The following is a 57,494-nucleotide window of genomic DNA, read 5'->3' on the forward strand; positions in this document are numbered from 1 at the left end:
TCCTGTTCGTGCTGCTGCGGATGCTGCCGGGCGACCCCGCCAACGCGCTCACCTCGGTGGGCGCCAGCCCCGAGCAGATCGCGGCGGCCCGGCACTCCATCGGCTCCGACAAGCCGCTGCCCGAGCAGTTCGTCCACTGGATCGGGCAGCTGGCAGGCGGTGACCTCGGTACGTCGTTCGTCAGCTCGCTGCCGGTCGCGCCCGAGGTCGCCTCGCGGCTGAACGTCACGATCCCGCTCACGCTCTCGGCCTTCGTCCTGGCGGTCCTCATCGCCGTCCCGGTCGGTTTCGTCGCCGCGCACCGGCGCAGGACCTGGTACGGCGCGCTGCTCAGCGGAGTCTCCCAACTGGGCATCGCCGTTCCCGTGTTCTGGCTCGGAATGATCCTGATAGCCGTCTTCGCGCTGAACGCCGGCTGGCTCCCCGCAGGCGGCTTCCCGCCGGACGGCTGGTCGCAGCCGGCCGAGGCGGTCCGCTCGCTCGCACTGCCCGTCATCACCATCGCGCTCGTGATGAGCGCGTCACTGATCCGCTACGTCAGGTCGGCCACGCTCGACGTACTGGACAGCGACTACCTGCGTACCGCGCGAGCCCTGGGCTCGTCGTTCGGGCGGGCCATGTGGCGGCACGGGCTGCGCAACGCCTCGGTGCCGGTGATCTCGATCCTCGGTATCGAGCTGGCGTCCACGCTGCTCGGCGCGGTCGTCGTGGAGTCCGTGTACGCGCTTCCCGGCCTCGGCTCGCTGCTGGCGACCGGCATCGCACAGCACGACTACCCGGTGATCCAGGGCGTGCTGTTCGTCTCCACGCTCGTGGTCCTGGTCATCGGCTTCGCCGCCGACTTCGTACAGCGGATCATCGATCCTCGGCTCCGCGGCAGGCTCTCCGGGGGTGTCCGATGAAGCAGTCGACGAAGCGCTCGTACACGCTGACTTTCGGATGCGTGCTGGCCGGCCTGATCGCGCTGCTTGCGCTGGTCTCGCTCTTCTGGGCCCCGTACGCCGCCGACGACACGTCCGGCGGGCGGCTCACGGGCCCCGGTGCGGGCCATCTGCTGGGCACCGACAAACTCGGCCGTGATCTGTTCACCCAGCTGATGACCGGCTCCCGGGTCGCCTTCGAAGCGGGCCTGGGTTCGGTCCTCATCGCGGCCGCCGTCGGCGTCACGCTGGGCGTGCTGGCCGCGTTCGCCCAAGGCTGGCTCGACGACACGCTCTCCGCGTTCCTCGACATCCTGATCGCCTTCCCGACGCTGCTGCTTGCGATGCTCATCGTCGCCGCGCACTCGGCCACACTGGGGTCCGCCGTGCTGGCGATCGGCCTCGCGCAGAGCGCGGTCGTCGGGCGGCTCGTGCGGGTTCTGGTCAAGCGGGTCCTGGCACAGGACTACATCACGGCCGCGCGCACGTCCGGCACGTCGTGGCCGCGGATCGTGGCCGGGCATGTGCTGCCCAACATCTGGCCGACGCTCGTGGTGAACCTGGCCCTCCAGTTCGGACTCGCGGTACTGGCCGAGGCCGGCCTGTCCTACCTGGGCCTGGGGGCGCCGCCGCCCAACGCCTCGTGGGGCCGCATGCTCCAGGAGGCTCAGGCCACCTTCACCACGGCCCCGGCCGGCGCATTGGCCCCCGGCATCCTGCTCGTCCTGCTCGTCATCGGTGTGAACCTCATCGCCGACGGACTGCGCGACACGCTCGACCCGGCGGCCCGACGGAGGAGCGCATGAACATCCTCGACGTACGCGACCTCGCGATCCGTACGGCCGACGGGCGCATCCTCGTCGACGGCCTCTCGCTGACCATCGCACCCGGCGAACGACTCGGCCTCATCGGGGAGTCGGGCTCCGGGAAATCGCTGACCACTCTCGCCGTGCTCGGTCTGCTGCCCGACGGCATGACGGCCACCGGCAGCGCCGAACTCGCCGGCACCCAGATCGTGGGCGCGAGCGAGAAGCAACTCACGGGTGTACGCGGCCGGGACGCCGCCATCGTCTTCCAGGAGCCGCTCACCGCACTCGACCCCCTGATGCGTGTCGGCAGGCAGATCGCCGAACCGCTGGGCAGAAGGCGAGGGCTGAGGGGTGCCGGGCTGAAGCGGGCCGTCGCGGAAGCCCTCGAGCAAGTGCGGCTGCCCGAACCCGGCCGCATCGCCCGCGCCTTCCCGCACGAGATCTCCGGCGGACAGCGGCAGCGCGTCGCACTCGCCATGGCCCTGGCCTGCGACCCGAAGCTGCTCATCGCGGACGAGCCGACCACCGCGCTCGACGTCACCGTGCAGTCCGACATGCTCGACCTGCTCGACAGCCTCGTACGGGAACGGGGCATGGCCGTCCTCTTCGTCAGTCACGACCTCGCGGTCGTCTCGAAGGTCACCGATCGCGTCCTGGTGATGAAGGACGGCCGCGCCGTGGAACAGGGCGACGTCCGCGAGATCGTGCGGGCCCCGCGCGAGGAGTACACCAAGGCGCTGGTGGCGAGCGCGCGGCAGCTGGAATCGGCTCTTGACCTGAGGAGCGCACGATGACGCCCGTACTGGAGCTGAACGCGGCCTCCTTCGCCTACCGGGGACACCCGGCGCCCGTCGTCGAGGACGTCTCCTTCGCCGTCGAGGCCGGGCACAGCCTCGCCCTCGTCGGCGAATCCGGCGCGGGCAAGACGACGCTGCTGCGGCTGCTGCTCGGGCTGGCCCGGGCCACCTCCGGGACCGTCCGATTCGACGGCGACGAGCTGAAGCCGCGCGACCGCGAGCAGATGCGGCGTTTCAGGCGCAGCGTGCAGTGCGTCTTCCAGGACCCGTACTCGTCGCTGGACCCGCGTCGGCGTGTCGGCAGCATCGTGTCCGAACCACTGCGTTCCCTCGGCATCGACAGCCGGAGCACGGCCGGGCCCAAGGTGGCCGACGCCCTGGAGCGGGTCGGTCTCCCGGCCGACGCCGCCGAGCGCTATCCGCACGAGTTCTCCGGCGGCCAGCGCCAGCGCATCGCCATTGCCCGTGCGACCGTGTGCGACCCGCGGGTGCTGCTCGCCGACGAACCCGTCAGCGCACTCGACGTCACGACCCGGGTCAAAGTCGTCGACCTGCTCAACGAGTTGAAGCAGAAGCAGGGCCTGACCCTCGTCATGGTCTCCCACGACCTGTCGGTGGTGGCGTCCCTGTGCGAACGCACCGCCGTCCTGGAGCGCGGCCACATCGTCGAGCACGGCGAAACCGGACAGGTGCTGGGCGCTCCCGCGCACCCGTACACACGTCGCCTCGTCGAAAGCGTGCCGCGGCTGCCCGCGTGACGGGTGTGCCTGATCACGAGGCGTCGCTGTCCCGACCTGATCCGTGCCGTGCCGGATGTCTCCGGCGTCGCACGGAACTCAGCTCGCCCTCGCCCACGCGTAGCGGTGCTCGGGCCGGCCGGTGTCGCCGTATTTGAGACTGAGGCTGATGCGGCCCGCGCTCTCCAGATACTTGAGGTAGCGCTGGGCGGTGGAGCGGCTCAACCCGGCCCGGACAGCAACCTCGTGTGCGGACAGCGGTTCGTCCGCCGCCGACAGGACGTGGCGGATGACTTCGGCGGTCGGCGCGGAGTGCCCCTTGGGCAGACCGGCTGCGGGAACGGCCTCCGCGGTGCGGAGCGCACCGAAGATCTGGTCGACCTGTTCCTGGCCGGCCTCGCCCCGGCCGTTGCCCACGCCTTCGAGGGTGCGGCGCAAAGCCGCGTAGCTCTCCAGCTTGGACCGCAGACCGCCGAAGCTGAACGGCTTCACGAGGTACTGCAGGGCGCCGTAGCGCAAGGCGGTCTGCACGGTCGTGACATCGCGAGCGGCCGTCACCATGATCACGTCCGCCGTGTGGCCGAGCTGGCGCAGTCGCCGTACCAGCGTGAGTCCCGTCTCGTCCGGAAGATAGTGATCGAGAAGTACGAGGTCGACATGGCTGCGTTCCAGGACGGACAGTGCCTGGGCGGCGGTGTGTGCGCGAGCGACCACGCGGAAGCCGGACACCTTGGCCACGTACGCCGCGTTGATCTCGGCCACCCGGAAGTCGTCGTCCACCACGAGGACGTCGATCATTGCACCCCTCCCACTTCGGTCAGCTGCCGGACGGTGAGCGTCTCGGGCAGTACGACGGTGAAGACCGCGCCACCACCGGCCCTCGCACCGACGCGGGCCACCCCGCCGTAACGCTCCGCGAGACGACGTACCAGCGCCAGCCCGAGCCCACGGCCCCGATGCGCGGGGGACTCCTTGGTGGACCAGCCCTCGGTGAAGATCTGTTCGCGTAGATCGGGAGCCACGCCCGGACCGTTGTCGCTGACCCGCAGGACCGTCGCGGTGCCCTCCGCGCGGAGCTCGACCTCGATGAGGGAAGCGACGTCCAGCGCGTTGTCGATGAGGTTGCCCAGGACGGTCACCAGATCGCGCGGGTCCACCACGACGTCGGGGAGCAGGGTGTTCGGGGAGATGAGCAAGGACGCGCCCCGCTCCGCCGCGATGGCCGACTTGCCCACCAACAGCGCGGACATCAGAGGGTCATTGACACGTTCCGCGACCTGCTCCGCCGAGGCCCGGCGACCGTTGGCCACCTCTGCCACGAACTCCACCGCCGCTTCGTGCCTCCCGAGTTCCAGGAGTCCGAGCAGGGTGTGGAGACGGTTGGCGTGCTCGTGGTCCTGGGCGCGGAGCGCGTCGAGAAGGCCGTGCGTGGAGTCCAGTTCGCGGCCGAGCAGCTCCAGTTCGGTGCGATCGCGCAGGGTGACCACAGCACCGCCGTCACCGGTCGGCATGCGGTTGGCGATCAGCACGCGCCCCCTGCAGACGGTGAGCAGGTCCACGCCGTCGACCTGCCCTGTCAGCACCTCCGCCGCGCGGCCCGGCGGCAGCACCTCGCTCAGAGCACGGCCGACGGCGTCCGGCGTCAGCTCCAGCAGACGCTGCGCCTCGTCGTTCAGCAGCCGAATCCGCCCCCGGGCGTCGAGGGCGAGAACTGCTTCGCGGATGCTGTGCAGCATGGCCTCGCGCTCGTCCAGCAGTGCGGAGATGTCGGCGAAGGCAAGGCCATGGGTGCTGCGCTGCAGACGTCGCGAGACGGCCAGGGCGGCGAGGACACCCGCGGCGAGCGCAGCCCCCGCGTAGAGCAGAAGTCCCGGAATGGTGCCGAGCAGCCGCTCGCGGACGCTGTCGTAGGCGATGCCCACCGAGACGGCGCCGACGATCGTCCCGTGCGCGTCGCGGAGGGGGACCTTGGCGCGTGCCGAGCGGCCCAGGGTGCCGTCGTCGATCTGCATGATCTCCCGGCCGGCCAGGGCCGTGCTGGGATCGGTGGAGACGTGTCTGCCGATCTGCGGGGTGTCGGTGTGCGACCAGCGGACCCCGCGGGTGTCCATGACCACAATGTAGAGCGCACCGGTCGCCCGCCGGATCCGCTCCGCCTCGGCCTGTACGGGGCCGCCGGGGCTGGGCTCGGTGCTCGTCAGGTTGTGCACCAGACCGGGTTCGGCGGCGGTCGTCTGGGCGATGGACAGAGCCTGGCGCATCGCCTGGTCGTCGAGCTGGTGGCTGAGCGGGCCGAGGAAGAGCCCGGTGACGAGCATGACCACCCCGGTCGTGATGGCGACCTGGGTGAGCAGGACCTGGGCGAAGACACGGCGGGGCCATTGAATCCGCATGTGCTCGTCCTCTGCCTTCCGCCCGCCTGGGAATCTGCTGATCCGTTTGCTGTGTAAACGCAACGTAAACGTCGCTGCCGTCGCTGACCAGCCCTCGTAGCACTTTCGTTCTTCGGGCGTGAGCAGAACGAGCAGAACCGCAGGTTATGGGCAGAAGCAGGAGTTGTGAGCGCAAGGGTGCCGTCGTGCCCAGGCCGCATTTAGCGTCCCGCCCCATGAACAGCGAAACGAGCCCCGCCATCGAGCTGCGGGGGGCGAGCAAAGCGTTCCGGACTCCGTCGGGGGCGCTCCACACCGCCGTACGAGATCTGGACCTCACGATCGGGCGCGGTGAGTTCGTTGCCGTGGTGGGACCTACCGGCTGCGGCAAATCGACAACGCTGACGCTGGTCAGCGGCCTGGAGGAGCCCACCGAGGGAGAGGTGCTGGTCGCCGGTGAGCCGGTGCGCGGCATCGGCGACAAGGTCGGCTTCGTCTTCCAGCAGGACGCGGTCTTCCCCTGGCGCACCGTGCTGTCCAACGTGATGGCGGGCCCCCGCTTCCGGGGCGTGCCGAAGCCCGAGGCGAAGGAACGCGCCCGGGAGTGGCTCGCCCGGGTCGGCCTGTCCTCCTTCGAGGACCGCTATCCCCACCAGTTGTCCGGCGGCCAGCGCAAGCGTGTCGCACTCGCGGCCACGTTCGTCAACGATCCCGAGATCCTGCTCATGGACGAACCCTTCTCCGCACTTGATGTGCAGACCCGGGCCCTGATGTCCGACGAACTGCTGGAGTTGTGGGCCGGGACCGGCGCTTCCGTCGTCTTCGTCACCCATGACCTGGAGGAGTCCATCGCGCTGGCCGACAAGGTCGTGGTCATGACCGCGGGACCGGCCACCGTCAAGGAGGTCTTCGAGATCGATCTGCCCCGCCCGCGCAAGGTCGAACAGGTGCGTCTGGAGCCCAGGTTCCTGGAGATCTACCGGGAGATCTGGTCCTCGCTGGGCGAAGAGGTCCGTATCACCCGCGAGAGGGGTGCACTCGATGTCGCCTGATTCCATCACCGCGAGCGCCGCCGTCACCAAGACCGAGCGGACCCAGGCCAGGGCGCGAGCCACCCGCAACCGTAGGTTCCTGGTGCTCGGAAGCCGGATCGCGCTGCTCTTCGCGGTCATCGGGCTGTGGGAGTGGCTGGCCCGGACCGCGGTCATCGATCCGTTCAACTTCTCCATGCCGTCGAAGATCTGGGACCAGATCCGTACCTGGGTCATCGACGGCACCGCGCAGGGCTCCCTGTGGGAGCAGATCTGGTACACGCTCTACGAAGCACTGCTCGGCTGGGTCATCGGTGTGATCGCCGGTGTGCTGCTCGGTATCGCGCTGGGCCGGATCCGGTTCGCAGCCGATGTCCTCGGCCCGTACATCAAGGTGCTCAACGCCTTGCCGCGCATCGTGCTCGCCCCGATCTTCCTGATCTGGTTCGGCCTCGGCCCCGCCTCGAAGGTGGCCTCAGCGGTCGTCCTCGTGTTCTTCCCCGTCTTCTTCAACGCGTTCCAGGGCGCCAGGGAGGTGGACCGTAACCTCGTCGCGAATTCGCGCATTCTGGGTGCCAGCAACCGCCAGGTCACCTTCCAGGTGGTCATCCCCTCGGCCACGTCATGGATCTTCACCAGCCTGCACGTGAGCTTCGGCTTCGCGCTCATCGGCGCCATCGTCGGTGAGTACATCGGTGCCACCAAGGGGCTCGGACTGCTGGTCGCCGCTTCCCAAGGCACCTTCAACGCCGCCGGCGTCTACGCCGCGATGGTGATCCTCGCGGTCGTCGCGCTGCTGGCCGAAGGCCTGTTGACCTTCCTCGAGAAACGGCTCTTCCGCTGGAAGCCGGCTGACGCCGACTCCGCGCGCTGACGTCTGCTCCACACGGAGGCGCCCACTCCGCACCTCGGGCCGCCTGCCATTCGAATATCCGATTGTTTCTTCACGAGGACGTGAACCAGATGCGTACACTCACCCGGGTCTCGGCCGTCGCCGTCGCCGGCGCACTCGCCCTGACCACCCTGACCGCCTGTGGATCCAACTCCGGGTCCAGCGGCGCCTCCGACGGCAAGAACGCCAAGGTCAAGATCATGGTCGGGGGCCTCGACAAGGTCATCTACCTGCCCGCGATGCTCACCGAGCGGCTGGGCTACTTCAAGGACGAAGGGGTGTCGGTCCAGCTCCTGACCGAGCCGGCGGGCGTCCAGGCCGAGACGGCCCTGGTCTCCGGTGATGTGCAGGGAACGGTCGGCTTCTACGACCACACCCTCGACCTCCAGGTGAAGGGCAAGCAGGTCGAGTCGGTCGTCCAGTTCTCACAGGCTCCGGGCGAGGTCGAGATCGTCTCCAACCAGGCGGCGGGCGACATCAAGTCACCCAAGGACTTCAAGGGCAAGAAGCTCGGTGTGACGGGCATCGGCTCCTCGACCGACTTCCTCACGAAGTACCTCGCCGTCAACAGCGATGTGCAGACCAGCCAGTTCACACCCGTCGCGGTGGGAGCGGGTCAGACCTTCATCTCCGCACTCCAGCAGGGCTCCATCCAGGGTGGCATGACCACCGACCCGACCGTCGCCACCATCCTGGACAAGAAGCTCGGCAAGATTCTCATCGACATGCGGACTCCCGAAGGCTCCAAGCAGGCGCTCGGCGGGCTCTACCCGTCCTCCAGCCTGTACATGCAGACCGAATGGGTCAACAGTCACAAGGAAACCGTCCAGAAGCTGGCCAACGCCTTCGTCAGGACGCTGAAGTGGATGTCCACGCACAGCGCGGACGAGATCGCGGCCAAGATGCCCGCCGACTACGCGCAGGGCGGCGGCACGGCTCTCTACGCGCAGGCCATCAAGAGCACGCTGCCCATGTTCACCACGGACGGCGTCATGCCCGCGGACGGCCCCGCCACCGTCGAGCGGGTCCTGAAGGCCTTCAACCCGAACCTGAAGAACGCCGAGGTCGACCTCGACAAGACCTTCACCACGGAGTTCGTCAAGAACGCGGGCTGACCTCAGGCAGTCTGATCCCCCGAACGGCGGAACACGCCGTACGAGGCTGATGCGATACGGACCGGCGCCCCGGCGAAGGCCGACGAGGCGCTCGACGGAGAGACCGATCTCTCCGTCGAGCGCCTCTGCCGCCTTCTGGCTAAGGTCGACGAGGGGCCCGAGTACCTGATCGACGGAGCTCCCATGACAGTGAATCTTGAAGCACGCGATGTGGCCCCGCGCCTCGCCACCGGTGTGTTCATCCTGAACTCGGGACTGAGCAAACTGAAAGCGGACAAGGAGACGGCGGCGGGCGTGCACGGTATGGCCTGCATCGCCTATCCGTTCTTGGAGAAGTTGGACGCGCAGCGCTTCACCCGGCTGCTCGCCTGGTCGGAGATCGCCGTCGGCGGGACGCTGCTGGCCCCCTTCGTACCGACCCGACTGGCCGGAGTGGCGCTCACCGGCTTCTCCGCGGGGCTGATCGGTCTGTACCTGAGGGTCCCCGGAATGCGGGAGTCCGGCAGTCTGCGACCTACCCAGGCCGGCATCCCGCTGGCCAAGGACTTCTGGATGCTGGGCATGGGAATCGGATTCCTGGGCGCGCATTCACCACGCCGAGGAGCAAGCGCGAACCGGTGTCCGTGGCACCGGTGCGGACGTCGCTGACGGGACGACCCGCGCCGGGCCGCGCCGGCGGTCGGTGTGCGAAGCCCGCGATGCACGTGGCGTGCGCCGGGGTGTGCGGCGCGTGTCGATGGCAGGGTCCGGGCGCGGGAGCGGAGATGGTGTTCGCATGAACAGCGCAGACCTATTGACGGACGCGTTCACACGAATCCAGGAAGAGGTGCACTCGGCGGTCGAGGGCCTGTCCGCCGACGACCTGCACGTCCGGCTCGATGACGGCGCGAACTCGATCGCCTGGCTGGTGTGGCACCTCACCCGGATCCAGGACGACCATGTCTCGGATGCGGCCGGTGTGCAGCAGGTCTGGTTCTCCCAGGACTGGGCCTCCCGTTTCGACCTGCCCTTCGACAAGGGAGCCACCGGATACGGGCAGAGCAGTAAGCAGGTCGCGGCTGTCCAGGTGGGCTCGCCCGAACTGCTGCTCGGATATTACGACGCCGTCCACGAGCAGAGCATCGAGTTCATTCGTGGGCTCCACCCCAGGTCCCTGGAGCGCATTGTGGATGAGACCTGGTCGCCGCCGGTCACCCTCGGCGTGCGTCTGATCAGCGTCATCGCGGACGACCTGCAGCATGTCGGCCAGGCAGCATTCGTCCGGGGTTCGCTGGAGCGCCGGTAGAAGCGTTCACGGCCGGGCGGTGCGCGGGGGTGAATCCGCGTTCCGCCCGGCCGCGTCGGTGGTGCCCACGGATCACGAGTAGAAGTTGCGCTCCCACCGGTGCTTGGCCAGCACGGCGAGCTGGTCGGCGGTGAGCGGACGTCCGTCGCTCAGGGCCGTGTTGCGCTCGACGTTGCGTACGGAGCGCATTCCGGGGATGACGGTGGAAACCGCGGGCGAACTCAGTACGAACCGCAACGCATGCTCGGCGATCTCATCGGGGGCGATGCCGAGGTCGGCGACGATCGCGGCCACCCGCTGCTCGACCTGTGCCGGGCGGTCGTCGCGGAAATAGCGGTTGCGCCAGTCGCCCTCGGGAAACGTCGTACCGGCGGTGATCCGGCCGGTGAGGCCGCCCTCGTCCAGCGCCACCCGCACGATGACACCGACGCCGTGCTCCTCACAGGCCGGCAGCAGCGCGTCGGCGGGCGCCTGGTCGAAGAGGTTGTAGATGACCTGCACCGTGTCCACGGCGCCGCTGCTCACGAGTGCGAGTGCGTTGTCGGGCTGGTGGTCATTGATGGAGACGCCGAACAGGCGGATCTTTCCCTCCTGCTTCAGTTCCGCGATCGTCTCCAGCCAGTCACCACGGCCGACCCAGTCATCGCTCCAGACGTGGAACTGCAGTACGTCGAAGTGGTCCTGGCCGCTGGTGCGCAGACTGGTCTCCAGGCTCTCGCGGATGTGCTCGCCCGGGAACGTCTCGGCCGGGTCCAAGCCGTCGGGCGCCGGCCACGTGCGGTTCTTCGGCGGCACTTTGGTCGCGACGAGCACCTCGTCGTCGGCCCGCTCGCGGACGACCCGGCCGACGATTCGCTCGCTCTCGCCGTAGCCGCGCGCCGTATCGATGAAGTTCACGCCGAGGTCGATGGCACGGTGCAGGGCGCGTACCGATTCGTCCTCCGTGGCACCCACCCAGCTGGACTCACCGATGCCCCACGCGCCGTATCCGATCTCGGACACGGACAGTCCACTGCGTCCCAGCTCGCGGTAGCGCACAATCATCCTCCACGTCATCGTCCTCGTCCTGACCGAGCCGAGGCTTCTGCCAGGAATCACGTTGACAATAAGCGACTCGGGCGCCGGGGTCAGTCGGGTTTTGGCGAGGCCGGAGTTGCGCGTACGTGGGCCGACGGTGCAGGTGTCGCTGAGTGGCCGCAGCGGCAGCCGTTCACTGCTGCCGGGCCCCTGTCCCGGTGCTGCCCGTGGCGTCCACGGCGTAGCGCGGCGCGTGCCGCGGCCAGGGTTTGGCGGCTTCGATCTGCGCGGCGAGTTCCAGCAGGCGCTTCTCGCCGCCGGGCTCGGCGACGAGCTGCACCGCGACGGGCATCGCTTTGTCGTCCACCCCCACGGGCACGGCGAGCGCCGGCCAGCCCGCGATGTTCCAGGAACCGAAGAGCGAGGCAGTACGGGTGCTGACGGCAGAGGTGCGCAGTGCGCCGTGGTCGCCCCAGCGCTTCGCCTGCGCCGCCGGCTGGCTGAGCGCGGGCAGCAGCAGGACGTCGATCTCTCCGAAGAAGCGTTCTGCCGCCTCGGTGCGCCAGCGGTCCCGCGCATGGTCCCCCTGCAGGTGCACGGCCGCCAGTGTCCTGCCGATCGCGGCCAACCGCCGGGTGCTCCGGTCGAGTTCGGTGCGGTCGAGTCCCTCGGCGCTCTGGTGCGCCGAGGCGTACCACGAGCTCAGCGACGCAGGTCCCAGCCATGCCGGGTAGCGCCGGGTGTGCCGGGTCACCGTGTGCCCGAGTCCTTCCAGCAGCCTTCCGGCTTCCAGCGCGGCACGGCGGTATTCGGCGGCGATCGCAAAACCCGGCGAGATCGACCGGACCGACACGCCGATGCGCAGCGGCCCCGGTTCGCCGAGTTGCGCGTAGTCCGGTTCACCGGCCATCACGGCCAGTCCGAGGGCGGCGTCCCGCACCGTGGTCGCGATCGGCCCGTTCTCGACCAGGTCGAACCAGGTCGAGTCGCCCGGTGCGTGCGGCACGACGCCGCGACCGGGCTTGATGCCGATGGTTCCGCAGCAGGCGCAGGGGATACGGATCGAGCCGAACCCGTCGTTGCCGTGTGCCAGTGGGACGAGGCCGGCGGCCACTGCTGCCGCACTGCCGCCCGAGGAACCACCGGGTGTGCGCTGCTCGTTCCAGGGGTTCCGGGCGATCCCGTAGACGCTGTCCGCCATCGGGACCAGGCAGAGTTCCGGCACGTTGGTCAGACCGATCACCACGGCGCCCGCTGCCCGCAGCCGCTCCACGATGATGTGGTCGGCGGAGCTGCGGTCCGGCGTAGTGGCAGCGGATCCGCTGCGGGCCTGCTCGCCCGCGACCGCGATGTTGTCCTTGATCGCAACCGGGACCCCTGCGAGCGGCAGGGAAGCACGGTCGGTCCGCCGGTCCACCGCCTCCGCCTCGGCCTGCGCCTGCTCCGCCCGCACGTGCCGGAAAGCGGACAGGCCCGGATCGAGCCGGGCGATGCGGTCCAGATGCCGGCGGGTGACGTCGGCCGCGTCAGCCCGTCCGTCACGTACGGCGGCAGCGATGTCGACGGCGGTGCGGCCGGTCCAGTCAGTCATGGTTGATGAGTCAACCTCGTGCTGCCCGCACCGCCAATCCCTCTGCACTCGTGTTACCGAACGGTAATCTCTGGCCGCACGATGTGGACAAGCCATGGGACAAGTTGTGAGCGGGTTGCCGTGGAGGAGACTGGGAGCACGGGGACGCAGATGCAGGACGAGGCTGGTGGACATGGGTGCACCGGACGTCGAAAACCGCACGGACCGGCTCGACGAGCACACGACACGGAACTGGGCCCGGGCCGAAGTCGGAGTGCGAGGCGTCATCACCGGATGGAGCCGAGAAGCCGAGCAGCTGTTCGGATACCCGGCCGAGTGGGTGCTGGGCCGCCCAGCGACCGAGTTCCTGGCCACGGCCGCGGAATCGGCGGACGCCGATGGCGCCGTGAGCGTGGTGCGTCATCGCGACGGCCGGCCGGTGCCCTGCAGGCTGACCATCCGCCCTGTGGAATCGACGGGGGCAGGAAGCGGCGCCGACGCGCGGTGGACGGTGACGTTTGTCCCGACGGGGCCCCCTGAGTCGGCCCTGGACCGGGCGCTGCTCGAGGCGCTGTTCACCCGGTCCCCGGTGGGGCTCTTCGTTCTCGACCCGCAGCTGCGGCTGGTGCGGTTCAGCAGCGCTGCGGAAGGCATGCACGGCGCCCCCGCCGGGGGAGCGATCGGCAAGCGGCCGACCGAGGCATGGCCCGACTTCAGCCCGGAGCTCGTGGAACGCGTGCTGACCCGCGTGCTGGACACGGGCGAACCGGTGATGGGTTTCGAGAAGCAGGGCAAGCCGCCGGGGGATCCGGAGCACACGCACGTCTACTCGGTCTCCGCGTTCCGCCTCGAGGACGACGACGGTCGTGTCCTGGGCGTGGCCGACGCCGCGGTCGACGTCACCGAACGCCACCTCGCACAGGAGCGGCTCGCTCTGCTCGCCGAGGGCGGTTCACGCATCGGAACCGGACTCGATGTGATGCGCACAGCCCAGGAGTTGGCCGAGGTGGCAGTGCCCAAACTGGCCGACAGCATCGGCGTGGAGGTGCTGGAGCCGGTGCTCATGGGCGGGGAAATCTCTTGCGGCCCGGTGCAGCCCGGCGCCGTGCTGCGTCGGGCCGCGTCGCGGTCCCGGCGGACCGACACGCTGCCGGGCGCCTACCCGGTCGGCGAGTCCAGCACCTTCCCGCCGACGTCACCGTCGTCCCAGGCGCTCTCCGATCTGCAACCGCGCCTGATCAGCCCGCTGACCCCCGACAGCGAGTGGGTGCTGAGCGATCCCGTCCGCGGCCGTCGGATGCTGGAGGAGAAGATCCACTCGCTCATGTTCGTACCGCTGGTGGCCCAGGACCGTGCCCTGGGGATCGCCACCTTCTACCGCTGGGGGGAGCAGGGCCCGTTCCAGCAGGACGACCTCACGGTGGCCACCGAGCTCGGCCGCCGTACCGCTCTCTGTCTGGACAACTCCCGCCGCTACCTGCGCGAGCACGACTCCCTGATGGCACTGCAGCGGAGTCTGCTTCCGACGGGACCTCCCCGGAACAACGGGGTGGAGGTGGCCTACGAGTACGTGCACGGTGGGGCCGGCGGTGACTGGGTCGATGTCGTGCCGCTGTCGGGGGCCAGGGTGGCGCTTGTGGCAGGCAGCGTGCCCGGGCGCGGCATGGAGACCGCCGCCGCCATGGGACGGCTCCGCGCGGCCGTGCACACGCTCTCCGATCTGGACCTGGAGCCCGACGAGATGCTCGCCCGCCTCGATGACCTGGTACGGCGTCTCGCCGACGACGCCGGACCCTGGCGCGACGGCAACGAACCGCCCCACGAAGCAGGCTCCGAAGCGCCACATGCCGGCTCGGGTGCCTGGTGCACCTTCCTCTATCTGATCTACGACCCCATCTCCCTGCACTGCTGCGCGGCCGGCGCGGGCCATCCCGGCCTCGCCGTCGTCCACCCGGACGGGACAGCGATGATGCTCGAGGTTCCGTCCGCCGCCCCACTCGGCCTCCCCGGGCCGCCGTTCGCAAAGACCGACGTGACGCTGCCGGAGGGCTCGGTGCTCGCGCTCCACACCAGCGGGCTCCTGCAGGCGCGCGGCCGGGACCAGGAAGAGGCCCGACTCACAGACCTGCTCGCCCGGCCGTCCGGCTCGGTGCAGGAGACGGCCTGCAAGATCACCGAGGCGCTGGTTCCGGAGCAGGCCGGTGAGGACGCCGCCGTTCTCGTCGCCCGTACACACGCATTGGACCCCGGTCGGGTCGCATCGTGGCACCTGCCGATGGACCCGGCCATCGTCTCCACGGCCCGGTCGCTCGTCACCCGCCAGCTCACATCATGGGGCCTGGACGAGGAGACGTTCGCCACCGAGCTCATCGCCAGCGAGCTCGTCACCAACGCCATGAGGCACGCCGAGGCCCCCATCCGACTGCGCCTGATCCACGACCTCGTCCTGACCTGCGAGGTCTTCGACGGCAGCAGCACCGCGCCACGGCTTCGACATGCCCGCACCACCGACGAGGGCGGCCGGGGGCTGTTCCTCGTCGCCCAGTGCTCCGACCGTTGGGGAACGCGTTACACGCAGCAGGGAAAAACCATCTGGACCGAGCAGAAGCTGGTCCACGAAGTCGGGGAGCCGGTCTGAACTGGCGCAGGGAGCGTAGCAAGAACCGCATAAAGTTCTAAATGGCGCAAAACGCGACAAAGTCATTGAACGGTACTAGATTTCCGTCTGGGCGAAAGTGCGGTGTGGCGGTCGGCGGGCCCCTGTGTGAACCGGAGCTGATGTGGCGGACGATGACCAGGCGGAGCGCGAGCGCGCGTCCGGGTGTCTTCATCGGCTGACGCGGTCGTCCCCGTTCTCGTCGTGCCGGCCGTCCTGGTGGCCGGCACACTCGCCCTGCTCGGTCTCGACGCTGCGGACGGGCCGACCCAAGTACCCCTGGTCATGCGCGCGATGACCGCCGCGCTCGTCGCGATGAAGAACGGTCACAGCCGGTCCGCCGTGCAGCGGGCCGGCCAGGGCGTGTTGTCGTACCCGCCGTACGCCGTCCTCGACTACGCGAGCCCCGCCCTGACCGTGCTCCACGGAATCAGCGGCTACGAGATCGAGAAGGCGCAGCCGGTCACAGCCGGTCCTCCGGCCCGCTGAACAGAAAATTCGTCCGTCACAGGGCGCGTCGATGAGGGAATTGATGACCGACTCCGACACCGGCACCACCCCGTCCGCCGCGGCCGAAGGGCGGCCTGCGGTCAAGCTGACCCTGTTCACGCTGACGACGATGGTCGTCGGCTCGATGGTGGGCGCCGGGGTGTTCTCCCTGCCACGGCGGTTCGCCGAGGAGACCGGGGTCGCCGGCGCGCTGATCTCGTGGGTCATCGCGGGCATCGGCATGCTGATGCTGGCGTTCGTGTTCCAGACGCTCGCGGTACGCAGGCCCGATCTCGACGCGGGCGTCTACGCCTACGCCAAGGCCGGTTTCGGCGAATACCTGGGCTTCTTCTCGGCGTTCGGATACTGGGCCAGCGCGTGCGTCGGCAACGTCACCTACTGGGTGCTGATCATGTCGACGATCGGCGCCGTCGCGCCCGCGCTCGGCGACGGCGACACGATCCTCGCGGTCGTCCTGTCCTCCGTCGGGCTGTGGGCGTTCTTCCTGCTCATCCGGCGCGGAGTGAAGGAAGCGGCGGCCATCAACCGGGTGGTGACCGTGGCCAAGGTCGTACCGATCCTGGTCTTCGTCCTGCTGTCCCTCTTCTACTTCGAACCGTCCGTCTTCGCGGAGAACTTCGGCGGCGCCGACTACGCCGGTTCGCTCTTCCACCAGGTCCGCGGCACCATGCTCGCCACCGTCTTCGTCTTCCTCGGTGTCGAGGGAGCCAGCGTCTACTCCCGCCACGCCAAGCGACGCGAGGACGTCGGCAGGGCCACCGTCCTGGGATTCCTGAGCGTCTTCGCCGTCTTCGCCTCGGTCACCATCGTGTCGTACGGAATCCTGCCGATGAGTGAGATCGCCGAGCTGCGCCAGCCCTCAATGGCCGGCGTGCTCCAGGCCGCGGTCGGCACCTGGGGCAAGGTCTTCGTCAGCGTCGGGCTCATCGTCTCCGTGCTCGGCGCCTATCTGGCATGGACGCTGATGGCGGCCGAGGTGCTGTTCGTCGCGGCCAAGGACGACGACATGCCCCGCTTCCTGGGCCGTGCCACCGCGGCCGACGTCCCCGTGCCCGCCCTTCTCATGACCACCGCACTGAGCCAGATCGTCCTGGTCGTCACGATGTTCTCGGACGATGCCTTCAATTTCGCCCTCGACCTGACCAGCGTGCTCAGCCTGATCCCGTTCTTCCTTGCGGCCGCCTTCGCCGTCAAGATCGCATTCAGGCCGGTCCCGGAGAGCGCCGTCGAGCGCGGACCCCACCGGGAACTGGTGATCGCCCTGCTGGCGACGCTCTACACCGCGTTTCTGGTGTATGCCGCCGGGCTGAGGTTCGTATTGCTTTCGTCCATCCTCTACGCCCCGGCGACGTTCTTGTTCGTCAAGGCGAGGCGGGAGCAGAAACGGCGCCTGTTCTCGCCCGCCGAAGCGGTCATCTGCGCTGTCTCGATCGCGGGTGCCGTCGTAGGCGTGATCGCACTGGCGGTCGGCTGGATCGAGCTCTGACCTGTCCCAGCCGTCCCGTCTCCCTCGCTCCATGCGGAAAGGCACACACCGTGACCGAAACATCCCCGTCCGCGCAGGCACTCGGCGTCCATTCCGAAGTCGGCAGGCTGCGCAAGGTACTGGTCTGCGCGCCGGGTCTGGCACATCGCCGGCTCACCCCGACCAACTCCGACGACCTGCTCTTCGACGACGTCATGTGGGTGGAGAACGCCCAGCGCGACCACGCCGACTTCGTCGGCAAGCTGACGCAAGGCGGTGTCGAGGTCGTCGAACTGCACGATCTGCTCGCCCGGACCATGGCGATCCCCGAGGCCCGGACGTGGCTTCTGGACCGGAAGATCACCGCGAACGAGGTGGGCATCGGGCTCATCGACGACACACGGGCTTTTCTGGAATCACTCGATCCGCGCCGGCTCGCCGAGTACCTGATCGGCGGTCTCGCCACCACGGACCTGCCGGACGAGTTCCGCTCCGGCTATGTCACCCTGGCCCGCGATTCGACGGGTGCGCGCGAGTACCTCATGCCACCGCTGCCGAACACGCTCTACACGCGTGACACCACCTGCTGGCTCTACGGCGGCGTGACCATGAACCCGCTCTACTGGCCGGCCCGGCACGGCGAAACCCTCCTGATGAAGGCCATCTACACCTTCCACCCGGACTTCATGGGCTCCACCGTGTGGTGGGGAGACCCGGAACTGGACTGGGGCCAGGCCACGTTCGAGGGCGGCGACATCATGCCCGTCGGCAACGGCGTCGTGCTCATGGGCATGAGCGAACGCACCTCCCGCCAGGCCATCACCCAGGTCGCGGCCTCACTCTTCAGGAACGGCGCCGCCGAGCACGTCATCGTCGCGGGAATGCCGAAACTGCGCGCGGCGATGCACCTGGACACCGTTTTCACGTTCGCCGACCGGGACATCGTGACGGTCTACCCGACGATCATGGAAGCGGTCCACACCTTCTCCCTGCGCCCCGGTGACAATGCTCCTGGTGTCGACATCACCGACGAGGGATCGGCAGCGTTCGTCGACGTCGTGGCCAAGGGGCTGGGCCTGCCCGTCCTGCGGGTGATCGAGACGGGCGGCGACGTGTACGCGTCCGAGCGGCAGCAGTGGGACAGCGGAAACAACGCCGTCGCCCTGGAGCCCGGCGTCGTCTTCACCTACGACCGCAACACGCAGACCAACACCCTCCTGCGCGAGGCCGGGGTCGAAGTCATCACCATCGTCGGCGCCGAACTCGGCCGTGGGCGTGGCGGCGGCCACTGCATGACCTGCCCGCTCATCCGCGAGGCCGTCGACTTCTGACACCGGATCGCCCGCTGCGGGCACTCTCTCGCACAGACGGTTGTGCTCCCCGGCCCGTTCCGTAGACGGCCCGGGCCGGAGCGTGGGGTTCACACGGTGACGGCGGACACGGAGGCAGGCGGACCATGAAGGATGACGGGATCGACTACGCGGCGGTGTTCCAGGGGCTGCCCGGCATGGTGGCGCTGATCACCCCGGACCTGGTGTTCGCGGATGCCAACGAGGAGTTCCTCCGCATGTCCGGGCGCACGCGTGAACAGGTGGTCGGCCGGTACCTGTTCGACGTGTTCCCCGACAATCCGAACAACCCCGCCGCGACCGGCATGCGGAATCTGGAGGCGTCGCTCGAGCGGGTGCTGGTCACCGGCGAGCGGGATGCAATGGCGCTGCAACCCTATGACGTCCAGTCCTCGGAGCGGCCGGGTGAGTGGGAGGAGCGGTACTGGAGCCCGGTCAACGCCCCGGTGTTCGGACCCGACGGGCGGGTGGTCCTTCTGGTGCACCGGGTGGAGGAGGTGACCGAGCTCATCAAGGCCCGCGGCGGCCCCGACGGCGACCGAACCCGCGTGCTGGAGGCGGAGCTCTACACCCGGGCCCGGGAACTGCAGGAGGTCAATGAACGGCTGCGGCAGGCCCACGCCCGGGAGCGTGAGGTGGCCCTCGCCCTGCAGCAGGCGATGCTGCCCGTCCCCGGACCGGTCGGCCGCCACCGCCCCGCCGTGCGCTACCGGCCCGCAGTCGGCTCGCTGAACGTGTGCGGCGACTGGTACGACCTGGTCGATCTGCCCGGTGACTGCGTCGGCGTCGCCGTCGGCGACGTCGTCGGCCACGGTCTTCGAGCCGCCGGCGTCATGGGTCTGCTCCGCAGCGCGCTGAGCGCCGCGTCCCGTGTCGCCAAGGGCCCCGCCCAGGCCCTGGAAGTCGTCGACCTGTACGCCCGTTCGGTCGACGGCGCCGAGAACACCACCGTCGTCACGACCCGCATCGACTGGGAGACGCACACCATCACCTACAGCAGCGCCGGGCACCCCCCGCCCGCGCTGCTGCACACCGACGGCGCCGTGGAGTTCCTCGATCAGGCCACCGACCCACCGCTCGGCGCCCGCCCGGACTCCGTTCCCCGGCCCCAGGGCGCCACCTTCTTCGCCGCGGGGGACGCCCTCGTCCTGTACTCCGACGGCCTGATCGAACGCCGCCGCGAGGACATCGACGTCGGCCTCGACCGCCTCGCCGACTCCCTCGTCCGCCACCAGGGCATCGACCCCGAACCCCTTGCCGACGCCGTCCTGCGCGAACTGCTCCCGCCCGGCGGCGCCATCGACGACACCGCCCTGGTCATCGTCCGGCTCTGACCGTCCCCGCCGGCCGATGTCCTGCCATGCCCCTGGCCCGGACCATGCCCCGCGAGACGTGGCTGCCTGCGTCCAGGAGCGGAACACCTGGCCCATGATTCCCTCATGAGTACACGTCAGCCGCCCGCCCAGCGGCATGCCTCCTGGATCGAGCTCTTCTTCGACCTGGTCGTCGTCGCGGGTGTCCTCCAGCTCTCGCACCTGTTGCACGACGGCCCGACAGTCGCCGACCTCGGCCTGTACGTGGTGCTCTATCTGGCTTTCTGGATCGCGTGGGTCTGCTTCACCGTCTACGGCAACGTCGAGGGAAGCCGCGCCTGGACTCCCGGTTTCCTGCTGGCGATGCTCGGGCTTGCCGTCATGGTCGCGGCTGTTCCCGGTATCCGTACCGACCACGCCCTGGCGTTCGCGATCGCGTACGCCTTCGTGCGCTGGCTGTCCGGCCGACTCTGGCGGCCCGGACAGATCGTGGTGGACTGGCCGCTCGCTCAAGTGGGCGGCGGGACGCTGCCCTGGATCGTCTCACTGTGGGTGGATGCCCCGGTGCGGTACTGGCTGTGGGCCCTCGGCCTCGCGTTCGACCTGCTGATCATGCTCACCGCCTCGGGCAGCCGGATGCTCCGAGACGCACAGGACCGGGTGCAGCGCGTAGTCAGGAAGCGAGGGCACTCCGATCGGCCGCCGGTCATCGAGGCGGCCTACTCCGATGTGCCGCACATGGTGGAGCGACTGGGCCTCTTCGTCATCATCGTGCTGGGCGAGGGGGTCGTCCGGATCACCTCGGCAGCTGCGGACACCGTCTGGGACGTGCCCATGGCCGGCGTCGCGACCGGTTCTTTCGTCCTGCTCGTCGCGCTGTGGAGCATGTCACTGCTGCAGGGGTTCGGCGGCGTGCCGAAGCCCGGCCCGGACGACCTGCCGGTGCGGGTCACCCTGACGCTGCACTGTGTGACAACCTGCACGATTGCTGTCCTGGCCGCGGGGCTGGGGCTGGCCATCGCGCATCCGCACGGCCCCGCCCCGGACGAGGCACGCTGGCTGCTGTGCGCAGGCCTTGCCGTGTACTTCGGTGTCGGGGTGCTGGCCGCAGCGGTGGCCGATGCGCCATGGGGGCACACCCTCGCCTGGGCGCTGCCCTGTCTGCTGCTGACGCTCGCGCTCGGCGGCTTCGCCGGCCACTTCGGTGCGGTGGGGCTGGTCTGGGGCCTGGCCGCAGCAGTGGTCTGGCAGATCACCTGCGTATCGGATGCGGGCGCCCGGCTGCGCGTGCGGAGCCGCGCCTGACCCTCGCGGGCAGATTGTTTTACGTATTCGAAAACGGTCGCGGGGGAGGTGAGAGGGACAATGGTCATGTGTCGGGTGCAGACAAGAAGCAGGCGGCGGGCAGGCGGTCCGTGGGACGGCCGCGCAGGCTCGACCCCGACACGATGGTCGCCACCGCGCGGCGCATCCTCGAGGAAGAGGGCCTGGACGCCCTGAGCATGCGACGGGTGGCGAAGGAGCTCGGCAGCACGCCGATGGCGCTCTACCACTACGTACGGGACAAGGACGAGCTGCTGATGCTCACCCTGTCCGGGACCGCGGGCGCCTTGCCGCGCCCCGAACTGCCCGAGGATCCGCGCGCGCGGCTGCTCGCGGTCTCTGTGCACGCGCATGAGATCCTCCGCCGGATCCCGTGGGTGCTCGACGTCCTGGCGCTGGGCGAGCTCACCGACAGAGATGCCCTGTGGATAGTGGAGGAAATCCTCGACAGCGCCCAGAAGTGCGGCCTCTCCCCGGCCCGGGCGGTACGTGCCTGCTGGACGATCTGGCAGTACATCTACGGCGACCTGATCTTCCGCAGGGCCGCCGCCCGCCGCGCGGAGCACCCGCCGAGCAGGCGCTACTTCCCCGAGATGGTCACCGAGGAGGACGCGGAGGAGCTGCCGCGGCTCACCGCGATCAAGGACCAGTGGCGCGCCTACGCCGCCGACTACTCGGTCGCCGACGAACTCGACGCGATCATCGAGGGGCTTATCAGCCGGGGAACCCGCGGACCGGACGAGCCCGCACTGCCACCCTGAGGCTCCTGTGCCTCCAGATGCTCTTGAGGCACACGACGCGGGTGTGGGCGACAATGGAAGACGCAGGCAGCGGACTCGCCGCCGAAGATCATTGGCCGGAGCCCCTTATGGATAACCCAGAAAGTTACGAGCTGGTATTTCAGGCATCTGCCGTCGAGGACGACGCTGTGATTGTTCGGCGGACTCCGCGGGAGGGGGCCGGCGGCTACCCCATCTACGAGGACGAGACAGGCATCGTACGCGCGGAGATCAGCGAGAACGGCGAGGTGCGGATGATGGCCAGCGGCGGCCATCAGGTGCTCGGCTCACCGCTGGTCCGTGCGGTCAGCGAGCACTGAGCAACCCCAGGGCTGACGGCCGATCAGACTGGCTTCGGCACGCGGGAATTCGATTCCGGGTCGTCGGTAGCAACGGCAGAGGCCGATGGTTCGCCGCCCACTCATGGACAGAGCGGCGAAACCATCGGCCTGTGCGTGGTGCGGTCCTACTTGTGCGGGCGCGTCTCGCCGCTCATGTTGCTGAGCTGCTCGCTCTGCTCCTGCAGCTTCCGAGCCTTCTCCTCGAGCCGCTGACGCTGCTCGGGATCGGTGGCGCGCTCCGCGGCCTCGGTCATGTGCTTGGCCTTCTCGCGCATCTGCTGGGCTCGGCCACTGGTTTCGCCTGCAACGCTCATCGTCACTCCTTGGACGCTAGGTGAAGAGCGGGCTCCATCAGAGAACCAGCGTCGCGGGCTCTCCGCATTCCGAAGCGTTACGCTGCGTTACCGTCGGGGCTGCGCGGCCGTAGGCAGGCGAGACGCTGGCATGATCGAGGGCATGAACGAGCGCATGATCGCCGCGTGTGACGGGGCATCGAAGGGTAATCCGGGGCCTGCGGCCTGGGCATGGGTCGTGGCCGATGCGCAGGGGAGCCCTGAGCGTTGGGAGGCGGGGCCGCTGGGCACCGCCACCAACAACGTCGCCGAACTCACCGCACTCCAGGAGCTGCTGGAGTCCACCGACCCGGGCGCGGAGATCGAGGTCCGGATGGATTCGCAGTACGCCATGAACGCGGTCACGAAGTGGCTGCCGGGGTGGAAACGCAACGGGTGGAAGACTTCGGCCGGCAAGCCCGTGGCCAACCGCGATCTGGTGGCCCGCATCGACGCGTTGCTCAGTGGCCGGACCGTGAACTTCGTCTACGTGCCCGCCCACCAGGTGGACGGAGACCCGCTCAACGCCCTGGCCGACCAGGCGGCCAGCGAGGCCGCCGTCGCTCAGCGGGAAGCGGGTTCCGCACATGGCTCCCCGCTGCCGACTCCCGCCCCTGCCAGGACGTCCGGGGGCCGGAGCGGCGGTGCGGCGGCGAAGAAGACGGACGGTGAGGCACGCCCCGCGCGCATCGGGGGCACCATCCGGGCCAGGTTCGCGGGGCGCTGCCACTGCGGAAAGCCCTACGCGGCCAAGGACATGATCGCCAAGAACCCGAGCGGCTGGGGCCACCCCGAGTGCCGTACCGCGCCCGCCTGAGGCGACCACCCGCCGGTCCGACCTCGGGAGTAGCCCCGTAACAGAGGCTCTCCGTGCCATGATGCGGCTCCGACCGCAGCGTCCGCGGTGCTCCGCCGACGCTGCGGGAACGGCTGGACGCTGGGGGGCGTATGGGATCCACAGGTACGGTGCTGCGCGAGTTGCGCGGCGCACAGAAGACCGCCAAGGGTGTGTCGCTCTACTCGCGGTACGTGAACCGCCCGGCCGGGCGGGTGCTCGCGGCCGGCGCCTTTCGAATCGGGCTGTCGCCCAATCAAGTCACGTTGGTCAGCGCGGCCTTCACCTTCGTCGGCATCGCGTCGGTGGCACTGGTCCGTCCGTCCTGGGGGCTCGCGGCCGTCGTGTACGCGGCTCTGGTGGTCGGCTTCGCCTTCGACTCGGCCGACGGGCAGCTCGCCAGGCTGACCGGGCGGGGCGGACCCGACGGTGAGTGGCTGGACCATGTCGTGGACTGCGCCAAGATGATCCTCGTACACACCGCCGTGCTGATCTCGTTCCACCGGTTTTTCGAGCTGCCCGGCGAGGGCTGGCTGCTGCTGCCGCTGGGCTTCCTGTTCGTCGCAGTGCTGACCTTCTGTGCCGGTCTGCTGCGCGAACAGCTGGGCAAGGCCGCCGCCCGCCCCGCACCGCCCGGCAGCGCCACGGCCCCGGTGTCCCGGGTGCGGGCCGTGGCGCTGCTTCCCGCCGACTACGGGGTGTTCTGCCTGGTGTTCCTGCTGCTCGGGGACGAGGCCGCGTTCCGTGTCGGCTATGCCGTACTCGCCGTCGTGCACGCGTTGTTCCTGGTGGCTTTCCTCGTCAAATGGTTCAGGGAGCTGAAAGCGCTCCGGGCGACGGGCTGACGAGCGTGTCCAGTGCCCGGCGCAGCTGGGTACTGGACGTGTGCACGGTGTACGGGAAGTAGACGACCTCGACGCCGACTTCGGCGAAGTCGCGCTCGAGCCGTTTCCCCTTCTCCGTGCCCCGCCAGTCGTCCCCCTTGAAGATGACGTCGAACCTGACCTGCTGCCACGTCTCGACCTTGTCGGGCACGGTCTCGACGAACGCCGCGTCCACGTAGCGCACGCTGCGGACGATCTCGAGCCGCTCCGGCAGCGGAATCACCGGCTTGTGGCCCTTGGCGAGCGCGGCCATCTCGTCCGAGACAACCCCCGCCACCAGGTAGTCGCACTGGCTGCGGGCATGCCGCAGGATGTTCAGGTGCCCTACATGGAACAGGTCGTAGACCCCCGGCGCGTAGCCGACCCTGTGCACCATCCGTTCTCTCCCCCCACGGTGAACGTGACGTCCGTCTCCCGGACTCAGGTGTCCGGACATGGCATCCGGTCCTGCGGGATATCGGTATCGGTGTTGATCGTGCAATGACCTTACTGTGAAGACCACTTGCGCATCACGTGAACGGATAAGCTCACTTTTGGGGTTGTTCCCTGGAGGGAACAGGGGGCTGTACCGGGGGAGGTGATCGTCCGGTGTCCGATGCCGATCATCACAAGCCGTTCGAAGACCACAGGCTTCTCGCGGTCTCGACCAAGCGCGCGCCGGAGCTGACCGGAATCGGTCCGTACGCTGCCCAGCTCGTCGAGCACCGGGCCGCGTCCGGGGCCGAGACCCATGTGCTGACCGGCATGCCGCACCACCCCTCCTGGCGCACGGAGGCCGGGTTCCGGGGCGTGCGGTCACGCCGGAGATGAGCGCGGTCTTCGCCACGTCGTCCCCTTCTGAGGTCGCCTGAGAGACGGTTGGTTCACCGAAATATCAGAATTTGCGTGATCTGCGGCAAAACGGCACCGCGATGTACAGCTGCTGGCACAATCCGAGCCATGACGACTGATCTCCCCGGCCCTCCCCAGGAATCCGTCCGCCCGCTCCTACGACCCGGCGCCCGCATATTTGTCGCGGGCCACCGTGGGCTCGTCGGCTCGGCAGTGGTGCGCCGCCTCACCGCCGAAGGCCACGAGGTGATCACCCGCGGTCGCGACAGCCTCGATCTGCGCGATGCCGTACCGACCGAGGCCTTTCTGCGTGACATCCGCCCGGACGCCGTGGTGCTGGCCGCCGCCAAGGTCGGCGGGATCATGGCCAACAGCACGTTTCCGGTGCAGTTCCTCGAGGACAACCTGCGCATCCAGTTGAGCGTGATCGCCGGTGCGCATGCCGCCGGGGTCGAGCGGCTGCTCTTCCTCGGCTCGTCCTGCATCTACCCCAAGCGCGCCCCGCAGCCGATCCCCGAGGACGCCCTGCTCACCGGCCCGCTGGAGCCGACCAACGAGGCGTATGCGCTCGCCAAGATCGCCGGCATCGTGCAGACCCAGTCGTACCGGCGGCAGTACGGCGCCTCGTACATCAGCGCCATGCCCACCAATCTCTACGGGCCCGGCGACAACTTCGACCTGGAGTCCTCGCACGTCCTGCCCGCCCTGATCCGCCGCTTCCACGAGGCGCGACACGGCGGCGCACCCGAGGTCACCCTCTGGGGCTCCGGCGGCCCCCGGCGCGAGTTCCTGCACGTCGACGACCTGGCCGCAGCATGCCTCCTGCTCCTCGAGCGTTACGACGGTGACGAACCGGTCAACGTCGGTTGCGGTGAGGACCTGACCATCCGTGAACTTGCCGCAACTGTACGAGCTGTGACGGAATATCAGGGCAGCGTCTCATGGGACACGTCGAAGCCCGACGGCACCCCGCGCAAGCTTCTCGACATCTCCCGCCTCTCCTCTCTCGGCTTCAAACCGAAGATCCCGCTGCGCGACGGCATCGCCAGCACCTACGCCTGGTGGCTGGATCACCGGGACACCGACCGCTGACCACCGGCCGGTTCGTCGGGACCGGGCGGCCGCCGCAGCGCGACGGCCGCCCGCCCGCCGGCCTCGCACGGCCGGCCGACGTTCACCTCTCACATCCGGTTTCCCGTCGCTCTCAGTACGCCCCGCGGCCGTCGGTGACGGCGCGCAGCGTACGGGCCATGAGCCCCAGGTCCGTGGCCACCGACCAGTTGTCGACGTACCACAGGTCGAGCGAGACGGTCTCCTGCCAGGACAGGTCCGAACGTCCGCTGACCTGCCACAGACCGGTCAGCCCCGGCCGGACCGCGAGCCGCCGGAGCTCACGCTCGTCGTAACAGGACACCTCCTCCGGCAGGGGAGGCCGCGGACCCACCAGCGACATGTCGCCCCGGATGACGTTGAGCAGCTGCGGCAGCTCGTCGAGCGAGGTCCGGCGCAGGATCCGGCCGATCCGGGTCACCCGGGGATCGCGGCGCATCTTGAACATCGGACCGTCGTTCTCGTTGGCCGTCGCCAGCTCGGCCTTGTGCGTTTCGGCGTCCTCCACCATCGTGCGGAACTTCCACATGGTGAACGGCTGGTTGTGCTGCCCCTGACGGATCTGGCGGTGGAACACCGGGCCGTCGGAGGTGAACCGTATTGCCGCCCCGATCAGGAGCAACAGCGGCGTCAGCAGTACGAGTCCGAGGGCCGCACCGGTGCGGTCCACCGCGGCCTTCAGTGCCATCTGCGGCCCCCGGCGCAGCGGCGGCACGATGTGCAGCAGCGTCAGCCCGGCCGCGGAGGCCGGACGCACCCGGCCTGCCGCGATGTCCGAGAGGTCCGACAGCACGGACAGTTGGAGCCCCCCGTCGTGCAGCCCCCAGGACAGACGTCGCAGCCGTTCCCCGGAGAGCTGTGGTCCGGGTACGACGAGTGCCAGGTCCGCGTCCTGGGCGAAGGCTCCGCCCAGGACAGTCGTCACGTCGTCGTCGGCCGGGGCGGGTGCGAGCCGCCCCGGCACCGGAGCCTCACAGCTCAGTGACGCCGTGCCCACGGGTATGGCAGCCACCACGGTGTAGGCGTGGTCCGTACGGGAACCGAGCAGCTGCACCGCCCGGTCCACCCCCGGCGCCTCGCCGACCACCAGCACCCGGTGCACTGCACGCTGTCGCCGTCCCGGCCACGGGAGGTGACGCACCGTCGACACGACGACGGTCACCAGCAGGCCGGGCAGCAGCGCCACGACCGCGGTCACCGGCTGCACCGGCTCCCTGAGCACGGTCGCGAGCACGGCCAGCACGCCGATGAGCAGCAGCCAGTCCCCGGGGGCGGTCAGCGCGCCCCTGAAGCCCCCCGGCCGCCGGTCCGCGTACCGGCCACGCACCGCCCGGACGCCGGTCCACACCGACGAGGCCACTACGGCGGCGAGTTGTGCCCGCCGTTGTCCGTAGGCGCCCAGTACGAGCCAGGCCGGTATCCCCAGGCCGAGAAGATCGGCGCAGACGATGAGCGGCAGGTATCGGCCCGGTCTTTTCTTCGGGCCGGGCCGGTGGTCGGAACGGTTGCGCTGTACGGTCGGGGCGCTCCACAGCTGTTCGAGTTCCGTGCTGTGCGGCCGGTTCGAAGCGGTCCGCGGACGTGGCGCCCCCGCCAGTCCTGCGGGTCCTGATATTTCGGATTCGGGTAGCTCGACATGCCCCATGAACCCCCCAGTCACAGTTGCATCTCCACAAACAGGACGCATCCGCCGATCCCGTGGACTGACGGATGCGCCCTCGCTCGGTGCACGATATCCACACACGTGCCATTTCGCTGGAGTTCTCGTGAAGTTCAGAACGCGAGCTACCGCTTTGACCTCGTCCCGATCCGAGTCGGATCACAAGGCCTTGTGGGTGGCTGTTGGCATTTGGGCGGTTCCGCGCTCGGATTGTGTGCGGACATGTAACCATCTCGTACGGTCGCCTCCGCGTCTGGGAGACTTGGCCGGAAGGCGGCGACGGCCGGCCACGAGCGAAAGAGGACGTGCGGTGACTCCCGCGGAGAAGAACTGGGCCGGAAACATCACCTTCGGTGCGCGGCGGCTGCGTACCCCCGGCTCGGAGGCCGAGCTGCAGGAGATCGTCGCCGCCGGCACAAAGGTACGGGCGCTGGGCACCCGGCACTCCTTCAGCACCGTCGCCGACACGGCCGGAGACCTTGTGTCGGTGGCCGGACTGCCTCGCACCGTCGACATCGACCGGGAGGCGGGGACGGTCACCGTCAGCGCGGGACTGCGCTTCGGGGAGTTCGCCGAAGAACTCCACCAGAACGGTTTCGCCCTGCACAACCTGGGTTCGCTGCCGCACATCTCGGTGGCCGGCGCCTGCGCTACCGGAACGCACGGCTCCGGCGTGGGCAACACCTCGCTGGCCGGTGCGGTCCGGGCGCTGGACATGGTCACGGCGGACGGGACCACCGCGCGGCTGACCCGCGGCGACGCTGACTTCCCCGGAGCGGTGGTCGCCCTGGGCGCCCTCGGCGTGGTGACCCGGCTGACACTGGACCTGGTGCCCGCCTTCGACGTCCGGCAGTGGGTCTACGAGGATCTGCCGCAGGCCCGGATCGGCGACCGGGCCGGTTTCGACGAGGTGATGTCGGCCGCGTACAGCGTCAGCCTCTTCACCGCCTGGCGGGGCGGCCCCGTCAACCAGGTCTGGCTCAAGCAGCGAGTGGGCGCGGACGGGCCGGCGGAGGCGCCCGCCGAGTGGCTCGGCGCGAGGCTCGCGGACGGGCCGCGCCACCCGATCCAGGGCATGCCGGCCGAGAACTGCACGCGGCAGCAGGGTGTTCCCGGTGCGTGGCACAAGCGTCTGCCGCACTTCCGGCTGGAGTTCACCCCGAGCAACGGGGACGAGCTGCAGTCGGAGTACTTCGTGGCACGGAGCGACGCCGCGGCAGCCTTCGCGGCGCTCGACCGGCTCCGGGACCGGATCGCCCCGCTGCTGCAGATCAGCGAGATCCGCACCGTGGCCCGCGACGACCTGTGGCTGAGCCCCGCGAGCGGGACCGACTCGGTGGCCTTCCACTTCACCTGGGTGCAGGACATCGCCGCCGTCACGCCGGTGCTCGGGGCGATCGAGGAGGCACTGGCACCGTTCGGCGCCCGCCCGCACTGGGGCAAGGTGTTCACGACCGCACCAGAGACGCTGCGCACGCTGTACCCGCAGTACGCCGACTTCGAGAAGCTGATGGCCAGGTTCGACCCGGCGGGCAAGTTCCGCAACGACTTCCTGGACCGACACTTTCCGCAGTGACGCCGGGCGCGCGGGGGGTGAAGCGGGGCCCGGCCGCCTGGCGTCAGAGGCCGTCGCGTCTCTCCTTGTACCGCGACGGCCACGCGGTCGCCGATCTGCCCGGCGCGAGATGGTCCACCACGTCGGCCAGCTCCACGCAGGCCTGCTCGATCCGGCGCCGGATGTCCATCTTCTCGGTGACGATCGCCGCCAGCAGCAGCGCGGTCAGCGCCACGGAACCATTCAGGACCGCCAGGTTCAGCATCACCTCGAGGACGGTGTGTCCGGCGAACGGACCCACCGCCTCCCCTCCCGCGATGATTGCCAGGACGGACACCAGCAGCGCACAGGGCGCGCTGCCTGCCAGCTGGAAGCGCAGGGCGGCCCAGATGAGCAGCGGGAACACCAGATAGAGCACCGACAGTTCGCTCCGCGTGGCCACCAGGGAGACCACGACGGAGACGACCGCCAGTGCGGTCGCCTCCAGCCATCTGTCGTCCGCTCGTGGCAGCCGCGCCTTGCGCATGACGAGCATCAGCGGGGTGACCACGAGCACTCCCATGGCGTCCCCCGACCACCACGCCGCCCAGACCGGCCAGAAATGGCCCGCGGGCAGTTTGTCGTCGAGTACGAAGAGGACGGTGCCGACGGTCGCGCTGATCAGCATTCCGGCCATCGCGCCGAGGAAGACCAGGACGACGCAGTCGCGCAGCCGGTCCAGTTCCATCCGGAACCCGAACCTGCGCAGCATGAGATACGAACAGACGGGCGCCGCGGTACTGCTCATCATGATGCCGTAGTCGGAGAGCGAGACCGAGTCGGAGAGCGTGATGATGTTGAGCAGGGCGCCGAGGGTGATGCCGGGCCAGACGCCGATGCCCAGGTACAACAGGCATCCCAGGGCGATCCCCGTCGACGGCCAGAGCGGGGTGACCGTGGCGCCGTGGACGGTCACCTTTCTCAGCAGACCGATCTGTCCTGCCCCGTAGTAACCGGCGGCGACGACCAGGATGCGGAGCACAGCTGACGCCGTACGTCTGGTTTCCTCGCTGCGGATCACAGACCTCATCAGACACTGCGGCCCGGGACGCGTGGCTGCGTGACACGCTCGGCCCGGCCCACCGGTCACCCCGAGCCGGCGGGGAAGCCTTTGTGGCGCAGGACCAGGACGGCCGCGTCGTCCTGGTGACCGGTGCGCTCCGCCGTCTGCATCACCTCGTCGGCCAGCGCCTCGGCCGATGCCGAGGCCCGGGCGGCCACCAGCCGCACCACCGCGTCCAGCCCTTCGTCGATCGGGAACGAGGGCCCTTCGACGACCCCGTCCGTGACAAGCACGAACGCCCCCGGGGCGGTCAGCCGGTGCCGGGTGACCGGATACTTCTCCTCCGCGACACCCAGCGGCAGTCCGCCCACGTCCTGCGTGATCCCCGACCGCCCGTCCGTCGTGGCCCAGACGGCGGCCACATGTCCGGCCCGAGCCGTGCGCAGTTCCCCGGCGCGCGGGTCGAAACGGACGAACGTGCAGGTCGCCAAAAGAGTGGCGTCGATGGACAGCAGCAGATCGTTCGTCCGGCCCACGATCTCGCCCGGATCCGCGGTGGTGGCGGCGATCGCCCGCATGCCGATCCGGATCTGCCCCATGAACGCGGCGGCCTCGACGTCATGCCCCTGTACGTCCCCGATGGCGAATCCGAGTGTGCCGTCCGGCAGTGGAAAGCCGTCGTACCAGTCGCCACCGATGTCCAGTCCGCTGCGGGCCGGTGAGTAGCGGGCGGCGCTCTGCAATCCCGGGAGCGAGGGCAGGCCGACGGGAAGCAACTCCTGCTGCAGCGCCTCGGCCAGCTCCACCCGAGCCTGATGCAGCTGGACCTCGTGACGTGCCTGGGTGGTGAGCTGCTGCAGCGTGGTGAGCAACTCCTCGGCACTCGCGGAACGGCGAGGACGACGCCGGTTCATGGGCCGCTCCACACTGCATTCGTTCGCGAGCCGCAACACAGGGCTTATGTGGCGGGCGGATCCGGGACGCCTCCCGCACGGTCTCGTGGGCACCGTGCGGCCGGGCACTGTCCGGCGATGGCTCCCGTGGCAGTTGCCCCTGCATCATATTTCGGCGCGGAAACTCCCGCAGGGTGAGCCGCCGGTCACGGATCCCGCCCGGGTCTCGGGGCGGCACCCGCCCGGAGCGCGCGAACCGGCCCTGCTGGGTGGATCCTTATGACAGGAACGCGTCGTGGCGGCACAGTGCGGCCGGACGCGGGTGAGGGAGGTGCGCGATGACACGCACACTGGAGTGGAATGTCCACCTCGATCTCTCCGAGGAGAACGGTACGACCAAGGCCGAAGCCGTGCTGGACACCGGTTCCGAGAAGCTCATGGGTCATGGGGTCGCCCGCTGCAACCCGCAGGACGTGGACATCCCCACCATCGGTGACGAACTCGCGGCGAGCCGTGCCATGAAGGATGTCGCGGGCCAGCTGATGAGAGCGGCCGACCGCGAAATGGAGGCGGTGGGCGCCGGACCCACGAAGGGGCCCCTTGGCAAGCCGTACGCCTGGACGGATGTGGCGGGCTGAAGCCGTAGGCCGCAAGGCCTACGGCCTCACTGCCGACGGCACATCCATGGACGCCTTCGTCGAGAGGCACGGCCTGCAGGCTCTCCGGACACCGCTCACGACAGGTGTCGGCGGCGAGACAGCTGTGGGCGGTGCTCGTCATGCGTGAGATCCTCCCGGCGCTGAGCCGCTGGTACGCCTCCGGAGAGCCGTTCGGGCTCGCCACCGTCGTCGCGGTCACCCGAAGCGCACCCCGCGGCCCCGGCGCGGCGATGGCCGTGGGCCCCGGTGACGAAGTCGTGGGCAGCGTCTCCGGCGGCTGCGTCGAAGGAGCCGTCTTCGACCTGGCCACGGAGGTCGTCGAGACCGGCCGGGCACAGCTGCGAACTTTCGGCTACAGCGACGAGGACGCGTTCGCCGTCGGGCTCACCTGCGGCGGTGAGATCACCCTTCTCGTACGCCCCGTGTCGGCCGCGACCGACCCCTCGTTCGGCGAGGTCGCCGCGTCGGTCGCCGAACACCGTCCGGTGGTGTTGGCCACCGTGACCGACGGCCCTGCCCGGCGCGGCGCCGCGCTCGCCGTATGGACGGACACCGTGTCCGGTTCGCTCGGAAACAGCGGCCTCGACGCGGCTGTCACCGCCGACGCACGGGGCGAGCTGGCCCAAGGGGCAACGGGCCTGCGCCACTACGGTCCGCGCGGCGAGCGCCGTGAGGACGACGTCACCGTGTTCCTGCACTCGTTCGCCCCGCCCCCGCGCATGCTCGTCTTCGGTGCGATCGACTTCGCCGCCGCGGTCGCCCGGATCGGCGCGTTCCTGGGCTATCTGGTCACCGTCTGCGACGCACGGCCGGTCTTCGCCGACCCCCGGCGATTCCCGGACGGTGCGGAGGTGGTCGTCGACTGGCCGCACCGCTATCTGCGCTCCACGGACACCGACGAGCGGACTGTCATGTGTGTGCTCACGCACGACCCGAAGTTCGACGTCCCCTTGTTGGAGGTGGCCCTGCGCTCCCCGGCCGCGTACATCGGCGTGATGGGCAGCCGCCGGACTCACGAGGACCGTCTTGCACGGCTTCGGGAGACCGGCCTGGGCGAGACGGAACTGGCGAGACTGCGCTCGCCCATCGGCCTCGATCTCGGCGCCCGCACCCCCGAGGAGGTGGCCGTCTCGATCGCCGCGGAGATCGTCGCACTGCGCTGGGGCGGCACTGGCGCTCCCCTCGCCGACACCACCGGGACGATCCACCGGCCGCGACCGAAGTCCGTGTGAGCTTTCGGCCAAGGAACCGCCGGCGTCCGAGCCGGTCCTGGTCACGGCCGGCGCCGGCGAAGGAAGAGGCCCGCCCCGGTTGCCGGGACGGGCCTCTTCTCGGTGTTCCGGACCTGGCTGCGTCAGTCGACGTAGGTGATGTCCGAGGGGGAGTAGATGCAGTTGGTGCCATCCGCCCCCGTACCGATCTTGGTGGGCTCGCCGCTCGTCACACCCTTGTACTTGGTGCAGATGTCGATGTCGGCATCTGCGTCGTCATAGATCGTGATGCCGGAGAACCGGGCCGTGTCACCGTAGTTGGTGTTGATGCCCACGATGCTGTCACCCGGCGAGGTGACCCAGACATTCTGGACCTGAACGTGTCGGCCGTACATCGTGGAGCAGTTGCCGCATGAGCGGTACAGCTTGCCGAAGTCCTCGACCCGGAAGTTCTTGATGATCAGGGTGCCGGCGCCGTTGTGCTGGAACACCTTGTCGTCCGCCAGCCTCGCGCCGCCGCCGTCGATCGTGCGGACCAGCGAGGAGGAGCTGCCGAGGAAGGTTGCGGCGTCCTCACCCACGTCCTCCCACCACACATTCTTGAGCGTGCAGGCGCCGAGGCAGTGGACACCGTCGGCGGCCGGGGCGCCGAGGATGACGTTCTGCAGCGTGGCACCGTCCGCGAGCTCGAACATGGCCGGCTGGTCCTCGTCCTGGCCGCCGCTGCCCAGGTCACCGCTGCCGTAGAAGCGCTTCAGGCCGCCGTCGTAGGTACCGGACACCCCGATGGTCGCCGTCACGGCCTGACTTCCGTTGGCGGTGGGCCAGGCGGGCGGAGCCCCGGGGGTGGTGGGCGGTGTCGTGGGCGGAGTGGTCGGGGGAGTGGTCGGCGGATCGGTGGGGACGGAGCCCGCCGCGGTGAAGGTCCAGCGCTTGCTGGTCACCGAGTCGCAGGAGTTCTGCTGGACCACGGCGCCGACCGCGGTCGAACTGTCCTTGGTGTTGAGGCACTTGCCGCCGTTGCTGTTGACGACCTGGTAGGTGTTGCCGCTGACCGGAGCGAGCGTCCACACCTGACTGGATACGCCGCTGCAGGTCTGCTGCTCGACCGCCTTGCCCGCACTGGTGGAGGCGTCACGCACCCCGGCGCACTTCCCGCTGTGCGAGGCGGCCAGGGTGTAGCCGCTTCCGGAGGCCGTGAGCCGCCATGTCTGCTGGGCGGCGCCGGTGCAGGTGTTCTGGCTGAGCTGGACGCCGTCGGAGGTTGCGGAGGCCGGAACCTCCAGACACAGTCCGCTGCCTGCGTTCGACAGGCTGTACGAGCCCACTGCCGGTGCGGCCGTGGCCGAGCCGGTGGCGAACAGCGTTGTGAGGGCCGCGGCGATCAGTGAGACGACCGCGATGAACGAGGCGGCTGCCCGGCCGCCCCGCCGTCTGGCATGCTGATTCTCTGTGCGCACTAGGTGTTCCTTTCACCGCCTGCGGTGTCCTCCGCAGGCACCCGTGAGGTGGTTGGTGCGGTGGTAAAGGCAGTTCCTCGGCCAGGGAACGTTGTTCCGTATTCTGAACCGAGTTCTTGTACGCGAACAGCGGTGACGGTACGTCAACAGGATCCGACGGTCAATGAGTTGGCGCGAACAAGCGCGAACGGGCGCACCTGACCGCTACCGCGGGTACTCGCCACCGACGCCCGTACGGTCAGGCGTAGTTGATGGCTCCCGGCGTCAGAACACCGGCAGTGCCGCGACCGTCCCCTTGTCCATCAGGAAGACGCGGTTCCCGCCCCCGGCGGCCCAGCGGCCCGGGTCGGAGCCCACCGGATTGACGGACAGCCCATAGCGTTGCCCCCGTCAGAGATCGACTCGCACAACTTCGGGGCCGGGGTGACTTCATGTGCTGGAGTGCGACTGCCGATCTGGTGGCCGGTACCGGCATCGCCGCGATCGGAGTGGTCTGTGTCGTGCGCACCAGCCGGTCCCGCGATCTGCCGCTCGCGGCGCTGCCGCTGCTTCTCGGCGCCCATCAGATCATCGAGTCGTTCGTCTGGCGCTCCGACGGCGGCGCCGGCCCCGCCACGGTGGCCTGGGCCGTCATCGCCCTTCCGCTGCTGGCGCTCTGGGTGCCGTCGGCCGTGCTGATCGCCGCGCCGCCGCGGGCTCGGCGCCGGCTGTTGCTCCCCGTCGTGACCGGCGCCGCGACCGCCGCCTCCCTCGCGTACCGTCTGGCCACCCGTCCTGTGACCGCAGAGATCCGTGGCCACACCCTCGGCTACGTCCTCGACCTTCCGCACCCCGAACTGCTGGTCGCGGGCTACCTCGTGGCCACGGTCGGTTCCCTACTGCTCGCCGGTGACCGTCTGCTGCGGCTCCTCGGTTTCCTCGTCGCCGTCGGGGCCGCGATCTGCGCGGCGCTGTGGCGTCTGGAGTTCATCTCCACCTGGTGCGCGTTCGCCGCGGTGTGCTCGGTGGTCCTGCTCGGCTGGACGCACCGTCGGCCGGTGACCGCGCGGACGTCGATGCCGGATTGACGAGGGGAAGGGTTGGTGCCCCGGCCGATCGGCCGAGGCAACCTTCAGTGTTCGCCGAAGTGCCGCTCCACGATCGCGCCGGCGTCCGTGCCTCGCGGCAGGATGCCGTACTGGTGACCACGGTCCTCGCCCAGGCGGGCGGCGACGAACGCCTCCGCCATGGGCGCCGGAGCGTGCCGCAGCATCAGCGAGGACTGCAGGGCCAGCGCCATGGCCTCGACCGTCGCCCGGGCGCGTGTCTGTGCGGCAAGGGGATCGCGCAGGTCCTCGGTCAGCTCGCGACGTACCCGGCGCACATGCGCGTCGAGTACGGCATTGGCACCGGCGGTGGTCTCCAGTTCGGCCCAGAAGGCGTCCAGCGACTGCGGGGTCCTGGCGATGCCGCGCAGTACATCGAGGGCGATGACGTTGCCGGAGCCCTCCCACACGGCCATCACCGGCTGTTCGCGGTAGCGGCGGGCCAGAGGCCAGTCCTCGGTGTAGCCGTTGCCGCCCAGGCACTCCAGCGCCTCGTAGGCGTGGTGCGGGCCGCGCTTGCAGATCCAGTACTTGGCCACCGCCGTGGCCAGCCGGCGGAACATCGCCTCGGACTCGCCGCTGCCCGTCTCGTACGCCTGGGCGAGCCGCAGCGAGGTCCAGGTCGCGGCCTCCGTCTCCAGGGCCAGATCGGCGAGGACCGCCGTCATGGCCGGCTGGTCCACCAGCCGGGCACCGAAGGCGCTGCGGTGCTCCGCATGCCAGATCGCCTCGGAGACCGACTGGCGCATGCCCGCCGTGGTGCCCAGGACACAGTCCAGGCGGGTGTGGTTGACCATCTCGATGATGGTGGGAACGCCACGCCCCGGCTCGCCGACCCGCACCGCCCACGTGGAGTCGAACTCCACCTCGGAGGAGGCGTTCGACTTGTTGCCGAGCTTGTTCTTCAGCCGCTGGATACGGACCGTGTTACGGGTGCCGTCGGCCAGCACGCGCGGTACGAGGAAGCAGGTCAGCCCGGCCGCCGCCTGGGCCAGAACCAGGAAGGCATCCGACTGAGGTGCCGAGAAGAACCACTTGTGACCGGTCAGCAGATGGGCCCGGCCGTCGGGGTCGGAGGCGACCGGGACCGCGCGCGTGGTGTTGGCGCGGACGTCGGAGCCGCCCTGCTTCTCCGTCATCCCCATACCGAAGGTCAGCCCCGACTTGCTGCCCGGGGCGATCAGCCGCGGATCGTAGGAGCGGCTGAGCAGACCCGGCAACCAGTCCTGGCCCACTTCGGGGTCGCGCTGCAGGACCGGGACCACGGCGTGCGACATGGACATCGGGCAGGCGTGGCCCGGCTCGACCTGGGCGAACAGCATGAAGGACGCCGCCCGGGCCACCGCGGCACCCGGCTTCGGGTCGGCCCACGCCGCGGTGTGGGCACCATGACGCACGGCAGCGCCGATGATCTCGTGGTACGCCGGGTGGAAGTCGACCTCGTCGACCCGGTTGCCGTACCGGTCGTGGGTGCGCAGCACGGGCGGGGACGTGTGGGCGAGCTCCGCATCGGTCTGGAACTTCGTGGAGCCGACCAGGCTGCCGATCTCGTGGAGTTCCGGCTCGTGCCATGCCGCGCCGAACGTCCGGACCGCCTCGGCGAGCGGCAGATTGGTGCCGTACTCGTCGAGGCCGGTCCGGGGCGGCGCCTGGTTGGTTACCTCATGGGTGGGGTGCGGCGCGGGAGCCTCCGACCGGAGGCCGGTCGGGGATGCGGTGACGGTCATCTCGGGGATCCTGTCTGACGTCGGCTGTCTGGTCGGCCGGTACTGGGGAGTGACGGTGGGGTGCGGGGAGCGGTCAGGTGCCGACCGCTCCCACGGCTCTGAGGCAGAGGGTGGCGATACCTGCCACGACCGGCTCCGGGTCGGTCCGCTCGCCCACCGGGGACAGCGGGCCGAGCAGCGCTTCGCTGATCGCTCCGATCACCGCAGCGGCAGACAGCCGGGCGTTCTGCGCGGGCAGCTCACCCGCCTCGATGCCGGCCGTGATGACCGTTTCGGCGAGGGCGTGATAGCCGCGCCGGTAGGTCAGTCGTTCCGCCTCGACCAGCGGATCGACCGGCTCGGCGAGCAGCGCCCAGGCCGTACGGGGTGTACGCAGTGCCCGGAACGCGAACACCTCGACCAGGGCCCGCAATTGCTCGACCGCCCCGCTCTTCGCGCCCACGGCATCCTGTACTGCGGTGAGCTCATGGCCGGCGACATGCCGGAAGACCGCGGCCAGCAACTCCTGCTTGGAGGCGAAGTGGTTGTAGACGCTGCCGGTGGCGACCTGGGCGCGCTCGGCGAGCGCGGAGATGCTGGCCGCGGCGTATCCGCCCTCGGCCAGCAGCTGTCGTGCGGCGTCCAGCAGCCGCTGGCGATGCGCGAGCCGGGTCGCCTCGGTGCGGGCGGTGGGGCGGTAGGCCACGATGTTCTGAACCTCGATTCATAACTTCAGCTTCCACTGAACCACCGTTGTGCTCCCCGCGCAACGATCAGGAACGGTCTGCCGTGAACAGCAGGGAGTGGAACTCCATTTCCCATTCCTGCGGGTAACCGAAAAATCGTTCGAGATGGGGGGTGGGGTGGCTGTTACAGAATTTGGCGCCTGTTGCCCAGGGTGGCCCGTGGCGCACACCGGGTGGCGTGAGCGTGTGCGAAGCCGGGCGTACCGATACCGAACGGGTGGGTGCAGCGGTCAGCGATTGACGGATGTCCAGGGATCGGATGCGTGCCGAATGCAGCCGCGTGTGACAGAAATGTCTGCATTTCGTAACACGTATCGGGGCGTCTGCCGCGAATCGGGTGTTCAGGCCAAAGTGTGCGTTATCGGCATCACGCCGAGACCGAACAACGCTCGGACCTTGCGGTCCGGGCCAGCACCTGAGAGGTCCTCATGTCCCGTTCCGCACGGCGGTTCACCGCTTCCGTTCTCGCGGCCGGCGCCCTGGTGGCGGCCGCAGCACTCCCGGCTGCCGCCGACGACCACGGCAACGACCGCGGTCGGTACACCTTGTATTCGCCCGTCGTCCTGGGGCAGATCCAGTACGACAGCCCCGGACGCGATGACGGCTCCAACCGCAGCCTCAACGACGAGTGGGTCACCGTCACCAACACCAGCCGTCAGACGGTCAACCTCCGTGGCTGGACGCTCAGTGACGAGAGCCGCCGCACCTACCGGTTCGACCTGCGTCTGGCCGGTCGCTCCTCGGTACGGGTCCACACCGGCATCGGCCGCGACAACGGCTACGACGTCTATCAGGACCTCGGCCGGTACGTCTGGGACAACAGTGACACCGCGACCCTGCGTGACAGCCGCGGCTACGCGGTCGACTCCAAGACCTGGGGCCGCCACCACGTCGGCTACGGCCTCGGCTACGGCCTTGGCTACGGCCTCGGGCTCGGCCTCGGCCACGATCGCGACCGCGGACGTGACAACAGGCGCGACAACGGGCGCGACCATGGACGTGACAACGGGCGCGACAACGGGCGTGACAACGGGCGCGACAACGGGCGCGACCATGGACGTGACAACGGGCGCGACCATGGACGTGACAACGGGCGCGACCATGGACGTGACAACGGGCGTGACAACGGGCGCGACCACGATCGTGGCGGTCGTCGCTGACCCTCTGACGGCCGTTCCCTGACCCGGGAGCGGCCCCGCCTCTCGAGTGCGGCGCACCGCGGCCGACCCGGCCGCGGTGCGCCGCACTCGTCATGGGCGGACGACGGCCGCCTCGTCGGCGGACCGGAGCGCGACACGCTGCGTTGAGCGTGTCGACCGCCCCGCGAGAGTCGGTCGTAGGCCCGCTCGTCGTCCAGCACCGCCTGGTGGCACAACGGGGACACCACGGTGCTGCGCGCCGTCGCGGTCAGGGCCATCACCAGCGTGCACAGGGCAGCGACGAGGCGCAGCGGGTGAGTCACCCCGACGGTCCGGTGCGGATCGCCGCACGATGTGTGCGTCCCATGCCCTCATGCTGCGTCTGCGTACGGCCGGGTGCGAGCGGAGGCGCCCGTGGCACTCACCTCGCGGTGGGCCCGGCCTCGTCACTCGGGGCCGGGGACCTCCTGCTCGGTCCAGAGCGCCTTGCCGTGCCGGCCGTACCGGGTGCCCCAGTGGGTGGCGAGCTGGGAGACGATGAACAGCCCGCGCCCGCCCTCGTCGACGGTCCGGGCATGGCGCAGATGTGGTGCCACCGGGCTGCTGTCGTGGACCTCGCAGGTCAGGAACCGGTCCAGGATGAGCCGCAACTGCAAGGGCGGGGTGCCGTACCGGACGGCGTTGGTCACCAGTTCGCTCACGATGAGTTCGGTCGCCTGGACTGTCTTGTCGTCGAGCTCCCAGCCGACGAGCCGGTCGCGCACGAGGGTACGCGCGATGGCGGGGGTCGTCCGGTCGTGGGCCAGTTCCCACGTGGCGACGTGGTCGGGCGGCACGGTGCCGGTACGCGCGAGGAGGATGGCCGCACCGTCGGGGACGCTGTCGCCCGGCAGGGTGTAGACGACGCCGTCGCACAGTTCCTGCAGAGTGCGGTCGGGGCGCGCGAGCGCGCTCCGTATCCGGGTGGCGGACGCGTCGTCCGACAGCAGGGCGCCGGTGGCGAATGCCAGGATGCTGCCCTCACGGAGCTCGAGGGTGGCGGTGGCGAACGGAGCGCTGTCGGCGGTGAAGAGCGAGGGCCCCTCGGGTATGTCGACGGCGGGCGCGCTGCCGTCGGGTGCGATGACGATCGGCGCGGGATGCCCCGCACGGGCGACCGTACAGGTGCGGGTGAACGGGTCGTAGACCCCGTAGATGCAGGACGCCCTGAGCGACTCCCGGTGCAGCGAGTCGCCTGGCGGCAGTGCAGCGCGTTCGTCGGCGAGGCGGTCCGCCGCGTCGTTCAGCCGGGCCAGGACCTCGTCCGGCTCGAGATCGAGACCGGCCAGAGACAGGATGACCGTACGCAACTGCCCCATGATGATGGCCGTTTGGAGTCCGTGGCCCGCTACGTCGCCGACGACCAGAGCGGTGCGGGCGCCGGACAGCCTGATGGTGTCGAACCAGCATCCGCTGTTGCGTCCGGGCAGCAGGACATGCGCGGTGTCGACGGCGACCCCGGCGCCGCTGCCCGGCGGAAGCAGCCTGCGCTGGACCGTCGACGCGATCACATGGTCGCGCTCGTACCGGCGCGCGTTGTCGATGCTCAGCGCGACGTGCACGGCCGCCGACTGCGCGAGCGTGATGTCGTTCTCGTCGTACGGATCCGATCCCGGGCATCGGTACAGGCTCACCAGCCCGAGGACCGCGCCGTGCAGCTTCAGCGGGACCACCATCAGCGAATGGGCCTCGAGTGCCCGGATCACCCGGGCGGTCTGCGGATCCGCGGCGAGCCACGGGGTGTCCGCGTCGAGTGCGACAATCCGGGGCTGCAGGTCCGACACCGCCAGGGCGAACGGGGTATGGGTGGGCAGCCGGCGCGTGTCACCGACGAGCCCGTTCTGACCGCCGACGCCCTCGATACCGCGTAGGGCGGCCCGGCTGACGCCGCGCAGGGCGGCCCGGCGCAGCGGGACGTCCGGCCTCAGCGGCCCCATCGGAGGATCTGCACCGCGCAGCACATCGTCCAGCACCTCGACCACGGCGAAGTCGGCGAACCCCGGCACGGCGGCCTCGACGAGCGCCTGGCAGGTGGTCGCCACATCGAGGGACCTGCCTACGCCCTTGAGCAACCTGGCCCGGTACATCGCACGGGTGCGGGCCTTTTCGCGTTCGGTGACATCGACGACGGCGGCGAGCAGTGCGAGGATCCGCCCCTGTTTGTCGTTCAGCCGGAAGACGGTGACCGTATAGCTGAGGTTCGGACCCGGCGTGCTCTTGATACGGCCGTGGACCAGCCGATCGTGCACCGGCTCACCCGTGTCCAGTACGCGTTGCAGCAGCTTCCCGGCGGCATCCGGCCGGTCGAGATGGTAGGCATCGGTGAAGTGGCGCCCGATCACCTGCTCGGTGAGGTCGGCATTGGCCAGAGAGCTGATCCTTACCACCCGCAGCTGCGGATCCAGTACATGAAGGCCCACCACGGACTGGGTGAACAGTCTGTCGAGGAGCGCCGCGTCCAGACCGTCATCCTTCATGGACGCGGGGACCGGTGCACCTGCGTCCGACACGGTGTCACCCCCATCAGGCTCCGCCCACCCCTGCGATTCGTCACGTATGCGACCAGCGTCCGGGCTCCCGGTTCGCCCCGCCACCGAGGAGCGGCAGACGAGTGAAGACTGTCCGCAACCCCGAGCGGTGGACCGGTCCGAACCTCCCGTCACACGATCCGGTGCAGACACGGCAACCTTTTGGCGTCCGGCGGTGACTGCAGCTACGTGATCCGCCCCCGGACACAAGGCGCGACACCGTGGCTCACCCACATCTCCGGTCCTCCCGCAGACGCCGGACCGTCCGGCTGCTGCGCCCTCGTCGTTGGCCTCGTAGGTGTGGGCGACTCCGTCGGGTGTGGTGGAGCCCGCAGGCGGGCTGAGGGACACGTCCTTGTATCCGGCGCGGAACTGGATGGCGTGCAGCGAGTCGCTCTGCTCGACGCCGTCGACGACGGCCCGCACCGTTTAGTCGGCGGAGTTCGGCGCTCCGCCGTGGAAGTAGTTGGTCGAGCCGGTGACCGGCGAAGCGTTGGCCTTGGTACCGGCCCGGCACCCTCGCATACGCTGGCCGTCTCATCCGACGCACCGCGACGAGGATCAGCCCATGCGCAGCAGCACTAGGATCCGCCTGATCGAGCCCACCGACGCCGCCCCGATCGCTGCGCATCGGGTGCGGGACGTCGAGGCTTTCCGGCCGTGGGAACCGGCCCAGCCGGCCGACTTCTTCACCCCGGAGGGCCAGGCGGAACGGATAGACAGCCTGCTGGCCGGATTCCGGGCCGGCGCGATCTGGCCGGGCGTGGTGCTCGCCGACGACCAGGTGATCGGGCAGGTCACCGTCGGAGGCATCCTGCCGCAGCCGCACCTGCGCCGCGGCTCCGTCGGATACTGGATCGCCAGCGTCGCCCAGAATCAAGGGCATGCCGGGCACGCCGTCGGGCTTGTACTCCGGGTGATGGCGGACGAACTCGGGTTGCACCGCGCCGAGGCGTCCACCAATCTGGAGAATCTGCCGTCGCAGCGGGTGCTGCGCCGCAACGGGTTCAGCCCGTACGGCGTCGCGCACTCCTCGATCTTTCTCGACGGGAGCTGGCGGGACGGGCTGCTGTGGGAGCGGGTCCTCGGCGACTGACCTCGCCGTTTCGGTTGAGATGAGGCCGAAGCGGGCACCCGGGCGCACGTTTGCCGGCGGATCTTGCCGATGCCACCGGTCTGACTGCCGCCTACTCCACTGCGCTCAGGCCGCTGCGACCGCGAGGCACCGGGCACTCCAGGTCGGACCGCCACCGCTCTCGCGGTGATGCTCGCCGACGGCGGTGAGGTGATAGCGGATCCGGCCGTGCTGCGGGACCAGGGCGAGGCATTCGGACCGGTCGCCTCCACGCCCACCGCCTGGCGGTTGCTCGCCGACGCCGACGGGGCAGTACTCGCTTCGCTGCGAGCGGCCCGCGCCCCAGCCCGGGAAGTCGCCTGGATGCCCGTAGCGGACGGGCGCATCTCCTAGACATATCCCCACTGGTATCGATGCGGCCAGCCACCGCGCCATTCGATCCAGTGCGCGTCCTCGAGGCAATGCTCGGCGTCGTAGAGACCGGCCCACCGGAGAAGTTCGATCAGGTCCCAGTCGTCGTAGACGACGCCGACGATCTCATCATTGATCGTGACCGCCCGACCACCGGTAAGACAGAGGCCGTGGACGACTATCGGGGCGCTCATGCATCCAGGGTGCATCAGGCTGCTGCTCACAGCATCCCCGCGGCTGCCGTCTGCGGAACAGCGGCTGACTGAGGCCCGGCCGTCATTTCGCCCCCTCGGCGCCGCCCCGCCCTCAACGTAGCCCCCAGGAATCGCGTGCCCCTGTCTGGATCTACGCGCCAGGCAGGAGGTTTCGTCATGCCGCTTCGTACCGGTGGGCTCGTCCGCCGCGCCATTCGATCCAGTGCGGGTCGTCGAGGACGTCCCAGGCGTCGTCGAGACCGGCTCGCCTCAAGAATTCGACGAGGTCGCGGTCGTCGTGGGCGAGCCCGACTATCTGCCCTTTGATGGTGACCCTCCGCCCGCCGGAAGGGGAGAGGCCGTGGACGACTATCGGGGAGCTCATGCCTCCAGGGTGATCCGGGGCGACGGCGGGCGCATCCGGCCGGCCCAGGTGCGCGGGTCCCGGTCCGGAGTACGGAAAGGATCGGTGCACGGGTGGTGGCCCAGAATTCTCCCGGCCGCGGCCCGGACTGCCGCCCGACCGACCGCAAGGCGGTCCTGGAGGTATGCCTGCCGTCGACGACCTGGAGCGGGGCCATCAGCTTGGTCGCTTCCTCCGACCTGCCGGGATGGAGCGGGCGAACTCACGTGTTGCCGGAGTCGATTGCCGAGCTCAAAGCCTGCACGGCATCGTCGTATCGGTGGCGGACGAAGTGGAACGGGCCGAACGTTGTGTAGTCGCGCGTCGTGCGGTGGGGTTGTTCGAAGGAGTCCCAGGTCACGAGATCGGCTGTCACGGTGATGTGGGCCATGAGCGGCCAGCAACCCCATTCGCCGCATTCACAGCCGAGCAGGGGCGTCTTCTTCCCCATTGCGTCGGTGGATCGGCCGTGGAGGTGGTCTTCCATCGGGCCGAACCGAAAGAACTGCGGGACAAGACCACCGTAGGCGTTGCCCGCGGGGTGCATCCCGGCGTCGATCTCGAACCTATCGATCAGCTGGGTGAGAGGCATACCGTCGATTCGTGGGACGACCTCGAGCACGCCACGATCGTCGCGACGCTGGTAGTCGAACCTGATCTCGTTCCTGGTCACCCCCTGATTCTTCCAGCTCGGCCTTTCACTCCTCCTGTGGCCGGCCAGAGCTGGGGCGGGCGACGAGCTCGAGGCTGTTGATCAGCTTCGAAGGTGCGTGGCGGGCGGACCTCAACTCTTGACGGCCTCTGCGATCTGCCGGGCGGCCTGGGCGGGCGTGAGGTGCGTGGTGTCGACGACCTCTGCCTCGCCGTGCAGCCACGTGCGGGCCGCCTCGGCGTAAGGCTCGAGGTACTTGAGACGGAATGGGGAGGGGCCAAGAACAGTGTCCCCCTCGATGCGCCCGCGGAGGGTGTCCTGGTCAGCGTGGAGGACGAAGTGCCGTACTGGAATGGCATGTTGGGTGAGGCCCGTGCTGATCTCGCGCCAGTACTGCTCGACCAGGACAGTCATGGGCATCACCAGAGTGCCGCCGGTGTAGTCGAGTACGCGGCGGGCGGTCTCGACTACGAGCGGCCGCCACGGCGGCCAGTGCTGGAAGTTGTCCGTCCCGGGCAGCCCCGGCTTGATGTCCATGAGTGTCTCGCCGACCTTCTCGGCGTCGAACACCCGTGAATCCGGGATCAGCTGCTGCACGAGTGCACTGGTCGTCGTCTTGCCTGCGCCGTGGGTGCCGTTGAGCCATACGATCATGAGACCCGACGTTACCGCTGTGCGGGCCGCAGGAACGGACGCAGCAGAAATCCGGCACGGCTTCGGCGTTTCTCAGGGTGGTGTCAACCACCAAGATCAGGTGTCACCTGTCTCGAAACGTCGCATGACCTCTGGCACGGGCCGGTTGTCATACCGGCCCTCTACCGTGGACTCGTCACATTGGCGCCTATGGCTGGGCGCAGCTACCGAACCGCCCCGCCCCCGGAACAGCGCCCGGGAGCGGGGCGGACGCGCGCCGGTCCCCGGCCGGCGTCTCGGGATGCGGGACCGCCTTCTTCGCGGCCGTACCTGCCCTGTTCGGTCGCCTCGGCTTCGGCGATCACGGCGGCCTGGAACGTTTCTGCCGCCTTACGTCACGGAGCCCGCACGCGAGCTTCTTCGTCGGCAGCAGGATGGCGACACCGCCACGGCCGACCGCTTCCGTGCCATGAGTGCTTTTCCGTACCCATAGGTGTATTTCCGTCAACTCCGCACGCGCGTCGCAGAAATGTTCATGCGTTCGGGTGCCGCTCGGTCATAATGCGTCGACCGGGGGGTGCGGAGACTTGTGCGTGACCCCGCGGAACTGGCGGTTCCTGAGGAACCACTTGATCTCCAGGGGGAGACTTGCACAGACATGTGAAGAGTGCGTGCGTATCCACCCTTGCCGCGGCAGCCGCCGTGGCGCTCGCGGCGGGCATGACCACCCCGGCCGTGGCGACAGCGGATCGCACGCAGGCGGGGGCCACGGGCACACAGTTCGTGGCCCCGCACCACATCACACTCATCACCGGTGACCGCGCCTCCGTGGACGCCAAGGGCCGTGTCGTGATGTTCGAGCCCGCCAAGGGGCGCGAACACATACCCGTGGCCACGCGGATACGCGACGGGCACACGCTGCTCGTTCCGATCGACGCACAGGGGCTGATCGCCGACGGCAAGCTCGACGAGCGGCTCTTCGACGTCACCGAGCTGAACCGCGCGGTGAACCGCAAGGCCCAGAAGGCGGGCCTGAAACTGATCGTCGGGTATCACGGCGCGCAGGCCGCAGCCGCCAAGGCCGAGGTCCGCGAAGCGGGCGGTACGAAGGTCCGCCGGACCTTGAAATCGCTGAACGCCGACGCGCTCACCACCCCGAAGGACGACGCCAAGGACATCTGGCAGGCGCTCACCAGCAAGCGCGCGGGCAGCGCCGAACGGGGCACGGCCTCCGGTGTCGACCGGGTCTGGCTGGACGGGGTGCGTCGGGCGAGCCTCGACAAGAGCGTGCCCCAGATCGGTGCGCCGGCCGCCTGGCAGGCCGGCTACACCGGCAAGGGTGTCAAGATCGCTGTCCTGGACACCGGTGTGGACGCCACCCACCCCGACCTCCAGGGTCAGATCCTCGCCGAGAAGAACTTCTCCACGTCGGCCGACGCCGTCGACCGCTTCGGACACGGCACCCATGTGGCGTCCATCGCGGCCGGCACGGGCGCCAAGTCGGACGGGAAGTTCAAGGGCGTAGCCCCGGATGCCAAGCTGCTGAGCGGCAAGGTGCTCGACGACAACGGCTACGGTGAGGACTCCGGCATCCTGGCCGGCATGGAGTGGGCGGCCGAGCAGGGCGCCGACATCGTCAACCTGAGCCTGGGCGGCGCCGACAGCCCCGAGATCGACCCGCTCGAAGCCGAAGTGAACAAGCTGTCGGCGGAGAAGGGCGTCCTGTTCGCCATCGCGGCGGGCAACGAGGGCGAGGGCGGGGCCGGCACGGTCGGCTCGCCGGGCAGCGCGGACGCCGCGCTGACCGTCGGCGCGGTCGACGACAACGACAAGCTGGCCGAGTTCTCCAGCCGCGGTCCGCGTATCGGCGACGGTGCGATCAAGCCCGATGTGACCGCACCTGGTGTGGACATCACGGCCGCTGCCGCACCCGGTTCCGTCATCGACCAGGAGGTCGGGCAGAACCCGCCGGGCTATCTGACGATCTCCGGTACGTCGATGGCGACCCCGCACGTGGCGGGCGCCGCGGCGTTGCTCAAGCAGGAGCACCCGGAGTGGAAGTACGCCGAGCTGAAGGGCGCGCTGACGGCGTCCACGAAGCCGGGCGCGTACACGCCGTTCGAGCAGGGTTCGGGCCGGATCGCCGTCGACCGGGCCATCGGCCAGAGTGTCGTGGCCGAACCGGTCTCGGTCGGCTTCGGGGTGCAGCAGTGGCCGCACACCGATGACACCCCGGTCACCAAGAAGGTGACGTACCGCAACCTCGGTACGACCGACGTCACCCTCGACCTGGCGGTGACGGCCACCGACCCGAAGGGCAAGCCCGCGCCGGCCGGCTTCTTCACCCTCGGTGCGGACAAGGTCACCGTCCCCGCGGGCGGTACCGCCGAGGTTTCGCTGACCGTCGACACCAAGCTCGGTGGCACCGTGGACGGCAGCTACTCCGCCTATGTCGTCGGCAGCGGCGGCGGCCAGACGGTCCGCACCGCGGCCGCGGTCGAGCGCGAGGCCGAGTCGTACACCGTGACGCTCAAGCACCTCGACCGGCAGGGGAAGTCCGCCGCGCTCTACGACACCAGTCTCGTCGGTATCGGCGGGGATGTGGCGGACGTGTGGCTCGACCCGACGGGACCGACCGGAACGGTGAAGGTCCGTGTCCCCAAGGGGGCCTACGCGGTCAACACCGGCATCTATGTGGACCGGACGGACTTCAGCAAGGGCGCCGACTGGATCTTCCAGCCGAAGCTGAGCGTCACCAAGGACGTCACCGTGACGCTCGACGCCCGGAAGACGAAGCCGGTGGACATCACCGTGCCCGACACGGCCGCGAAGTCGCAGTTCGCTTCGGCTGATGTCCAGTTCGAGACCGAGCAGAGCGGCTACGGCTTCGGCTGGTGGCTGGACTCGTTCAAGGGGTTCCGCACCGCGCATCTGGGCGCGCAGGTGACCGACGGCTCGCTGTCCCAGTTCTGGTCCGGTATCTGGGCCAAGGGCTCATCGACCGGCTACAACGTCGTGTTCGGCGGGCCGGTGAAGCAGGTCGCGACCGGCTACACCAAGAAGTTCACCACTGCTCAGCTGGCCAAGGTGAAGATCGGGCTCGGCGCCTCCGCCGCCGGGAAGACCGGTGGGATCGCACCGTGGGGCTACGTGCCCGGATCGTATTCCAACATCACTGTCCCGTCGGAGCAGAAGCTCCCCACCACCCGCACGCTCTATCTCTCGACTGCGAACAAGGTGAAGTGGAGCTTCGACTTCGAGCAGTACAGCGGGGTCGACTCCGACGGTTTCCCGGTGACCGACGCGTTCTACACGCTGGGTGCACCGCAGACCTTCGCGGCGGGCAAGAGCTACGGGAAGACCTTCAACACGGCTGTGTTCGGCCCGAGGATGGACAAGTCGTACGGTCTGTTCCGCGAGGGGAACGACCTCATCGGTGTGCTGCCGCTCTTCGCCGACGGCCAGACCCACGCCGGCTCGTCCGCCTACACCTCGGTGAAGACGTCGCTGTACCGCAACGGCACCAAGGTTGCCGAGAACGCGGATGCGCTGGACGGGCAGAGTTCCTTCAAGGTCCCTTCCGGTGACGCCGAGTACCGCCTCACGACCTCCGTGAAGCGATCGGCGAAGGTGGCGTCCGCGTCCTCCCGGATCGACGCCAGTTGGACGTTCCGGTCGAAGAAGACCTCTTCGGTCGCCAAGCTGCCGGCCTCCACTGTGCGCTTCTCGCCCACGATGGCCCTGGACAGCAAGGTCACTGCGGGCAGGACCGCGTCCGTTCCGGTGAAGGTGCTGGGTGCTGCCGCCGGTACGAACCTCAAGTCGCTGACGGTGTACGTCAGTTACGACGCCGGTAAGACCTGGAAGAAGGTCACCGTCAAGTCGGGCAAGGTCTCGGTGAAGAACCCGGCCAAGGGGAAGTCGATCTCCTACCGGGCCAATGTCACGGACAAGAAGGGCAACAAGTCGTCCGTGTCGATCTACAACGCCTACTACGGGAAGTGACGGCGCTCAGCCGCTGAACTCCGTGTGAGTGGCGCGTGATCCAAGGCGGCCTGCCGGACGGTCCTCCGTTCCGGCAGGCCGTTCGCGTGCGCGGAGGGCACGGTGCCGTGGTGCGGCCGCCGTGCCGGGCGCCCGGCACATCCACAAGTCACCGGCGCCGCTCAGGCTGACGAGTAACCGGCCGGGGACTCGTTCCCGGAGACCGAGGCCATGGCAGAGGACTCCGGTGACACGGGTCCGGGAGGCGGTGCCTCCGGCGCCGACCGGGACGGCGGCGACTCGATGACAGGCGGCGGGCTGGAAGGCTTCTCCGGGGAGGGCGGGGGATGCGGACCCGACGGCTCGGTGGCCGGGGACTCGGGGGTCGCAGATCCGGGGGACGGGGACCGGGGCGAGACGGACTCGGGGGACGGGGACTTCGACGTGTCCGAGGCCGGTGGACACGGCTCGGTGGACTTCCCCTCGGGGGCCGACGGGCAGGGCGACGGCGTGTGCTCGGCCGGCGGCTTCGTCTTCTTGTCGCTGCCGCCGGTGTCACCCGCATCGCGGGAGAACCAGCCGCCGCTCTTCGGGTCGTACATGACGAACTTCTTCACCACGCGCGGTGCGGGCTTCACCACCACGACGTTCGAGGAACGGTACCCGGGCCAGGGCTCACCTTTCACCTCGGGACCGCCCTTCAACGGGACCGGCTCGAGCAGCGGATTGCCGCACGCGCAGCGCACCCGCGGCACGCCGCGGTCGTCGACGAGCACGGCCGTACCGGCCTGAAGCACCGCCTGATAGCTGGTGGCGGAGCCGTCCCGGAACCCGTGGTTGGTGACCCGGGTGTCCAACCGCAACTGGACGGGGGTCAGCGTCCGCAGATAGGCGGGGACGTCGGACGGATCGATCCCCAGTACCCCGGCGAAGGCACTGTTCTTGTCCGGTTCGGCCGTCAGCGCCTTGATCTGCTTCTCCACGTCGCAGCCGGCGACCTTACGGGTCCCGCCGTACAGACCCGGGGTCGAGCCGTCCACGCCCTGCGTGACACCCACCCCGGTCCTGGTCGGGGTGGGCGCCGTGGTCGGTGTCGCCGGGTCGCTGCTGCGCGACGTCGAGTCGGTGAACGGGTCCTGTCCGGCCGATCCCGCCGGCTGCAGGAAGATTTCGCCGCGTGCCGTCGAACCGCCGTCGGGGCGGATGAAGACGACAGCCATCACGGCCACGGCGACAATCACGGCGGCGATCGTCGCCACCTTGGGCACGGACCGCCACCACGGGCGACCGGGGCCGCCCCCGGATCCGCTCGGGCCGCCGGGCCCCGAAGGCCCTCCCGCGCCGCCGGAGTCACCGCTGCTCGGCGGCCCGCCGGCGGAGTCGGACGGCGTGCCGGGAGGTGGTGGCACGGACGCCGGTTGCGTAGGGCCCGAGAGCGGGCCGGAAGGGGGGCCTGTCGGGCGGTCGGACGGCGGCGGTTGGCTGCTCACGGCCTCTTCTTCCCCACGTAAGGATCAGTCCCCCTTTGCTCCCGTGTGTGCTCATTGTGTGCGCGCGAGCGGCGCGCCTCGCAAGCTGACGCTGTCGGCCCCTCCCGAGGGGCGGTCCGCCCCGCGCCTGCCTAGCGTGGCAGCGTGAGCCAACAGGCATCCAGCGACCGCAGCCGTGCACCGAGACCCGCGCACGGCTGGGGTCACGCCCTCCTGACGGTGCTCGCCGGGCTGGTGGCCATGGTCGCCACGGCCGCCCTCGGCCTCTGGGCGGCGGGTGCGACCGGCCTGCCCGGCAGCGCCTTCCCGCGCGTCGTCGCGGCCGTCGTCGTGATGGCGGCAGGCGGATCCGTCGAGCTCTCGGGCAACGCAGGGGACCTCGCCAGGACCCATGCGGAGTTCTCGGTGCTTCCGCTGTCGGTGACCCTGGCCGGCGCCCTGGTGATCGCCGCGGGATTTCTGCGGCCGCTGCGCCACCGGGCCGTCGCGGGCACGCGCGAACTGGCCGGCTGGGCCGCCCGGGTGGCGGTGCTGTGGGCACTGGTTCTCATCGGCCTGTCGGTCCTGGCCAGAGCGACCTTCGACATTCCCGTGCGCGATGCGACCGACGCGGCCGTCGCGGACCTGCTGGGCGTCTCCCCGAAGGTCGGGTTCCGGACCGATATCCCCCTCACCTTCGTACTCGGCCTGATCTGGCTGGCCGGCATCCTCGTCCTGGCCCTGCTCGTGTCGCACAGTGCCCCGCTCCCGGGCCGCCTCGTGCGATTCCAGGAGTCGGTGCGCCCGGCCGCGTACGCGATGGTCGCGCTGCTGCTGGGGTACGTCGTCGTGGGTCTGGTGGTCGCACTCGTCGTCATGGCTGTCCGGGGGCACCCGGCCGACACGTTCGCCGTAATCCTCCTGGGGCTGCCGAACCTTGTCTGGCTCGCCTACACCCTGGGGCTCGGCGCGTCCTGGGAGGGGAAGGTGGACGGCCCCTTCGGGCTGCCGATGCCGCAGATGCTGGACTCGGTACTGCGTACGCCGGACATCTCCACGGTCAATGTCTCCACGCTCGCCGAACAGGACGGACGGGCGTGGTGGCTGGTCGTCGCCGCCGCCGTGCTGACCGTGGCTGCAGCGTTCCTCATGGCGGTCCGCTCACCGGCCCGGATACGGCCCTGGCAGCATGCCGTGCACATGGTGGTGGCGCTCGTCCTCACCGTGCTGACCATCTGTCTCGTCGCGAGGGTCTCCGCGCACTACGGCGTGTCGCTGCTCGGCATCGGAGATCTCGGCGGCGGCCTCGGCGGGGAGCTGACGCTGCGACCACGGCTGTTGTCCGCTCTCGCTGTCGCCGCCCTCTGGGGCCTGGTCACCGGCTTCCTCGGCGGTCTGCTCGCCTCCAGGGTCGACCGGCGCGGAGAAGTGCCGACGGACGGCTGAGACGGGCGCGACCGCAGCCGTCAGCGTACGAACCCCGGGAACACGGGAAGCGCCCAGTGCGGCGGCGTGGGCGGTGGTTCGGGCCCGGTGGCCCAAGCACCGATTCGCTGGTCCACCTGGGTCGGCGGATGGTCCTTTTGCACCGTGCTCCGCGCTGCCGAGCGCAGCGCGGCGACGAACTGCAGACAGGAGTCGTACCGGTCGTCAGGGCTCTTGGACAGGGCCTTTGCCAGGACGTCGTCGACGGCGGGCGGGAGATCGGGGCGCCGACCGGTCAGCGGTGGCGGCGGGTCGAACTGATGGGCCCACAACAGCGCCATGTCGTCGTCCCGCTGGAACGGCGGTACGGCAGCCATCGTCTCGAAGACCACACAGGCCAGGCTGTAGACATCGCACCGGCCGTCCACCGGGCGGCCGGAGATCTGCTCGGGTGCCACGTAGTCGAGCGTGCCGACGAACTGGCCCACCGAGGTGAACCCGGTCAGCGACAGCGACTTCTTCGTCAGCCCGAAGTCCGTGAGGTACACATGCTCCGGGTGGTCGCTGTCCGTGCCCGCAGCGACCAGGATGTTGCCGGGTTTGACGTCCCGGTGCACCAAGTCGTGGTCGTGTGCGGCGTCGAGCGCGGACGCCACCTGCGCGGCGATCCGGACCGCCGCCGCGATCTGCAACGGCCCCTGGCGGTCGATGAGGGCGCGCAGGTCCTGGCCGGCGACGTAACGCATCGCGATGTAGAGGATGCCCTCGGTCTCCCCGGCCTCGAAGACCGGCACGATATGCGGATGGTCGATCGCGGCGGCCACCCTCGACTCGTGGGTGAACCGCTTCCTGAAGGTGTCGTTGCGGGCGAGTTCGGGGGCGAGCAGCTTGAGCGCGACCGTCCGGTCCAGCCGCAGATCCCTGGCGCGGTACACGACCGCCATGCCGCCGCGGCCGATCTCGCTCTCCACCCGGTAACCCGCGATCTGCCTGCCGAGCAGGTCGGACGGTCGGCCCACGGGCAGCTCCGTGTCCTGACGCGGGTCGGGGGAGTGCGGTGGGCCCGGCGCGGGGGCTGGGCACATCATGGGTCACCCGTCCGGGTGGGCGGATGCGCGGTGTCCGACCGGGGCTCGTCGACGGACCCCAGGAGCTGCGTCGGCTCGGCATCGGCGGTATCCGCCGGGCGGTATGCGGCCGGCCGCGCGGGGTCGACGATCTGCGTCGGCTCAGGCTCCGGTGCGTGCACCTCGTCGGTCCCGGGGTGCACAGGGGCCTCGCTCGGGCGGCCTGGACCGGCCGAGGCCGCGTACGTACTCAGCTGCGTCCCTTCGCAGTACACCCAGCGCTCGTGCTCGGCGTCGTACAGCCACACCGCCTCGCCGTCGACGACCATGCCCACCCGCAGCCCCTGGGTACGACGGTGGAAGGTCCCCCCGTCGATCCGGCCCTCGGCCAGCGCCTCCGCGGCGCCCCGGTACCGGGCCAGCGACTCCTGGACCTGAGCCATCAGCGGCCGGGGGTCCGCGGTGCGTGCGAGCGGCTGTCCGGACTCCGGTGGGCCGTGTGGTACGGAGACGAGCAGCCGGCCGTCCACCCATGCCGACCAGCCGTTCGCGCACAGGATCCGCCCCCAGTCGCCGCGCCGGCCGACCAGCTGGACGGGGAGCAGCGGATCGAGCGGCTCGGCCGGCCGGGACATGTCGGGTGCCTCCCAGGCGGACATCCCGCCCGGGGGGACTACGTGTGTGGGGCGGAACTCCGGTGTCGCCATGGGCTCCCCGCCTCCGCTACTTCCGCATGATGACGGGCTCGTGCCGGCGGAGCAGCCGCGCCACCACCAGTCCGAAGACGACCGACAGCACCACCAGCATCCCCATGTTCAGCAGCCACGCTGCCGCGGAGTGGTCGAACAGCGGATCCGAGCTCACCTTTCCCGGCACGATCCTGCCGAGCTCGATGGTCCCGCCCATCGCCGCGAGCGCCCACCGGGACGGCACCAGCCACGCCACCTGCTCCAACCCGGGCACGCCGTGCAGCTTCAGCAGCGCACCGCAGAAGACCACCTGGACGATCGCGAGGAGCACCAGCAGCGGCATGGTGACCTCCTCCTTGCGCACCAGTGCGGAGACGACCAGACCGAGCATCATCGCCGTGAACGACAACAGGGCCACGGCCAGCGTCATTTCGACCAGCGGTGGCAGGAGAACGCCCTTGCCGCCCGGGGCGTTCAGATCGACGCCCGCCAGGCCGACGAGGGTCAGGACCACGGCCTGCAGTACCGTAATGGTGCCCAGGACGACCACTTTGGACATCAGATACGCCGATCTGGACAGCCCGACGGCACGCTCCCGCTGATAGATCGCCCGCTCCTTGACCAGCTCCCGTACGGCATTGGCGGCGCCGGTCAGCACGGCGCCCACGCAGAGGATCAGCAGCGCGTTGATCGCCGTGTCCTGGGTCAGCCGGCTGCCGGCCAGGGCCCGGGTCATCGCACCCATCACGAACGGCAGAGCGATCATGATGGCCAGGAAGGTCCGGTCGGCGCTCAGCGCGGCGGCGTACCGGCGGACCAGTGTCCGCAGCTGAGCGCCCCCGCTCCGGGTCTTCGGCGGCGGGGCGACCGGCGCGACCGCGGAGTGCGGCAGCCGGGGCTGCGCGGTGGAGTTCGCGATGTACTGCCGGTGGAACGGGGACGCGCGGTACTCCGCCGACCAATCCCGGTCCCGGTCGTTCTCGAAGGCCTCGAACGCCTCCGGCCACTGCTCGAACCCGAGGAAGGGGAGTGCATCGTCCGGCGGCCCGTAGTAGGCGGTCTTCCCGCCGGGGGCGAGCACCAGCAGCCGGTCGCAGACATCGAGGCTGAGCACACTGTGCGTGACGACGATGACCGTACGCCCGTCGTCGGCGAGCCCTCGGAGCATATGCATGACCGAGCGGTCCATGCCGGGGTCGAGCCCTGAGGTCGGCTCGTCGAGGAAGAGCAGTGACGGCTTCGTCAGCAGCTCCAGCGCGACGCTGACGCGCTTGCGCTGGCCGCCGGAGAGGCTGTGGATCGGCTGCTCCGTCCGCTTTTCCAGAGCCAGCTCACGTATCACTTCGGCGACCCGGGCCCGGCGTTCGGACGGGTCGGTGTCGTGCGGGAAGCGGAGCTCGGCGGCGTACCCGAGGGCGCGGTGCACGGTCAGCTGGGAGTGCAGGATGTCGTCCTGCGGGACGAGCCCGATGCGATGGCGCAGCTCGGCGTAGTCGTGGTAGAGGTCTCGGCCGTCGTAGAGGACGCTGCCCTCGTCGGCCGGCCGGAGTCCGGTCAGTGCGTTGAGAAGGGTGGATTTGCCGGAGCCACTCGGACCCACCACGCCGAGCAGACACTTCTCGCCCACCGGGAAGGAGACATCGTCGAGCAGGGTCTTGCGGCCCCCGTCCACGGTGACCGCCAGGTCCTGTACATCGAGGGAGACCTCACCGGTGTCGACGAACTCCTGCAGCACGTCGCCGACCAGAGAGAACTCGGAGTGACCGATGCCGACGATGTCACCGGCGGCGACCGGGGCGCGGCCGACCAGCTGGCCGTTGAGATACGTGCCGTTGTGCGAGCCGAGGTCGACGATCTCGTACGTGCCGTCCGGATGTGCCCGCAGTTCGGCGTGCCGGTGCGAGACGGTCAGGTCCTCGACGACGAGGTCGTTGTCGGCGCTGCGGCCGATGCGTACGGTGTGGACGGGCCGCGGCCGCACGGTGGTCGGCTGCCGGAACGTGCCGGTGGCCGCGGGCATGGAGACGGCCGACGGGCGGTCGGCCGGGTGCAGCGCGGGGGAGGCGGGTTCCTGGCCGACCAGCACGGCGCACGGCCCGTCCGCGGGGTGACCGAACCGGATGACGCTGCCGGGACCCACGCCCGACTCATGGATGCGCTTGCCCCCGGTGTACGTACCGTTCGTGCTGTTCTCGTCCTCCAGGGACCAGTGGTCGGCCACCGGCCGGAGCACCGCATGGTGCCATGACACCCGGACATCGTCGATGACGATGTCGCTCAGGGGGTCGCGGCCGACGTGGTAATCCCGGCTCGGACTCATCACCGTGGGTCCTGCATCGGTTTCGAGCACGAGTTCGGGCGCGGTCGACGTGACAGGCCGGTCTACCATGCTCGAATTCTATCTATTGGTCCCTTTGTGTGCTTGTGGGTCACTGCCGACATTTCCCGACGCAGCGGCGCGTACACCCGTCACCGCAGAGCCGCTTCCCGCGACGGCCGAGGTCACGGAAGCGGCACTGCTGTCTTCGTGAACGGACTCAGGCGCCCAGGGCCGCCGAGACGACCGCCTTGGCCTCGTCCTGCACCCGGCCGAGGTGATCGGAACCCAGGAACGACTCCGCGTAGATCTTGTAGACGTCCTCGGTGCCCGAGGGGCGGGCGGCGAACCAGGCGTTCTCCGTGGTCACCTTGATGCCACCGATCGGTGCGCCGTTGCCCGGAGCCGAGGTGAGCACCGCCGTGACCGGTTCGCCGGCCAGTGTGTCGGCTGTGATCTGCTCCGGCGAGAGCTTGGCGAGTACCGCCTTCTGCTCGCGATCGGCGGGGGCGTCGATGCGGGCGTACGCGGGCTCACCGAAGCGCGCGGTGAGTGCCGCGTACTGCTCCGACGGAGACTTCTCCGTCACTGCGAGGATCTCCGACGCCAGCAGCGCCAGGATGATGCCGTCCTTGTCGGTCGTCCAGACCGAACCGTCACGGCGCAGGAACGACGCACCGGCCGACTCCTCGCCGCCGAACCCGAACGACCCGTCGACCAGACCGTCCACGAACCACTTGAAACCGACCGGCACCTCGACCAGCTGCCGTCCGAGATCGGCGGCGACCCGGTCGATCATTCCCGACGACACCAGCGTCTTGCCGACGCCCGCCGCGGCCGGCCACTGTGCGCGGTGTGCGAACAGGTAGTTGATGGCTACCGAGAGGTAGTGGTTCGGGTTCATCAGTCCGGCGTCCGGGGTGACGATGCCGTGCCGGTCGGCATCCGCGTCGTTGCCGGTGGCGATCTGGTAGCGGTCGCGCTGCTCGATCAGCGACGCCATCGCGTACGGCGAGGAACAGTCCATCCGGATCCTGCCGTCCCAGTCCAGCGACATGAACCGCCAGGTGGGGTCGGTCAGCGGATTGACGACCGTCAGATCGAGCCGGTGCTGTTCGGCGATGCGGCCCCAGTACGCGACGGATGCGCCACCCAGCGGGTCCGCGCCGATCCTCACCC

The 57,494-nt window shown here is 69.5% G+C and carries 49 protein-coding genes and 4 pseudogenes (2 of these 53 only partly in view); 30 read left to right on the forward strand and 23 right to left on the reverse strand.

Annotated elements, in window-relative coordinates; genetic code table 11:
• The 4 genes in view from OHB49_RS37755 to OHB49_RS37770 are tightly spaced (each overlapping or abutting the next) and all read left to right on the forward strand, a layout consistent with a single transcriptional unit that may run on beyond the window.
• Positions 1–902, forward strand: the 3' portion of a protein-coding gene (locus tag OHB49_RS37755) for an ABC transporter permease (protein ID WP_329165401.1). The gene continues 64 nt to the left of window position 1, outside the view; 902 of the gene's 966 nt are visible here — the last part of the coding sequence; its start codon lies off the left edge, out of view; it ends in the stop codon at positions 900–902.
• Positions 899–1,726: an ABC transporter permease gene (locus tag OHB49_RS37760; RefSeq protein ID WP_030973154.1), complete on the forward strand. Its 828-nt coding sequence runs from the start codon at positions 899–901 to the stop codon at positions 1,724–1,726. Before OHB49_RS37755 ends, OHB49_RS37760 begins: the two co-directional genes overlap by 4 nt.
• Positions 1,723–2,523 (forward strand): ABC transporter ATP-binding protein, encoded by an 801-nt coding sequence (locus OHB49_RS37765; RefSeq protein ID WP_329165403.1) that lies wholly within the window; start codon positions 1,723–1,725, stop codon positions 2,521–2,523. The genes OHB49_RS37760 and OHB49_RS37765 overlap by 4 nt, the downstream gene beginning before the upstream one ends.
• The gene (locus OHB49_RS37770; RefSeq protein ID WP_329165404.1) at positions 2,520–3,284 is read left to right on the forward strand and encodes an ABC transporter ATP-binding protein; all 765 of its coding nucleotides are present in this window, start codon (positions 2,520–2,522) and stop codon (positions 3,282–3,284) included. Before OHB49_RS37765 ends, OHB49_RS37770 begins: the two co-directional genes overlap by 4 nt.
• 78 nt (positions 3,285–3,362) lie before the next feature.
• Here the strand turns inward: OHB49_RS37770 and OHB49_RS37775 are convergent, their stop codons facing one another.
• Both OHB49_RS37775 and OHB49_RS37780 read right to left on the reverse strand, forming a co-directional pair.
• On the reverse strand, positions 3,363–4,061 hold the full coding sequence (locus OHB49_RS37775; protein ID WP_030973160.1) for a response regulator: 699 nt from the start codon (positions 4,059–4,061) through the stop codon (positions 3,363–3,365).
• Entirely contained in the window at positions 4,058–5,656 is a 1,599-nt protein-coding gene (locus OHB49_RS37780) for a sensor histidine kinase (protein ID WP_329165405.1), read from the reverse strand. The genes OHB49_RS37775 and OHB49_RS37780 overlap by 4 nt, the downstream gene beginning before the upstream one ends.
• Before the next feature lie 215 nt (positions 5,657–5,871).
• On the opposite strand from OHB49_RS37780, the gene OHB49_RS37785 reads away from it, so the two are divergent.
• The 5 genes from OHB49_RS37785 (at position 5,872) to OHB49_RS37805 (ending at position 9,958) form a co-directional block, all read left to right on the forward strand.
• On the forward strand, positions 5,872–6,687 hold the full coding sequence (locus OHB49_RS37785; protein ID WP_030973163.1) for an ABC transporter ATP-binding protein: 816 nt from the start codon (positions 5,872–5,874) through the stop codon (positions 6,685–6,687).
• Positions 6,677–7,540 (forward strand): ABC transporter permease, encoded by an 864-nt coding sequence (locus OHB49_RS37790; protein WP_329165407.1) that lies wholly within the window; start codon positions 6,677–6,679, stop codon positions 7,538–7,540. The genes OHB49_RS37785 and OHB49_RS37790 overlap by 11 nt, the downstream gene beginning before the upstream one ends.
• An 89-nt stretch (positions 7,541–7,629) precedes the next feature.
• Complete coding sequence (locus tag OHB49_RS37795) at positions 7,630–8,673, forward strand: ABC transporter substrate-binding protein (protein ID WP_329165408.1); 1,044 nt, start codon at positions 7,630–7,632, stop codon at positions 8,671–8,673.
• Between the two features lie 183 nt (positions 8,674–8,856).
• A complete protein-coding gene (locus OHB49_RS37800; protein WP_030973171.1) occupies positions 8,857–9,321 on the forward strand; it encodes a hypothetical protein in 465 nt (154 codons plus the stop codon).
• Between the two features lie 127 nt (positions 9,322–9,448).
• Complete coding sequence (locus OHB49_RS37805) at positions 9,449–9,958, forward strand: mycothiol transferase (protein WP_329165410.1); 510 nt, start codon at positions 9,449–9,451, stop codon at positions 9,956–9,958.
• A gap of 72 nt (positions 9,959–10,030) precedes the next feature.
• Here OHB49_RS37805 and OHB49_RS37810 read toward each other — a convergent pair whose 3' ends face one another.
• Together OHB49_RS37810 and OHB49_RS37815 are read right to left on the reverse strand one after the other, a co-directional pair.
• Complete coding sequence (locus OHB49_RS37810; RefSeq protein WP_329166763.1) at positions 10,031–10,996, reverse strand: aldo/keto reductase; 966 nt, start codon at positions 10,994–10,996, stop codon at positions 10,031–10,033.
• 172 nt (positions 10,997–11,168) lie between these two features.
• Positions 11,169–12,566 (reverse strand): amidase, encoded by a 1,398-nt coding sequence (locus tag OHB49_RS37815; protein WP_329165411.1) that lies wholly within the window; start codon positions 12,564–12,566, stop codon positions 11,169–11,171.
• Between the two features lie 172 nt (positions 12,567–12,738).
• On the opposite strand from OHB49_RS37815, the gene OHB49_RS37820 reads away from it, so the two are divergent.
• The 8 genes from OHB49_RS37820 (at position 12,739) to OHB49_RS37855 (ending at position 22,260) form a co-directional block, all read left to right on the forward strand.
• Entirely contained in the window at positions 12,739–15,183 is a 2,445-nt protein-coding gene (locus OHB49_RS37820) for a SpoIIE family protein phosphatase (RefSeq protein ID WP_329165412.1), read from the forward strand.
• A 183-nt stretch (positions 15,184–15,366) separates the two neighbouring features.
• A complete protein-coding gene (locus OHB49_RS37825) occupies positions 15,367–15,690 on the forward strand; it encodes a hypothetical protein (protein WP_329165413.1) in 324 nt (107 codons plus the stop codon).
• A 43-nt stretch (positions 15,691–15,733) separates the two neighbouring features.
• Entirely contained in the window at positions 15,734–17,197 is a 1,464-nt protein-coding gene (locus OHB49_RS37830) for a basic amino acid/polyamine antiporter (RefSeq protein WP_329165414.1), read from the forward strand.
• A gap of 50 nt (positions 17,198–17,247) precedes the next feature.
• Positions 17,248–18,507: an arginine deiminase gene (locus OHB49_RS37835; RefSeq protein ID WP_329165415.1), complete on the forward strand. Its 1,260-nt coding sequence runs from the start codon at positions 17,248–17,250 to the stop codon at positions 18,505–18,507.
• A 125-nt stretch (positions 18,508–18,632) separates the two neighbouring features.
• Positions 18,633–19,859 (forward strand): PP2C family protein-serine/threonine phosphatase, encoded by a 1,227-nt coding sequence (locus OHB49_RS37840; protein ID WP_329165416.1) that lies wholly within the window; start codon positions 18,633–18,635, stop codon positions 19,857–19,859.
• Between the two features lie 105 nt (positions 19,860–19,964).
• Positions 19,965–21,143: a low temperature requirement protein A gene (locus OHB49_RS37845; protein WP_329165417.1), complete on the forward strand. Its 1,179-nt coding sequence runs from the start codon at positions 19,965–19,967 to the stop codon at positions 21,141–21,143.
• Between the two features lie 68 nt (positions 21,144–21,211).
• Positions 21,212–21,922, forward strand: coding sequence for a TetR/AcrR family transcriptional regulator (locus OHB49_RS37850; protein ID WP_037852534.1), 711 nt, complete (start codon positions 21,212–21,214; stop codon positions 21,920–21,922).
• 107 nt (positions 21,923–22,029) lie between these two features.
• A complete protein-coding gene (locus OHB49_RS37855; RefSeq protein ID WP_030973193.1) occupies positions 22,030–22,260 on the forward strand; it encodes a DUF6296 family protein in 231 nt (76 codons plus the stop codon).
• Between the two features lie 146 nt (positions 22,261–22,406).
• Here OHB49_RS37855 and OHB49_RS37860 read toward each other — a convergent pair whose 3' ends face one another.
• The gene (locus tag OHB49_RS37860) at positions 22,407–22,595 is read right to left on the reverse strand and encodes a DUF6381 family protein (RefSeq protein WP_030973195.1); all 189 of its coding nucleotides are present in this window, start codon (positions 22,593–22,595) and stop codon (positions 22,407–22,409) included.
• Positions 22,596–22,737: 142 nt separating this feature from the next.
• On the opposite strand from OHB49_RS37860, the gene OHB49_RS37865 reads away from it, so the two are divergent.
• On the forward strand, positions 22,738–23,430 hold the full coding sequence (locus tag OHB49_RS37865) for a ribonuclease H family protein (RefSeq protein WP_329165419.1): 693 nt from the start codon (positions 22,738–22,740) through the stop codon (positions 23,428–23,430).
• 131 nt (positions 23,431–23,561) lie between these two features.
• Positions 23,562–24,293 (forward strand): CDP-alcohol phosphatidyltransferase family protein, encoded by a 732-nt coding sequence (locus tag OHB49_RS37870; RefSeq protein ID WP_329165420.1) that lies wholly within the window; start codon positions 23,562–23,564, stop codon positions 24,291–24,293.
• Here OHB49_RS37870 and OHB49_RS37875 read toward each other — a convergent pair.
• Positions 24,259–24,708 (reverse strand): adenylyltransferase/cytidyltransferase family protein, encoded by a 450-nt coding sequence (locus tag OHB49_RS37875; RefSeq protein ID WP_329165423.1) that lies wholly within the window; start codon positions 24,706–24,708, stop codon positions 24,259–24,261. The two genes, OHB49_RS37870 and OHB49_RS37875, sit on opposite strands and share 35 nt — an antisense overlap.
• Before the next feature lie 212 nt (positions 24,709–24,920).
• On the opposite strand from OHB49_RS37875, the pseudogene OHB49_RS37880 reads away from it, so the two are divergent.
• Together OHB49_RS37880 and OHB49_RS37885 are read left to right on the forward strand one after the other, a co-directional pair.
• Positions 24,921–25,124, forward strand: a pseudogene (locus OHB49_RS37880) (glycosyltransferase WbuB); the annotation flags it as partial.
• Positions 25,125–25,271: 147 nt separating this feature from the next.
• Positions 25,272–26,255 (forward strand): GDP-L-fucose synthase family protein, encoded by a 984-nt coding sequence (locus OHB49_RS37885; RefSeq protein WP_329165424.1) that lies wholly within the window; start codon positions 25,272–25,274, stop codon positions 26,253–26,255.
• A gap of 112 nt (positions 26,256–26,367) precedes the next feature.
• Here the strand turns inward: OHB49_RS37885 and OHB49_RS37890 are convergent, their stop codons facing one another.
• Positions 26,368–27,918 (reverse strand): sugar transferase, encoded by a 1,551-nt coding sequence (locus tag OHB49_RS37890; protein ID WP_052189684.1) that lies wholly within the window; start codon positions 27,916–27,918, stop codon positions 26,368–26,370.
• 325 nt (positions 27,919–28,243) lie between these two features.
• Here OHB49_RS37890 and OHB49_RS37895 point away from each other — a divergent pair, with 325 nt between their 5' ends.
• Positions 28,244–29,509 carry an FAD-binding protein gene (locus OHB49_RS37895; protein WP_329165425.1) on the forward strand — a complete coding sequence of 422 codons (1,266 nt, stop codon included), beginning with the start codon at positions 28,244–28,246 and terminating at the stop codon, positions 29,507–29,509.
• Between the two features lie 43 nt (positions 29,510–29,552).
• On the opposite strand, the gene OHB49_RS37900 is transcribed toward OHB49_RS37895, so the two are convergent.
• Positions 29,553–30,548 carry an MASE1 domain-containing protein gene (locus OHB49_RS37900; RefSeq protein WP_329165426.1) on the reverse strand — a complete coding sequence of 332 codons (996 nt, stop codon included), beginning with the start codon at positions 30,546–30,548 and terminating at the stop codon, positions 29,553–29,555.
• A gap of 65 nt (positions 30,549–30,613) precedes the next feature.
• On the reverse strand, positions 30,614–31,444 hold the full coding sequence (locus OHB49_RS37905; protein ID WP_329165427.1) for a PP2C family protein-serine/threonine phosphatase: 831 nt from the start codon (positions 31,442–31,444) through the stop codon (positions 30,614–30,616).
• A gap of 317 nt (positions 31,445–31,761) precedes the next feature.
• Between OHB49_RS37905 and OHB49_RS37910 the strand changes: the two genes are divergently transcribed.
• Both OHB49_RS37910 and OHB49_RS37915 read left to right on the forward strand, forming a co-directional pair.
• Positions 31,762–32,061 (forward strand): DUF1876 domain-containing protein, encoded by a 300-nt coding sequence (locus tag OHB49_RS37910; protein ID WP_030973216.1) that lies wholly within the window; start codon positions 31,762–31,764, stop codon positions 32,059–32,061.
• Positions 32,062–32,201: 140 nt separating this feature from the next.
• Positions 32,202–33,314, forward strand: coding sequence for an XdhC family protein (locus OHB49_RS37915; RefSeq protein WP_329165428.1), 1,113 nt, complete (start codon positions 32,202–32,204; stop codon positions 33,312–33,314).
• Between the two features lie 122 nt (positions 33,315–33,436).
• On the opposite strand, the gene OHB49_RS37920 is transcribed toward OHB49_RS37915, so the two are convergent.
• Entirely contained in the window at positions 33,437–34,753 is a 1,317-nt protein-coding gene (locus OHB49_RS37920) for a pectate lyase (protein WP_329165429.1), read from the reverse strand.
• Between the two features lie 431 nt (positions 34,754–35,184).
• Here OHB49_RS37920 and OHB49_RS37925 point away from each other — a divergent pair, with 431 nt between their 5' ends.
• Positions 35,185–35,820, forward strand: coding sequence for a DUF6629 family protein (locus tag OHB49_RS37925; protein ID WP_329165430.1), 636 nt, complete (start codon positions 35,185–35,187; stop codon positions 35,818–35,820).
• A 44-nt stretch (positions 35,821–35,864) separates the two neighbouring features.
• Here OHB49_RS37925 and OHB49_RS37930 read toward each other — a convergent pair whose 3' ends face one another.
• Together OHB49_RS37930 and OHB49_RS37935 are read right to left on the reverse strand one after the other, a co-directional pair.
• Complete coding sequence (locus OHB49_RS37930) at positions 35,865–37,565, reverse strand: acyl-CoA dehydrogenase family protein (RefSeq protein WP_329165432.1); 1,701 nt, start codon at positions 37,563–37,565, stop codon at positions 35,865–35,867.
• Positions 37,566–37,638: 73 nt separating this feature from the next.
• A complete protein-coding gene (locus tag OHB49_RS37935; protein ID WP_030973224.1) occupies positions 37,639–38,250 on the reverse strand; it encodes a TetR/AcrR family transcriptional regulator in 612 nt (203 codons plus the stop codon).
• Positions 38,251–38,718: 468 nt separating this feature from the next.
• On the opposite strand from OHB49_RS37935, the pseudogene OHB49_RS37940 reads away from it, so the two are divergent.
• Positions 38,719–39,186: pseudogene (locus tag OHB49_RS37940) on the forward strand (lamin tail domain-containing protein); the annotation flags it as partial.
• Between the two features lie 689 nt (positions 39,187–39,875).
• Here OHB49_RS37940 and OHB49_RS37945 read toward each other — a convergent pair.
• Positions 39,876–41,978, reverse strand: a complete 2,103-nt coding sequence (locus OHB49_RS37945; protein ID WP_443079688.1) for a SpoIIE family protein phosphatase — start codon at positions 41,976–41,978, stop codon at positions 39,876–39,878.
• A 300-nt stretch (positions 41,979–42,278) separates the two neighbouring features.
• A pseudogene (locus OHB49_RS37950) lies at positions 42,279–42,509 on the reverse strand (rhamnogalacturonan lyase); the annotation flags it as partial.
• A 55-nt stretch (positions 42,510–42,564) separates the two neighbouring features.
• Between OHB49_RS37950 and OHB49_RS37955 the strand changes: the two are divergent.
• Both OHB49_RS37955 and OHB49_RS37960 read left to right on the forward strand, forming a co-directional pair.
• On the forward strand, positions 42,565–43,092 hold the full coding sequence (locus OHB49_RS37955; protein WP_329165434.1) for a GNAT family N-acetyltransferase: 528 nt from the start codon (positions 42,565–42,567) through the stop codon (positions 43,090–43,092).
• Between the two features lie 23 nt (positions 43,093–43,115).
• Positions 43,116–43,449: pseudogene (locus tag OHB49_RS37960) on the forward strand (IS1380 family transposase); the annotation flags it as partial.
• An 11-nt stretch (positions 43,450–43,460) separates the two neighbouring features.
• On the opposite strand, the gene OHB49_RS37965 reads toward OHB49_RS37960, so the two are convergent.
• From OHB49_RS37965 to OHB49_RS37980, 4 genes are all read right to left on the reverse strand, one after another.
• Positions 43,461–43,676 carry a hypothetical protein gene (locus OHB49_RS37965; protein ID WP_030973233.1) on the reverse strand — a complete coding sequence of 72 codons (216 nt, stop codon included), beginning with the start codon at positions 43,674–43,676 and terminating at the stop codon, positions 43,461–43,463.
• A 175-nt stretch (positions 43,677–43,851) separates the two neighbouring features.
• A complete protein-coding gene (locus OHB49_RS37970) occupies positions 43,852–44,061 on the reverse strand; it encodes a hypothetical protein (RefSeq protein ID WP_329165435.1) in 210 nt (69 codons plus the stop codon).
• A gap of 241 nt (positions 44,062–44,302) precedes the next feature.
• On the reverse strand, positions 44,303–44,752 hold the full coding sequence (locus tag OHB49_RS37975; RefSeq protein ID WP_329165436.1) for a hypothetical protein: 450 nt from the start codon (positions 44,750–44,752) through the stop codon (positions 44,303–44,305).
• Positions 44,753–44,863: 111 nt separating this feature from the next.
• Complete coding sequence (locus OHB49_RS37980; protein WP_329165439.1) at positions 44,864–45,385, reverse strand: ATP-binding protein; 522 nt, start codon at positions 45,383–45,385, stop codon at positions 44,864–44,866.
• A gap of 639 nt (positions 45,386–46,024) precedes the next feature.
• On the opposite strand from OHB49_RS37980, the gene OHB49_RS37985 reads away from it, so the two are divergent.
• Entirely contained in the window at positions 46,025–49,369 is a 3,345-nt protein-coding gene (locus OHB49_RS37985) for a S8 family peptidase (RefSeq protein ID WP_329165440.1), read from the forward strand.
• Between the two features lie 161 nt (positions 49,370–49,530).
• On the opposite strand, the gene OHB49_RS37990 is transcribed toward OHB49_RS37985, so the two are convergent.
• Positions 49,531–50,838 (reverse strand): DUF6777 domain-containing protein, encoded by a 1,308-nt coding sequence (locus OHB49_RS37990; protein WP_443079604.1) that lies wholly within the window; start codon positions 50,836–50,838, stop codon positions 49,531–49,533.
• 144 nt (positions 50,839–50,982) lie between these two features.
• On the opposite strand from OHB49_RS37990, the gene OHB49_RS37995 reads away from it, so the two are divergent.
• Complete coding sequence (locus tag OHB49_RS37995; protein WP_329165443.1) at positions 50,983–52,263, forward strand: streptophobe family protein; 1,281 nt, start codon at positions 50,983–50,985, stop codon at positions 52,261–52,263.
• Positions 52,264–52,283: 20 nt separating this feature from the next.
• Here OHB49_RS37995 and OHB49_RS38000 read toward each other — a convergent pair whose 3' ends face one another.
• The 4 genes from OHB49_RS38000 to pgm all read right to left on the reverse strand — a co-directional run.
• Positions 52,284–53,327 (reverse strand): serine/threonine-protein kinase, encoded by a 1,044-nt coding sequence (locus OHB49_RS38000; protein WP_329166766.1) that lies wholly within the window; start codon positions 53,325–53,327, stop codon positions 52,284–52,286.
• Positions 53,327–54,016, reverse strand: a complete 690-nt coding sequence (locus tag OHB49_RS38005; protein WP_329165444.1) for a hypothetical protein — start codon at positions 54,014–54,016, stop codon at positions 53,327–53,329. Before OHB49_RS38005 ends, OHB49_RS38000 begins: the two co-directional genes overlap by 1 nt.
• A gap of 16 nt (positions 54,017–54,032) precedes the next feature.
• Positions 54,033–56,387 (reverse strand): FHA domain-containing protein, encoded by a 2,355-nt coding sequence (locus OHB49_RS38010; RefSeq protein ID WP_329165445.1) that lies wholly within the window; start codon positions 56,385–56,387, stop codon positions 54,033–54,035.
• A gap of 148 nt (positions 56,388–56,535) precedes the next feature.
• Positions 56,536–57,494, reverse strand: partial view of a phosphoglucomutase (alpha-D-glucose-1,6-bisphosphate-dependent) gene (gene pgm, locus OHB49_RS38015; RefSeq protein ID WP_329165446.1) — the 3' portion only. Its footprint extends 682 nt past the window's final position; only the last 959 of its 1,641 coding nucleotides appear in the window; its start codon lies off the right edge, out of view; the stop codon is at positions 56,536–56,538.

This window comes from Streptomyces sp. NBC_01717, assembly GCF_036248255.1.
Taxonomy (GTDB): Bacteria; Actinomycetota; Actinomycetes; order Streptomycetales; family Streptomycetaceae; genus Streptomyces.

Coding starts and splice junctions, on each gene's coding strand:
- OHB49_RS37760 (WP_030973154.1), top strand. CDS start 899: ATGAAGCAGTCGACGAAGCGCTCGTACACGCTGACTTTCGGATGCGTG.
- OHB49_RS37765 (WP_329165403.1), top strand. CDS start 1,723: ATGAACATCCTCGACGTACGCGACCTCGCGATCCGTACGGCCGACGGG.
- OHB49_RS37770 (WP_329165404.1), top strand. CDS start 2,520: ATGACGCCCGTACTGGAGCTGAACGCGGCCTCCTTCGCCTACCGGGGA.
- OHB49_RS37775 (WP_030973160.1), bottom strand. CDS start 4,061: ATGATCGACGTCCTCGTGGTGGACGACGACTTCCGGGTGGCCGAGATC.
- OHB49_RS37780 (WP_329165405.1), bottom strand. CDS start 5,656: ATGCGGATTCAATGGCCCCGCCGTGTCTTCGCCCAGGTCCTGCTCACC.
- OHB49_RS37785 (WP_030973163.1), top strand. CDS start 5,872: ATGAACAGCGAAACGAGCCCCGCCATCGAGCTGCGGGGGGCGAGCAAA.
- OHB49_RS37790 (WP_329165407.1), top strand. CDS start 6,677: ATGTCGCCTGATTCCATCACCGCGAGCGCCGCCGTCACCAAGACCGAG.
- OHB49_RS37795 (WP_329165408.1), top strand. CDS start 7,630: ATGCGTACACTCACCCGGGTCTCGGCCGTCGCCGTCGCCGGCGCACTC.
- OHB49_RS37800 (WP_030973171.1), top strand. CDS start 8,857: ATGACAGTGAATCTTGAAGCACGCGATGTGGCCCCGCGCCTCGCCACC.
- OHB49_RS37805 (WP_329165410.1), top strand. CDS start 9,449: ATGAACAGCGCAGACCTATTGACGGACGCGTTCACACGAATCCAGGAA.
- OHB49_RS37815 (WP_329165411.1), bottom strand. CDS start 12,566: ATGACTGACTGGACCGGCCGCACCGCCGTCGACATCGCTGCCGCCGTA.
- OHB49_RS37820 (WP_329165412.1), top strand. CDS start 12,739: ATGGGTGCACCGGACGTCGAAAACCGCACGGACCGGCTCGACGAGCAC.
- OHB49_RS37830 (WP_329165414.1), top strand. CDS start 15,734: ATGACCGACTCCGACACCGGCACCACCCCGTCCGCCGCGGCCGAAGGG.
- OHB49_RS37840 (WP_329165416.1), top strand. CDS start 18,633: ATGAAGGATGACGGGATCGACTACGCGGCGGTGTTCCAGGGGCTGCCC.
- OHB49_RS37845 (WP_329165417.1), top strand. CDS start 19,965: ATGAGTACACGTCAGCCGCCCGCCCAGCGGCATGCCTCCTGGATCGAG.
- OHB49_RS37855 (WP_030973193.1), top strand. CDS start 22,030: ATGGATAACCCAGAAAGTTACGAGCTGGTATTTCAGGCATCTGCCGTC.
- OHB49_RS37860 (WP_030973195.1), bottom strand. CDS start 22,595: ATGAGCGTTGCAGGCGAAACCAGTGGCCGAGCCCAGCAGATGCGCGAG.
- OHB49_RS37865 (WP_329165419.1), top strand. CDS start 22,738: ATGAACGAGCGCATGATCGCCGCGTGTGACGGGGCATCGAAGGGTAAT.
- OHB49_RS37870 (WP_329165420.1), top strand. CDS start 23,562: ATGGGATCCACAGGTACGGTGCTGCGCGAGTTGCGCGGCGCACAGAAG.
- OHB49_RS37875 (WP_329165423.1), bottom strand. CDS start 24,708: ATGGTGCACAGGGTCGGCTACGCGCCGGGGGTCTACGACCTGTTCCAT.
- OHB49_RS37885 (WP_329165424.1), top strand. CDS start 25,272: ATGACGACTGATCTCCCCGGCCCTCCCCAGGAATCCGTCCGCCCGCTC.
- OHB49_RS37890 (WP_052189684.1), bottom strand. CDS start 27,918: ATGGGGCATGTCGAGCTACCCGAATCCGAAATATCAGGACCCGCAGGA.
- OHB49_RS37905 (WP_329165427.1), bottom strand. CDS start 31,444: ATGAACCGGCGTCGTCCTCGCCGTTCCGCGAGTGCCGAGGAGTTGCTC.
- OHB49_RS37910 (WP_030973216.1), top strand. CDS start 31,762: ATGACACGCACACTGGAGTGGAATGTCCACCTCGATCTCTCCGAGGAG.
- OHB49_RS37915 (WP_329165428.1), top strand. CDS start 32,202: ATGCGTGAGATCCTCCCGGCGCTGAGCCGCTGGTACGCCTCCGGAGAG.
- OHB49_RS37925 (WP_329165430.1), top strand. CDS start 35,185: ATGTGCTGGAGTGCGACTGCCGATCTGGTGGCCGGTACCGGCATCGCC.
- OHB49_RS37930 (WP_329165432.1), bottom strand. CDS start 37,565: ATGACCGTCACCGCATCCCCGACCGGCCTCCGGTCGGAGGCTCCCGCG.
- OHB49_RS37955 (WP_329165434.1), top strand. CDS start 42,565: ATGCGCAGCAGCACTAGGATCCGCCTGATCGAGCCCACCGACGCCGCC.
- OHB49_RS37965 (WP_030973233.1), bottom strand. CDS start 43,676: ATGAGCGCCCCGATAGTCGTCCACGGCCTCTGTCTTACCGGTGGTCGG.
- OHB49_RS37970 (WP_329165435.1), bottom strand. CDS start 44,061: ATGAGCTCCCCGATAGTCGTCCACGGCCTCTCCCCTTCCGGCGGGCGG.
- OHB49_RS37980 (WP_329165439.1), bottom strand. CDS start 45,385: ATGATCGTATGGCTCAACGGCACCCACGGCGCAGGCAAGACGACGACC.
- OHB49_RS38000 (WP_329166766.1), bottom strand. CDS start 53,327: ATGTGCCCAGCCCCCGCGCCGGGCCCACCGCACTCCCCCGACCCGCGT.
- OHB49_RS38005 (WP_329165444.1), bottom strand. CDS start 54,016: ATGGCGACACCGGAGTTCCGCCCCACACACGTAGTCCCCCCGGGCGGG.
- OHB49_RS38010 (WP_329165445.1), bottom strand. CDS start 56,387: ATGGTAGACCGGCCTGTCACGTCGACCGCGCCCGAACTCGTGCTCGAA.